Origin of the sequence: Aquisalimonas lutea (genome assembly GCF_030409225.1) — a bacterium.
Taxonomy (GTDB): Bacteria; Pseudomonadota; Gammaproteobacteria; order Nitrococcales; family Aquisalimonadaceae; genus Aquisalimonas; species Aquisalimonas lutea.
The window spans coordinates 2,943-57,981 of the sequence record NZ_JAUFPK010000004.1 but is presented as its reverse complement, the minus strand read 5'-3'; the positions used below and the strand labels follow the sequence as shown (position 1 = coordinate 57,981).

Genomic DNA, 55,039 nt, shown 5'->3' with positions numbered 1-55,039 from the left:
CGCAGCGAAAACAGCGGCGAAAGGCGGCCTCCAGCTCGCGGTCGGGCAGCTCCTCGTGCGGCGTCACCGCACCGGATGCCACTGCCTCGAGCATGCGCTCCATCAGCATTGCGCGCTGGTCGCCGCGATTGAGCTCACCGCCGTGCGTTCGCCCCATGATGCCGACCTCCGTTGCGCCTCGGCGCCTGTCGTCCAGCGCGCCGGTCAGATCCCGAGATAGGCCCGCTGCACGTTCTCGTCATCGAGCAGGGTGCGGCCCGCGCCTTCCATCACCACCCGCCCCGTCTCCAGGACGTAGCCGTAGTCCGCCATTCCGAGCGCGAGGGATGCGTTCTGCTCCACCAGGAAAATCGTCATGCCCTGCTCCTGCAGCATCCGGATCTTGGCGAAGATCTCCTCGACCAGCAGCGGTGCCAGCCCCATGCTCGGCTCGTCCAGCAGCAGGAGACGCGGCCGCGCCATGAGCGCGCGCCCGATGACCAGCATCTGCTGCTGCCCGCCCGACAGCGTGCCCGCGGGCAGCTTGCGCTTCTCCTTGAGAACAGGGAACATGTCGTAGATCCCGCCGAGCTCGTCGGCGAGGGGCTCCCTGCGCGAGCGCGTGTAGGCGCCCAGCATCAGGTTGTCCTCGACGGACATGGGCGCGAACACCTGGCGCCCCTCGGGAACCTGGGCGATCCCCGCCCGTACCCGCCGCGCCGGCGGCCGACGCGTAATGTCCTCGTTGCAGTAGTGAATGGACCCCGTCCGCGGGCTCTCCAGCCCCGAGACCGTCCGCAGCAGCGTCGTCTTGCCCGCACCATTGGCGCCCACCAGCGCCACCAGGTGCCCCTGTGGCACCTGCAGGCTGATGTCGTTCAATGCCTGCACCGGGCCGTAGAAGGTACTGACGCCCGCGAGCTCCAGCACCGACGGCGCGGCGACCGCGGCGGCCCCCGCCCCGCCCCCGCCGGGAGCGTCCCGGGAATCCGCGACGGCGTTGGCACGCATCATCGTCATGGCAAGTCCCTGTTCGTTGGTCGTCACGCCGCCGCACCCAGATAGGCGGCAATGACGTCGGGATGATTCCTGATCTCCTGCGCCGTCCCTTCCGCAAGCTTCTGCCCGTAGTTGAGAACCACGATGTGCTCGGAGATGTTCATCACCAGCTTCATGTCGTGCTCCACGAGCACCACGGTGACGCCGTCCTCGGAGACGCCGCGGATCAGCTCCTCGATGCCCGCGGTCTCGTTGGCGTTCAGGCCGGCGGCGGGCTCGTCCAGCAGCAGCAGCTTGGGGTCGGCGGCCAGGGCCCGCGCGATCTCGAGCCGCTTCTGGGCGCCATAGGGCATCGCCGATGTCTCGTGGTCGACATAGTCGCCCAGGCCCACGTATTCCATCAGGGCGGCGGCCCGGTCGCGGCACTGCCTGTCGGCCCGGATCATGTGCGGAAGCCGCAGCAGCGAGGAGAAAAAGCTCTGCGGCAGCCCCAGGTGGGCTCCCAGCATGACGTTCTCCCGCGCCGTCATGTTGTAGCACAGCTGCAGGTTCTGGAACGTGCGGCTCATGCCCATGGCGGCGCGCTGATGCACGGCCTTGCCGGACAGATCCTGGCCGTCCAGGAGCACCCGTCCGGAGGTGGGCTGATAGACGCCGGTCACCAGGTTGAACAGCGTGGTCTTGCCGGCGCCGTTGGGGCCGATCACCGAGTGCACGGCCCCCTGCGTCACCTCGAACGACAGATCATCAATGGCGCGCAGGCCACCGAACTGCTTGGTCATGGACTCGACTGTCAGCATGCTCATCCCAGGACCCTCCGGATCAGGCCGTGCAGGGTGGGCACGAACCCGCGGGGCATGAAGATCATCATCAGCATGAGGATCAGGCCGTAGACCAGCCATTCGTACTCGGAAAACACCACCAGGTACTGCGGCAGGATGGTGAGCAGCGCCGCGCCGACGATGGACCCCACCAGCGAAGCCATGCCGCCGAGAACCACCATCACGACCAGTTCGATGGAGTGCATGAAACCGGCCGTGTTCGGCGCGATGAAACCGGAGTAGAAGGCGTACAGCCCGCCCATCAGTGCCGCCACCCCGGCCGACAGGACGAAGACCAGGGTCTTGTAGTGCGTCACGTTGACGCCGGAGTTGTCCGCCGCGATCTCGGAGCCGTGCAGTGCGCGCAGCGCCCGCCCCACGGGGGACTCGACGATGTTCACCGCCAGCCAGTACATGACCAGCAACAACCCGGCGAGGATCCAGTACCAGACCAGCTCGTCGAAGACCGTGTACCCGAACACCTCCAGCGCACCGACACTCATGCCGTCGGGCCCTCCGGTCAGCCAGGTCTCCTGGGTGATGATCAGGTAGATGATCATGCCCAGCCCCAGGGTGGCCATGGCCAGGTAGTAGCCCTTGAGACGCAGGATGGGCCGCGCCATCACGGCGGCGATGGCCGCCACCAGCACCACTCCCGCCGCCAGCGCGAGCAGCGACGGCCAGTCGTAGCGGGTGGTGAGGACGGCCGTGGCGTACCCGCCGAGGCCAAAGAACGCCGCGTGCCCGAGACTGACCTGCCCCGCATAGCCCACCAGCAGGTTGAGCGCGATCACGACGGTGGCGTTGATCAGCACCAGGATGGCGATGTCGAACTGGTAGAGCCCCTCGATGAACAGCGGCGTCGCGAGCAGCACCAGCAGCAGTGTCGCCAGGCCGCCGTACCGGGGCGAGAACACCACGTCCTTCCAGTTGGTCTTGCGGCCGCCGCGCACGGGGGCGGTCATGTTCCCGGACATTTCCCTAGACACGCTCCACCCCGCGCTGGCCGAACAGCCCGCTGGGCATGAAGAACAGGATAAGGAGAATCAGCACGAAGGCCACGGCATCCTTGTAGTCGGAGGAGATATAGCCCGCCATCATGGCCTCGGTCAGGCCGAGGATCAGCCCGCCGGCCACGGCCCCGACAAAGCTGCCGAGCCCCCCGAGCACCGACGCGACGAACCCCTTGAGCCCGAGCATGACCCCGATCTCGTAGTTCGTGAACGTGATCGGCGTCATGATGACCCCGGCCACCGCGCCCAAAAGGCCGGCGAGCCCGAAGCTGAGCACCAGGATCATGCCGGTGTCGATGCCCATGAGCTTGGCGGCATCGCGGTTGTAGGAGGTCGCCAGCACCGCCTTGCCGAGCCGCGTGCGGGTGAAGAACAGGGCCAGCGCGGTGACGATGCCGACGGTCACGCCGATCACCCACAGGCTTTGCGGCACCATGACAACACCCAGGAACCGGATCGGTGTGTCGCCGGTGAACCCCGGCATGGAGAAGTAGCCGGTGCCCCAGATGACGTGGGCCACGCCGCGGATGAACAGGGCGGCCCCGACGGTGATGATGATGAGCTGGATCGCGTCGGCGTTCTTCGCCGGCTGGATGCCGCCCTTGTAGAGCAGCGCGCCCAGCGCGCCGCCGATGAGCACCGCCAGCACCAGCGCGAGCCACATCGGCACACCGGACGACATGATGAACACGGCGGACATGCCGCCCACCATGACGAAATCACCCTGGGCGAAATTGATCACGTGACTGGCGTTGTAGACCAGGCAGAACCCCAGCGCCACCAGGGCGAAGGTGCAGCCGATGGTGATGCCCGTGACCAGAAACTGGAGAAACTCAGCCATGGCAGACGTTCCCTTGGCAATCGTGTTCAGGCGTCCCGCACCCGTCGGGGTGCGGGACGTCCGGCATCACTGGTCCAGCAGCGACCAGGTACCGTCCTTGATCTCCACCATGCGGAAGCTGCTCTCGATGTCGAGCCCCATATGGTCGTCCGGGCCCATGTTGAACGTCCCGGTCACGCCCTGGAAGTCGCTGGTCGCCTCGAGCGCATCGCGCACGGCCTGGGGATCCGTCGAGCCCGCCCGCTCGATGGCATCGACGGCGAGCATCAACGCATCGTAGGAATAGCCGCCGAACGCCGAGGGCTTTTCCCCGTACTCCGCCCGGTACGCCTCCAGATACTCCATGGCGGGCGCCTTCTGCGGGTCCGAATCCGGCAGCAGCTCCGCGACCAGGATCGGCGACACCGGCAACCGCACGCCTTCGGCGGCGGAACCGGCCAGGTCCAGGTAGCCTTCGGAGGCGACCCCGTGGGACTGGTACAGCGGCAGCTCGATGCCGAGGTCGGCATAGTTGCGGGTCACGATGGCGGGGGCCTGGCCGAAGTCGAAGTTGAAGATCGCCTCGACCTCGTCGTTACCCCGGATCCGGGTCAGCTGGGCGGTCATGTCGGAGTCGTCGGGCGAGTAGGTCTCGTCCATGACGATCTCGATGCCGAACTCGTCCGCCACCTTGTGGGCCTGCTCGCGACCGGAGGCGCCGAAGCCGCCGGTGCCGGAGATCAGGCCGATCTTGGAGATGCCGCGCTGCTGCATGTCGGCGAAGACCTGGCGTGCCGCCATGCGGTCCGTCTCCGGTGTCTTGAACACCCACTCCTTCACCGGCTCGACGACCACCACGGCCCCGGCCAGGCTGATGAACGGCACCTGCTGGCGCTGGAACAGCTCGGCGGCGGCCATGGTCGCCCCGGTGGTCGTGCCGCCGATGACGATATCGGAACGATCCTGGGCGATCAGCCGCCGGGCGAACGTTCGCGCCTCGTTGGCCGCCCCGGCATCATCGTAGTATTGCCATTCCAGCTCACGGCCCAGGACACCTCCGTTTTCGTTGATCCGCTCGATGAACAGCTCCAGCGTCTTGCGCTGCGGATCACCGAGATAGGACGCCGGACCGCTCACGGACAGGAAGGAGCCGATCCGGATGGGATCATCGTCGGCCACGCCCTGGCCCGGGATGCCGATGAGGGCGGCCGACAGGGCAACCACGGGTAGCAGTTTCTTCAACATCGTGCTTCTCCTCGTTCATTGTGGATCGTTATTCTCCGGGCTCTCACGGCCCTGGGAGTGCGCTTTCCGGCCCGCCGTAGCGGCCCGAGATGCTACTGGTCGTAATCGACCACCACGCGGCTGGAAACGGGCAGGCTCTGGCAGGTCAGTATGTAGCCGGCCTCGAGCTCGTAGTCCTCCAGCGCATAATTGACGTCCATCTCGACTTCCCCCTCCAGCAGCCGCGCACGGCAGGTGGAGCACACCCCGCTCTTGCACGAATGGGGCAGCTCCGCGCCCGCCTGCATGCCCGCCTCGAGGATGGAATCGGTATTCCTTGCCAGCTCGAACTCTACCTGCTGGCCGTCGACCCGCACCTGCACCTGTACCATGGAATGGTCCACGTTGGCGTCCCTGGCGCGCTCGCGGCGGCGCTTCAGCGCTTCTCCCGGCGCGGTGAACAGCTCGAAGTGGATGTTCGCTTTCGGGATGCCCGCTTCCTGCAGCGTCCCGGAGACGGCGTTGATCATCGGCTCCGGGCCGCAGATCACGCACTCGTCCACGTCTTCCGCCCCCACCCAGTGCTCCAGTATCGCCCGGCACTTGTCGGCGTCAATATGGCCGTGGAAGAGCTCGATGTCCGTCTGCTCCCGGCTCATCACCGGCACCATGGTGAACCGGTCCATGTACTGGTTCTTGATGTCCTCGAGCTGCTCGCGAAAGATCATGTTCTGCGCCGAGCGGTTGCCGTAGACCAGCGTGAAGCTGCTGCCCGGCTCCGTCGCCAGCCCTTCCTTGATCATGGAGATAACGGGCGTGATGCCGCTGCCGGCGGCGAACGCCAGGTAGTGCTTGCGATTGTCGGGGCTGAACCGCAGCACGAAGCTGCCCTCGGGCGGCATCACCTCCAGCACGTCGCCCGGCTGCAGGCGGTCGTTGACGAAGCTGGAGAACACGCCGTGGGGGTCCTTCTTCACCGCCACCCGGATCTCGCCCTCGTGCGGCGCGGCACAGATCGAGTAGGTGCGCGTCACGGGCTCGCCGTCGATGCTCGCCCGCATGGCCAGGTGCTGCCCCGGCAGGAAGCGGAACGACTCGCGCTCCGGCTCCGGCACATCCAGCGCAAGGGACACGGCGTCCCGGGTCTCGCGGCGCACTTCGCTGACGGTCAGTTGGTGGTACTTGGACATGGCTCGGGTGGCTCCTCCGGGCATCCCTGCGGCGACAACGCCTAGATGCATTTGAAATAGTCGAACGGCTCCAGGCAGTCCTCGCAGCGGTACATTGCCTTGCACGCCGTGGAGCCGAACTCGCTCGTCCGGGTCGTGCGCTCGGAGCCGCACTGCGGGCAGGCCACCGCATCGGGCTCGCCGAACAGCGCACTCTTGCCCTGCGCCTTGCCGGCGGGCGGCGCGATGCCGTAGGCGCGCAGCTTCTCGCGTCCCCGCTCGCTCAACCAGTCCGTGGTCCAGGCCGGCGACAGGACCTCGTCCACCCGCACGCGATCGATGCCCCGGGCGTTGAGCGTGCGCACGATCTCCATGCGGATCGCCATCATGGCCGGGCACCCGCTGTAGGTGGGCGTAATGGTGACCCGGACGCCGTCGTCCTCCTGCCGGATGTCGCGCAGGATGCCCAGATCCTCGATGGTCAGCACCGGGATCTCGGGATCGGTCACCTCCGTCAGCCACTCGCGGATCCGGTCCGGCGAGGGCCGCTCGACGATGTCACTACCAGCGCGCATCGGGGTAGGCCCTCGGCAGGAACTGCATCTCCGCCAGGATGTAACCGAGGTGCTCGGTATGCCGGCCCTGCTTGCCGCCCTGCTGCATCCAGCTCTCGTCCGGAATGACCAGGGTGGCCTCCGCGGTTACCTCGCGCACGCGCTCGTGCCAGGCCCCGGCGACCCGCTCCAGGTCGGCGGCGACGCCGGTCTCGAGCAGTGCCTGATCCACCTCGTCCGGCGTGAGCATCTCGCCGGTGTACATCCAGAGATCGTCCAGCGCGGCCTGGATGCGGTCGTGGCTCTCCCGGGTGCCGTCACCCATGCGGATGACCCACTCGCTGCTGCGGCGCACGTGGTACTGGACCTCCTTGAGGGACTTCGCCGCCACTTCGCGGATGCGCTCGTCCGCGGACGCCGACAGCCGCTCCAGCAACGGATAGTGGTAGGCGTCGTAGAGGAACTGCCGCATGATCGTGTACGCGTAGTCGCCGTTGGGTCGCTCCGCCAGCAGTACGTTGCGATAGTCGAAGGCATCCCGGAAGTACGCCAGACGATCGGCGTCGCGTCCCGCACCCTCGATCTCGCCGGCGAGGCCGAGCCAGGACCGGGCCTGACCGACCAGGTCCAGGGCCACGTTGCCGGTGGCCATCTCCTCCTCCAGCACGGGCGCGTGCCCGAGCCAGGCGGACAGGCGCTGGCCGAGAATCAGGTCGCTGTCCCCCAGGCGCAGCAGGTATTCGAACTGCTGTTGCTCAAGCTTGTTCACTACGGCTCTCCCCCGCCCTGTCCCGGGCAATCACATGTTCTCCACGTCCGACGGCACCTCGTAGAACGTCGGGTGGCGGTAGACCTTGTCATTGCTCGGGTCGAACAGCATCTCCTTGTCACCCGGCGCCGAGGAGACGATCTGCGCCGAAGGCACGACCCAGATGCTCGCGCCTTCGTTGCGGCGCGTGTACACGTCCCGGGCGTTGTTCATCGCCATCTCGGCGTCGGTGGCATGGATGCTGCCCACGTGCTTGTGGGAGAGCCCGTGCTTGCTGCGGATGAACACTTCCCACAGGGGCCAGTCCTTACTCATGACACTTCTCCCGTTGCTCGCTCAGGCGGCGGCACGCCGCTGCTGCTGCTTGTCGGCGTAGGCCTGCGCGGCCTCCCGCACCCAGGCGCCGTCCTCGTAGGCCTTGCGGCGGGCGGCCAGCCGCTCGCGATTGCAGGGGCCGTTGCCGTTGACCACGTTCCAGAACTCGTCCCAGTTGATCTCGCCGATATCGTAGTGGCCCGTCTCCTCGTTCCAGCGCAGGTCGGGGTCGGGGATCTCGAGCCCGAGGTAGTGGGCCTGCGGCACGGTCTGGTCGATGAAACGCTGCCGCAGCTCGTCATTGGTATGGCGCTTGATCTTCCAGGCCATGGACTGCTGGGTGTGAATGGAGTCGCCATCGGCCGGGCCGAACATCATCAGCGACGGCCACCACCAGCGGTTCAGGGCATCCTGCGCCATCGCCTTCTGATCGTCGGTGCCGTTCACCATCTCCAGCAGAAGCTCGTAGCCCTGGCGCTGGTGGAAGCTCTCCTCCTTGCACACGCGCACCATGGCGCGGGCGTAGGGGCCGTACGAGCAGCGGCACAGCGGCACCTGGTTCATGATCGCAGCGCCGTCCACCAGCCACCCGATGGCGCCGATATCGGCCCAGGTCAGCGTCGGGTAGTTGAAGATGCTGGAGTACTTCGCCCTGCCCTCGTGCAGCGCGTCGAGCAGCTCGTCACGGCTGGCGCCCAGTGTTTCTGCGGCGCTGTACAGGTACAGGCCGTGGCCGGCCTCATCCTGGACCTTGGCGAGCAGGATCAGCTTGCGCCGCAGGCTCGGGGCGCGCGTGATCCAGTTGCCCTCGGGCAGCATGCCCACGATCTCCGAGTGGGCGTGCTGGGAAATCTGCCGCACCAGGGTCTTGCGGTACTTCTCCGGCATCCAGTCCTTGGGCTCGATGCTGATGCCCTCGTCGATGCGCGCCTGGAACGCACGCTCCTGCTCGGAGGCATCCTGCCCGGTGGACTTGCCCTGTGCTCCGGTATCAACGAACTGGCTGTACATGCAGACCTCCTCGCACTGGCGCCGGGCGTTGCCGCCCACAAACCGTATCTGATACATAAAGTTTGATTTCAGAATAGCAGTATGTGTCACATTTGCAAGCCCCGGCCGGCGTGCAGTGCACAACGTGCAATCTATATATATGTCATTGTTTGTAATGTTTTTTATTGATTCTTTCCCGGATCGGGCCACGAAAAGCTCATGGCCCTTGCCCGATTCGTTACGACAAACGGCCGTGAATGACGTAAAGAAATGTGTCACCAGAGCGGCGAGGGACGCGTGCCGGGTAGCCGCGCGTCACCGCCGGCCGCGGCATCCGCGCGGATCATGGAGGCGACAAGGGGAGAGGTTCGTCAGGCGGCGGTTCCCGAGTCGCCACCCACGGCCTCCGCCTCCCGGGGAGTCAACAGGCCGCCGAAACGCTTGTAGAAGTACGGGGCGGGCTCCGGCAACGGACCTTCCGCGGTGCGTAGGGTACGGCTGAGATGGACCTCGGCCTGCCGGAAGGTCAGGCGGTAGAGGTTGCGGCACAGCAGACGCGCCGCCGAGCCGCTCCACTCCGCCGGCAGAACGTCCTCCGGTAACTGCGGATCCCGCAGCAGAAGGCGGCGGATCTCGTGAATCAGCAGCGTGCGGACCAGGAAGCACTGCTCCGGATCCAGTCGCTTCGCCGAGCTCATGGCGCGCCACACCGGCCGGAAGTGATCCAGGAAGCGCGCGTACTGCTCGCTCAGCTCGTCCAGGCTCCAGACCTCCCGGACCAGGCGGTTCATGGGCCGCGAGGTGGGCAGCCCCTCGTGCTGGGCCCGCATGACGATGGCATCACCAGCCAGGTCCAGGTCCTGGAGCGTCGCCGTCACGGCCTCGCGGGGCGGCAGGGGATGGGCCAGAACCCCCGGGGCGAGCACGCCGAACCCCAGGTTGCCGAGCTCCCGGCGCAACGACTCCCGTTCCGATGCCGGGATACCGGAGGTCAGGATCAGCATCCACTCGCCGTCCCATTCGCGACGCGGCTCGTGATAGACACGCTGATAGGCCTTGTCGAAACTGCGCCAGCCGCGCCGTGTCAGGCTGTAATAGCTGCGCCGCCCGATCTGGGACGACGTCAGCCAGCCCTCCTTGGACAGCCGGTTGACCGAGGTACGCACGAGGCGGTCGCCCAGGCCGAGCGGCTTGAGCAGCTCGATCAGGCTGCCCAGCCAGACGGTGCCGCCCCGTGGCGCGATGGCGTCACCGTAGACAGTAATGATCAGGGAACGCGCTCGGATCGGACGCTCCACCGTCAGGCGTTCCACCAGTGCATTGACTGTCTTTTTCGTGGACATGCCGTTTCCTGTTCGCGGATCGATCCGCTTGGCGGACGGGACGATACCACACCGCCCGCGAGCGGCCTCAAGCGGCATGTCCCGGGGTGCCGCCGGCGCGGCTAGCCCTTCGGCCGCAGGTCCACGACCCGCTTGGCCTTGCCCTGGGAGCGTTCCACCTCACCGACGTTGACGATATCCACCGCCGCGGTCACGCCCACGTACGACTTGATGGCGTATGCCAGCTCCTCGCCGAACCCGCTGCGCTCGGCCTCGGTCAGCTCCCCCAGGGACGGCTGGGGCTCGACGCGCACCCGGAGGCTGTCGACGTTGCCCTCGCGGCTCACCTCGAGCTGGTAGTGGGGCGCCAGCTTGCCGTGGGCACAGATCCGCTCCTCGATCTGCGACGGGAACACGTTCACGCCCCGGATGATGAGCATGTCGTCACTGCGCCCCGTGATCCGCTCCATCCGGCGCATCGTGCGGGCGGTGCCCGGCAGCAGCCGGCTCAGGTCGCGACTGCGGTAGCGAATGACCGGGAACGCCTCCTTGGCCAGGCTGGTGAACACCAGCTCGCCCTCCTCGCCGTCCGGGAGCACTTCGCCGGTATCCGGGTCGATGATCTCCGGGTAGAAGAAGTCCTCCCAGATCGTGGGTCCGTCCTTGGTTTCCACGCACTCCTGCGCGACGCCGGGACCCATGACCTCGGAGAGGCCGTAGATGTCGACGGCGTCGATCCCCATGCGCTCCTCGATCTCCTCGCGCATGGCGTTGGTCCACGGCTCGGCGCCGAACACCCCGACCCGCAGGGACGACTTGCGCGGATCCAGCCCCTGCCGCTCGAACTCGTCGGCGATGTTGAGCATGTAGGACGGCGTCACCATGATCGCCGTGGGCTTGAAGTCGTGGATGAGCTGGACCTGCTTCTCCGTCTGCCCGCCCGACATGGGGATCACCGCGCAACCCAGGCGCTCCGCGCCGTAATGGGCGCCGAGACCACCGGTGAACAGCCCGTAGCCGTACGACACCTGCACGATATCGCTGGAGGTCACGCCGGCGGCACGCAGGCAGCGGGCGACCAGAGTGGCCCACATGTCGACGTCGTTCTGGGTATAGCTCACCACCGTCGGCCGCCCGGTCGTACCGCTGGAGGCGTGGATGCGCACCACGTCCTCCATGGGCGTCGCCACCATGCCGAACGGGTAGTTGTCGCGCAGGTCGCTCTTCAGGGTGAACGGGAACCTCGCCAGGTCCTCCAGGGACTGCAGGTCCGACGGATGGACGCCGGCGGCGTCAAAGCTGTGCCGATAGAACGGCACGTTCTTGTAGGCGTGGTTCAGGCTCCAGCGCAGCCGCCGCAGCTGGAGCGCCCGCAGCTCGTCACGGCTGCAGGTTTCCACCGACTCCAGGAGACCATTGGCCTGTTTTACCGTGTTCATGACTTCCTTCTCCTCCCATCAGGCGCATCTTCGTCGCCGTTCCAGTCAGTTCTCCGTGAGCTCCACCCCGGGGATCAGCTCACCGGGCACGGTGTAGGAGCGTCCGCGGAACAGCGCCACCAGGTCACCCGCCTGGTTGCAGACCGTTGCGTCGTAGACCCCGGTGCGACCGGCGCGGCTGCGCTCCTGCGCCGTCGCCGTGAGCACGTCGCCCTCGCGCCCGGGCGCAAGGAACTCGATGGTGCCGCTGGAGGCGACGGTCAGCCGGTTGGACCAGTTGCACGCGAAGGCGAACGCGGAGTCCGCCAACGCGAAAATCAGCCCGCCGTGGCAGCTGGCGTGGCCGTTGAGCATGTCCCGCCGGATGGTCATGGACAGGCTCGCGTAGCGGGGACCGATGTCCTCGATCCGCATCCCGAGGGCCTGGGAGGCATGATCGTCCCGCCACATGGCCTCGGCGCAGCGCCGCGCCATCTCTGCCGGCGGCAGTTGCTCCGCCGCAGCCTTCTCCTCGCTCATATGCAACTCCGTTAGCGTCCGGTGAACGTCGGCTTGCGCTTTTCCATGAAGGCGGCCACGCCCTCGCGGTAGTCGGCGGTGCGCCCGCAGGCGCGCTGCAGATCCCGTTCCAGGTCCAGCTGCTCGTCCAGGGAGTTGCTCCAGGACGCCGTCAACGCCTTCTTGATATTGGCCAGGCCCTGGGTGGGCTGTTGCGCGAAATGTGTCAGCAGGCTTTCCGCCTCGGATTCCAGCGCGTCGTCGTCGACTGCCCGCCAGATCATGCCCCAGCTCTCCGCCTGCTCGGCGGTGACCTTGTCACCGAGCATCGCCAGCGCCGTCGCCCGGGCATGGCCGAGCAGACGGGGCAGATGCCACGTTCCGCCGCAATCCGGAACCAGCCCGATGTTGCAGAAGACTTCCACGAACTTGGCCGATCGCGCCGCGAGCACGATGTCGCACGCCAGCGCGATGTTGGCGCCCGCCCCCGCGGCGACACCGTTGACGGCACAGACCACCGGCACGGGCAGGGCCCGCAGCCGTCGCACCAGCGGGTTGTACCAGGACTCCAGGGACTCGCCGAGATCCGGTACGTCGTCACCCGGCGCCACGCTGCGGTCGGACAGGTCCTGTCCGGCACAGAACCCGCGCCCGCGCCCCGTCAGGAGCAATACCCGCAGCCCCTCGGCACCCTCGAGCTCGTCCAGCGCCTGCCGGATCTCGCGGTGCATGGCGACGTTGAACGCGTTCAGGCTGTCCGGGCGGTTGAGCGCAAGACGCCCGATGCCGGACTCCACGGAGAAATCGATGGTTTCGAATGACACGGACTCTCCTCCAGGGATCAAGCATCCCTTCTTGGCATTGTTCGAGGCACCATAGCGCAATCCCTGAAAAGGATACAAGTTCGCCGTTGACATGGTGCGTTTATGTATCACACTACTAGTCCATGAACGCCGCTCGTGCCACAACAAGGTGGCGGAACGGGCTGGCATGATTTTGTAATTTACTGTTTTAAGTATTTTTTTAGAAAATACGCCAAGCACGTTCCCGGTGCGGCCGTTTATGTCACAAAGTGAACCCACCGCACCGCGCCTGATGTTTCTATACCCTTTCCGGCAGCGTTTGCCGCCGGCCACGGGACAGCCCCGCAGGAGGAGCCATGAGCCAGCCGTATTTCGACAAGCACCGCGAGACCCTGGACAAGGCCGTCGAGGCCAGCCGCACCCGAGAGTTCTGGAGCCCCTACCCGGAAGCGCCCAGCGGCAAGGTCTACGGTGAGGACGCCCCCGCCGCGGGGGAAGCGGCGTTCAAGGCACGCCTGAACCAGCCCTTCCGCCTGGATATGCCCGGCGTCGACGGCGAGATCGGCGCGGAGCGCTCGCCCTATGGCTTCGATCTCGGCATCCGGTACCCGAACGTCGACGTGCAGCAGCTTCTTCCGGCCATGGAGAAGTCGCTCCGGGCATGGCGTGACGCGGGCGCCCACGAGCGCGCCGGCATCTGCCTGGAGATCCTGCAGCGACTGAACAAGCGCAGCTTCGAGCTCGCTCACGCCGTGATGCACACCACCGGCCAGGCCTTCCCCATGGCCTTCCAGGCGGGCGGCACCCACGCCCAGGACCGGGGCCTGGAGGCGGTGGCCTACGCCTACGAGGCCATGACCCGCCACCCCGGTCAGGCCCACTGGACGAAGCCCCAGGGCAAGAAGGACCCGCTGGAGATGGACAAGAGCTTCCACGTGGTGCCGCGCGGGCTGGCCCTGACGATCGGGGTGTCCACCTTCCCCACCTGGAACGGCTATCCGGGGCTGTTCGCGAGCCTGGCGACGGGCAACCCGGTGGTGGTCAAGCCGCACCCGCAGACGATCCTGCCGCTGGCGATCACCGTCGAGGTCTGCCAGGAAGTCCTCAAGGAGGCGGGCTTCGATCCGTGGATCGTCTCCCTGGTCACGGACACGGCGGAGGCGCCGGTGACCAAGGAGCTCGCCCTGGACCCGCGCGTGCAGGTGATCGACTACACCGGCAGCTCCGCCTTCGGCGAGTGGCTGGAGCAGAACTGCCACCACGCCCAGGTGTACACGGAAAAGGCGGGCGTCAACAGCATCGTCATCGACTCCACGGACAACCTCAAGGCCATGTGCCAGAACCTGGCCTTCTCCCTGAGCCTGTACTCGGGCCAGATGTGCACCACCCCGCAGGACATCTTCATCCCGCGGGACGGCATCGACACGGACCAGGGGCGCCTGAGCTTCGACGAGGTCGCGGAGGCGCTGGCCAGCGGCGTGAGCAAGTTCCTCGCGGACAACGACCGGGCCACCGCGGTCCTCGGCGCCATCCAGGCCCCCGTGACCGCGGAGCGCATCGAGGACGCGAAGAAACTGGGCCGGGTGGTGCTCGACTCCGAGAGCCGCGAGCACCCCCAGTTCGAGGGCGCCCGCATCCGCACGCCGCTGATGCTGGCCGTGGACGCCAAGGACGAGGACGCCTACCAGCGCGAGTTGTTCGGCCCCATTTCGCTCCTGATCGCCACTGACGGCACCCGTGACAGCATCGACCGGGCCCGGGACCTGGCGCGCAGCAAGGGGGCGATGACCTGGGCGGTGTACAGCACCAGCGAGCAGGTGCTGGACGACATGCGGGAAGCGGCGCTGGATGCCGGCGTGTGCCTGTCCGAGAACCTGCTCGGCGGCGTCTATGTCAACCAGACCGCGGCGTTCAGCGACTACCACGGCACCGGCGCCAATCCGGCGGCCAACGCGGTCCTGTGCGATGCCGCCTTCGTGGCCAATCGCTTCCGGGTGGTGCAGACACGGCGCCACGCGGCCTGACGCCGATACAGGAGAAGCCAGCATGCCGAGCTACGCCATTGACGGCATCCGCCCCGTCATCCACCCGGATGCCTTCGTCCACCCGACGGCCGTGCTGATCGGCGACGTCATCATCCGGGCGGGCGTCTACGTGGGCCCGTGCGCCGCCCTGCGCGGCGATTTCGGGCGCCTCGTCCTGGAGGAAGGCAGCAATCTGCAGGACACCTGCGTCATGCATGGCTTCCCCGGTACCGACACCATCGTCGAGCCGAACGGGCACATCGGCCACGGCGCCGTGCTGCACGGCTGCCGCATCGGCGACAACGCCATGATCGGCATGAACAGCGTGATCATGGACAACGCCGAGGTCGGCGAGTCCGCGATCGTCGCCGCGTGCGCCTTCGTCAAGGCCAACAGCCGCATCGACGCGCGGCATCTGGCCGTGGGCAGTCCGGCCCGGGTGGTGCGGGAGCTCAGCGAGGACGAGATCGCCTGGAAGACCGAGGGCACCCGGACCTACCAGGAGCTCGCCCGACGCTCACGCGACACCATGGTGGAAGTCACTCCCCTGAACGAGCCGGAGGCGGACCGCCCGCGGCTGCAGGTGTCCGACTACGAGCCCCTGTTCGCGGCGCGGGACAGCAACGACTAGGGGGTGCCCATGGGCTACGAGTACATCGTCGTTTCCACCCACGGCAGCGTCGGCGAGATCAACCTCAACCGCCCGGACGCGATGAACGCCCTGTGCGCGGGCTTGATGGAGGAGGTCGGCACCGCCCTGACCGCATTCGCGGCGGACGACACGATCAACGCGGTGCTCATCACCGGCGGCGAGAAGGCGTTCGCCGCCGGCGCCGACATCAAGGACATGGCGCACCTGAACTGCGTCGAGGCGATCCAGGACGATTTCCCGTTCTCCGCGTCCGGCTGGACGGTCCTCAAGGACTACCGCAAGCCGGTCGTCGCCGCAGTGGCCGGGTACTGCCTGGGCGGCGGCTGCGAGCTGGCCATGAGCTGCGACTTCATCGTCGCCGCCGACACGGCGCGTTTCGGCCAGCCCGAGGTCAAGCTGGCGATCATGCCGGGGGCCGGCGGCACCCAGCGCATGGCGCGCGCGGTAGGCAAGGCGCGGGCCATGGAGCTGTGCCTCACGGGCCGGCTGATGGACGCCGAGGAGGCCCTGCAGGCCGGGCTGGTGGCCTACACCACGTCCGCCGGGAGGCTGCACGCCGATGCCCTGGCCACCGCGCAGCGGATTGCGGCGCACTCGAGCACGAGCACGCAGCTGATCAAGGAATCCATCAACCAGGCCTTCGAGATGCCGCTGTCCAGCGGCCTGCTGTTCGAGCGCCGGATGTTCCAGACCTGCTTTGCCACCGAGGACCGGACCGAGGGGGTGAACGCGTTCATCGAGAAACGCCCGCCGGCGTTCCGCAACCGCTGACCGCTCTGTCGTCCGATCGCTGGCGCCATGACCCGTGGCGCCATGGCCGGAGCGGATGAGCAACCCGCACCGGGCTCGGCGCGCGGCGCGCGGCGCGGCCAGCGAACCTGATCCTTCAGACGTGCTCCGCCGCCGCGTGGGCCGACGCCCAGGCCCACTGGAAGTTGTGCCCTCCCAGGTGGCCGGTAACGTCCACCACCTCACCGATGAAGAACAGCCCCGGGATCCGCCGGCAGGCCATGCTGCGCGAGGACAGCTCGTCGGTATCCACGCCACCCAGGGTCACCTCGGCCGTGGCATAGCCCTCGGTGCCCGCCGGCCGCACGGACCAGTCCCGGCAGGCCGCAGCGAGCGTCTCCAGCGCCGGCTCCGACAGGTTGCCCACCGGGCCGTCGGGGAGATCGCCGTCGCTGAACCAGTGGTGGGCCAGGCGCCGGGTGAGGTGTCCGGCGACCAGGGTGCGGGCGCGGGCGCGCGCACCCTCCCTTCTGCCGGCCCGGAGCCGCTCGGTCAGGGCGCCATCCGGGTCCAGATCGACATGCACCGGTTCCCCGGCGCTCCAGTAGGACGACGCCTGGAGGATCGCGGGGCCGCTCAACCCCCGGTGCGTGAACAGAATGTTCTCGCGGAACGCGGCACCGCCGGCCTGCACCTCCGCGTCCGCCGAAATTCCGGCCAGCTCGACGAAACGCGCCCGGTCCGCATCGTCGAAGATCAGGGGCACCAGCGCCGGGCGCGTGGGCCGGATCCCCAGCCCGTATTCCCGGGCGAGCCGGTGGCCGAAGTCCGTCGCGCCCATGCGCGGGATCGACAGTCCGCCGGTGGCCACCACCAGGGATTCCGACTCGAACGCACCGTGACTGGTCTGCACCCGGAAGGGGCCGTCGCCGGCCACCGAGGCGACGCTGCAGCCGGTGGTCACCGTCACGCCACCGGCGGCGCACTGATCCAGGAGCAGGTCGACGATCTGCCGCGCCTTGCCGTCACAGAAGAGCTGGCCGAGCTTCTTCTCGTGATAGGCGATACCGTAGGACGCCACCAGGGCGATGAAATCCCAGGGCGTGTACCGGCTCAGGGCCGACTTGTGGAAGTGCGGGTTGGCCGAGAGGAAATGCTCCGGCCCCGATTCCATGTTGGTGAAGTTGCAGCGGCCGCCGCCGGACATGAGGATCTTCCGGCCCACCTTGCTGGTGTGCTCGATCACCAGGACGCGCCGCCCGCGCTGGCCGGCCAGGGCGGCGCAGAACAGCCCGGCCGCGCCCCCGCCGATGACGATCACGTCGTAGTCGCTCATGCCGGCTCCCCCGACTCCGCCGCGCGCCCGCCGAGCTCCGGCCTGTTCGGCAGCGGGCAGCCGATGATCCGCAAGCCCCGGTGCGGTACGTCATCGGCCGTTGTCGCGCGGGAACTGCGCATGCAGCCAGGCCTCGGCGGTCGAGAAGCGGAATCAAAGCAGGCGCTTGCACCCGCGGGAAGACGCAAGAATAGGGAATAACGGGCCGGACGACAAAGGCAGCGGCCGCCGACGGAGCGCGGCGGCCTACTTCAGCTGCCGTCCCTCTCCTCCCAGGCCCAGGGGATGGCCAGACCTTGCGCGATCATGGCCTCGAGCTCGCCGGCGGGCACTGCGGGGCGCATCAGGAAGCCCTGGACCTCGTCGCAGAGGAGGTCGCAGAGGACCTGTACCTGGTCCGGGGTCTCCACGCCTTCGGCCACGACCGTCATGTTCAGCGCGTGACCGATGTTGATGATGGCGCTGACCACCTCGCGACCGACGCGGCTCTGCTGCAGCCCGTCCACGAAGGTGCGGTCGATCTTGAGCTTGTCCAGCGGCAGCTGGCGGAGGTAGTTCAGGGACGAGTACCCGGTTCCGAAATCGTCCACGGCACAGCGCACCCCGATCCGGCGCAACTGCTCCATGATCCGGATCGCCGTGGTCATGTCGCCGATCATGCTTTGCTCGGTGAGCTCGATGACCAGCGCATCCGGCGGCAGGCCGTGCCTGCGCAGAAGCTCTTCGATCGTATCCGACAGCTGCGGGTCATGCAGCTCGCGGCCGGAGACATTGACGCTGATCCAGAAGCGCTGGTGCAGCCGCTGCCGCCACGCCGCCGCCTGGCGGCAGGCGGCCGCCAGCACGTAGTGCGTCAGCCGCCGGGACAGCCCGGGGTCGTGCTCCACCACCGGAATGAACTCCGCGGGACTGACCCGGCCGAGCTGCGGGCAGCTCCAGCGGGCCAGCGCCTCGCAGCCCACCACCTGCCCGCTCCGTGTCGAGAGCACGGGCTGGTAGTGCAGCTCGATCTGCTCCCGCTCCAGCGCCCCGCCGAAGCGGCGCGCAATGCGGTCCCGGCGCGATACCTCCCGGTTGATGGCGCCGCTGAAGAACACCGGGGCCTGCTCGCCGGTGGACTCCGCCCGGCGCGAGGCCAGGCGCGCCCGATCCAGCAGGGTATCGGTGTCCTGGCCGTCGCCCGGGAAGACACTGACGCCGAACGCCACGACCACTTCGCGGGAGCCGCCGCTGATCTGGTACGGCTCCCGGAGCACGTCGCACAGGGCGTGCATGCGGCGCATCGCTTCCGTCTCGCCGGCCAGCCCGGTCACCACGGCCACCAGCGTCTCCTCCTCGGGCCGGCCGAGATGATCCCCCGGCTCCAGGGCGAAACGCACCCGCTCGCTGATCAGCTCCGTGGTGTAGTCCAGGACCTCCCGGCCGTAGACCCCCATGACCTCGTCGTAGCGCGGGAAGCGGATATGGGCGACGGCGATCAGCTCATCGCCGTGACGCGCCCGGGCGATCGCGCGCTCCAGCAGCTCGACGACGACACTGCGGCGCGGCAGTCCGGTCACCGGGTCCCACAGGGCCGTGCGCTCGATCTTGCGCCGGGCCTCGGTGATCCGCGTGCTGAAATGGAGCTCCTGCTCCACCAGGGCGGCAAACGCCTGCAGCCGCTGCTTGCCCGATTCGCCCAGCGTCCGCGGCCGGTGGTCCATGACGCACAGCGTGCCGACGGCGTCGCCCTCGGGGCCGCGCAGAACCGTGCCGGCGTAGAAGCGGATCGCCCGGTCGCCGGCGACCAGCGGGTGCTCCCGGAAACGCTCGTCGGCGCGCATGTCCGGGATCTCCAGGTAACCGACCCGCAGGGTGATGTCGCAGAACGCCTGCTCGCGCGGAATGCTTTCCTGCTCCACGCCGACGCGGGACTTCAGCCGCAGCTCGTCGTGGTCGAGCACCGAGATGAACGCCACCGGGGCCTCGAGCACGTCGGCCACCAGCTGCGTGTACTGGTCGAAATGCTGCTCCGGCCGCGCATCCAGCATCTCCCGCGAGAGGAGCTCGCGCACGCGACTTGCCTCGGTTTCCGTGCCTGTAGCCGGGCTGAACGAATCCGGACCCATGTAGGTATGCCGTCTCATGCGGGTTGTTTGCGTCCTGCAGCGTACCTGCCTCGCCGGGCAATCGTCCCCGGGCGGACGGGTGGCTCGCTGAATTCTACCGAACGACCGGGGGACGGAAGTGTGGGCTGTATCGCAGAATGCCGCAGAGCCCGACAACCGCCAGGGTCGCGCTTGCGGTAGACTGGGTCGCCATGACGACATCGGCTGGCGAACCGCTGGACATCCTTTACCGCGACGACGACCTGATCGCGGTGGACAAGCCCTCAGGGCTCCTGGTGCACCGCACCCACCTGTCCACGGACAACGACGCCGTGCTGCAGCGCCTGCGCGACCAGATCGGCCGCCGGGTCAACCCGGTCCATCGCCTGGACCGGCCGGCGTCGGGCGTACTGCTGTTCGCGTTCACCGCCGAGACCACCCGCGCCCTGCAGGCCGCGTTCGACGACGGTCGCGTGGCCAAGCGCTACCTCGCCCTGGTGCGTGGCCACACCGAGGCCGGGGGGACGATCGACTACCCCGTACGCAAGGCGCGGCACAAGCCGGCGCAGCCGGCGGTGACGCGGTACCGGAGGCTGCGCACCGCGGAAGCCCCCTTCCCCGCCGGCCCCTACGCCACCGCCCGCTACTCCCTGATGCGCGCCGAACCGCTGACCGGCCGGCTGCACCAGCTGCGGCGCCATTTCGCCCACATCCGCCACCCGATCATCGGCGACACCACCCACGGCGACGGCCACCAGAACCGCGCGTTCCGGGAGCACTTCGGCATCCGCCGGCTCATGCTCATGGCCCGCTCGCTGGAGCTTCCGCACCCGCGCCATGGCGACACCGTGACCATCACCGCGCCGCTGCCCGGCGCGTTCACCGACGTCGTCCGGGCCCTGGGCTGGCCGGCCGTCCCGGACGCGGAAGCCGACTGATACCCGCGGTTCCCGCGGCGGGATCACTTGCCCCGGTTCTGCAGGAACGCCGCCATGGCTTCCTTCTGGTCGGAAAGCACCTGGCTGACGGACGCGCGGCTGCGCATCTCCGCGAGGTACTCCTTGACCCCGGGCAGGCTGTCGTAGACGTCCACATCCAGGACCTTGCGCCCGGCGTCGCGGAGCAGCGGCAGGTGATTGATGGCGACGATATCCGCCTGCCCGAACGCGCGGCCGTCCAGCGGACCGTCGAACCGCGCCAGCGACGCCAGCGCCCGGGCGCCCCGCGCCAGGACGATGCCGGCGTCGCGGCGGGTTTCCTCGCTCACCGAGCCGCCGAAGAACGCCTCCGGGTACAGCCGCCGCGCCGGCAGCTCCATGTAGAGCTCGATCACCCGGGCGATCTCCCGCGCCTTGGCCCGGGCGACGGCCGTGTCGGGAAGCAGCGCGGGCCGGGGCGTGGACTCCTCCAGGTACTCGAGGATCACCTGGGCCTCCGTGAACACGCCCTCGTCCGTCTCCAGGAAGGGCACCTTGCCCATGGGGCTCTTGCCCAGGAGGTCGTCGCCCAGGGGCGTCCACGCGGTGACCTCCTCGAACGGCAGCTCCTTCTCCAGCAGGGCCGTCTTGGCCACGTTGTAGTAGTTGCTGACCGCGAATCCGTACAGCTTGAGCATGAATCGTCTCCTGACAGGATTTCTGGGAAGGTTACAGGACACTAGACCATCCGCGCCGCCAGGGAGCGCGGCAGGTTGCGCAGTAGCCAGCCGATGGGCGCCCAGGGCCAGGCGGGCACGCAGGCTGTCTCCGGTTCCCTCTCGATGGCGCGCACCAGCAGCCGGCAGCCGGTCTCCGCGTCGACGATGAACGGCGTCCGGCGGAGGTCCTCGTTGATGGCCGAGCGGATATAGCCGGGGAAAATCGTGCTCACCCGGATGGGCGAGCCGCGCAGCTCGATGCGCACGCCCTCGGCCAGCGACGCGATGCCGGCCTTGGTGGCGGCGTAGGTGGCCATGCTGCCGGGCAGCCCGCGGAAGCCGCCCACGGACGACATGACCACCAGGTGACCGGCGTCCTGCGCGCGGAAGATCTCCAGCGCCGCCTCGCACTGCGTCAGCGCGGCGACGAAGTTCGTCTCCGCGGTCTCGCGGTTGGCATGGGCATAGCCCGTACCCAGGGGCTGCCCCTTGCCGATGCCGGCGTTGACGATGACCCGGTCGAGACCGCCGAAGGCGTCGCGAAAGCTGCGGAACACGTTGAACACGGCATCCGGATCCCGGACGTCCAGCTGCTCGATCTCCACCCGGGAGCCGGGGTTCTCGACTTCCAGCTCCTGGCGCAGCGCTTCCAGGCGCTCCGCCCTGCGGGCGCACAGCGCCAGGTCGTAGCCCCGTGCCGCGAACTCCAGGGCCATGCCCCAGCCCAGTCCGGAACTGGCGCCGGTAATCAGTACTGTACGTCGCATCCGCTCCGCCCCGTGGATCCGGAAATATCGTTCCCGGAGCATACAGCCCCGTTCATGCGGCGGGAAACCTTCCCTCGTGGTTCCCGCGACGAACGACAACCGGGTATGCTGCCGCTGTCACGGTCATGCTTGCGGGAAGGGTTCCAACGTGCATCTGTCCGAACCGCGCTTCGTTACCACCGGCTCCGGAACGTTCGCCTACCGGGAGGCGGGCGCCCCGGACGGGCAGCCGGTGGTTCTGCTGCACGGCTGGCCCGAGAGCTCGTGGTGCTGGCAGCCTGTCACCGGCCGGTTACCGCAGCATTACCGGTTCATCGCACCGGACTTGCGCGGGCTCGGCGACAGCACCCGCGACGGGGCGCAGGATGCCTTCCGCAAGGACGCCCTGGCCGCCGACATGCTGGCCCTGGTCGACGCCCTGGGCGTCGGGGACTTTCAGCTCATCGGCCACGACTGGGGCGGCATCGTCGCCCAGGAGATGGCCATCGCCGCACCCGGGCGCATCCGGCGCCTGGTCATCATGAACATCAGCATCATCCCGAATGCCCGGGGAAATGCCGAGGCGGTGGCCGCCATCCGCGCGCGCGGCGCCCGGCACCAGTGGTACCAGCACTTCCAGCAGCACCCCGGCCTCGCCGAGGCGATGATACCCGGCAGCGAGGCCGACTGGCTCGGCGCCTTCCTGCGCGGCTCGGGCGGCAGGCCGTTCCCGGATGATGCGTTCCGGGAATACGTGCGCTGCTACCGCATTCCCGGCACGCCGCGAACCGGGGCCAGCTACTACCGCACCATGGGCGACGACCAGCAACGCTGGCAGTCTCTCGCCGGCCACGTCTTTCCCATGCCGTGCCTGTACGTCCACGGCAACCGCGACAGGGTGGTGATACCGGAGTTTCTCGCCCACGTGGAGGACTGCTTCCGGTCCATCCGTGTCGAATCCGTGGACGCGGGGCATTTCCTCCAGGAGGAGCGGCCGGACGAGGTCGCCGGCCATGTAGCGGCCTTCCTGGAACCATGACATCCCGGTTCGGGCCGGCGGCGCATTCGCGCACCGCGGCCGTCACGTTCCGGGAACACTGGGCGTGCGCGACGGCGGTGCGTTAGTGTCCTAAGGACACGCCCCCCGGGGGAGAAGGCGACCATGACAGCCCGACCCGAGGCAGCAAACCACGCCGAGCGCCTGGCCGACGACCCCGGCCGCTGGCGTTTCGGGCGGGTGCTGCGCCCGATCCTCCTGTTCGGGGCCGTCGCCCACGCGGTGTTCCTGGGTCTGTTCTGGTGGCTGCAGGTTCCCGTGCTGATCGGGTTCAACCTCGGCAGCCTCCTGCTGTATGCGGGCCTGATCCTCGCCGTGCCGCATCTGGAGACGCGGTGGACCGTGCTGCCCGCCGCGCTGGAGGTCCTTGCCCATGCATGGCTGGCCACGCACTACCTGGGCTGGCAGGCCGGATTCCATTTCTACCCGCTGATCCTGATCCCGCTGCTGGCGTTCCTGACCGCGCTGAGTCTCGGCCAGCGGTGCCTGCTGGTGCTGCTGTGCACGCTCTTCTACGCCGCGCTCGCCGCGGCCTACACCGGCGAGCCGGCGGCCGTGGCGGTACCGCAGTGGTTCGTGCCCTGGCTGAACGCGGCCAATGTCATCTCCGTCGCCACGGGCATGAGCGTCTTCATCCTCTTCTACGCGGTGGCGGTGGACAACGCGGACAGCATGCTGGGGCGCGCCCGCGATCGCCTGGAACGCCTGGCCGCCACCGATCCGCTCACGGGGCTGCTGAACCGCCGCAGCATGGATGACCGGCTGCGGGAGACGGTGGCGGCCGGCGGCACCCACAGTGTCCTCCTCGCCGACATCGACCGGTTCAAGGAGATCAACGACACCCTGGGCCACGATACCGGCGACGAGATGCTCAAGGCGCTATCCCGGCTGCTCCGCACCTCCATGCGCGAGGAAGACGCGGTGGCTCGTTGGGGCGGCGAGGAATTCCTGATCCTGCTCCACGGCCAGGATCTCGCCGCTGCGCGGGCCGCCGCGGAGCGGCTTCGCGCGGCGACACCCCATTGCTGGAGCAGCGACGCCGATCGTCACCTGTCCATCAGTATCGGCGTCGCCACCCTGCAGCCCGGGGACACCCCGCATGCCCTGACCGTCCGGGCGGACCGGGCGCTTCTCCGGGCCAAGCGGTCCGGCCGCGACCGCGTCGTCGCGGACACGGACCCATCGCCGTGATGCCTCAGCGGCCGGCCAGGGTGTCGAAGACATCGTCCTCCCGGGCAACGGCCTCCGCCCGGGCACGGACGAGCTCCTTGATCCTGCCGTGCGGGAATACGTAGAAGCGCCGCTGCTCGACCGCCTCCAGGGTCATGCGGGCGATATCGCCGGCGGGGATGCGGCCGTGCTGCACGGCGTACCTGAGCTCCTCGCTGCGGCGCCGCCGGGCCTCGGACATGGGCGCCGTATCGGCCAGCTCCGGCGGGCGGTTGCGCTCCGACTCCGCGATGGGCGTGGGAAAGAACGCGGGCGAGACGACGCTCACGCCGATATCCGCGCCGGCATCCCGAAGATCCAGGGCAAGGGTCTCGGACAGGGCGACCACGGCACTCTTGCTGGCGTTGTAGATACCGCTCCCGGGTGCGCTCACCCAGCCGGCCGCAGACGCGGTGTTCACCACGTAGCCCGTGCCCTGGGCGATCATGCGCGGCACGAATGCGCGGATGCCCCAGGCCACGCCGTGGAGATTGACACCGAGCAGCCATTGCCAGTCCGCCGTGGTGTGCTCCCACAGCGGGCCGTTGACCGCCACGCCGGCATTGTTGAACAGCAGGTGCACGCCGCCGTGCCGGCGCCAGACGGCATCGGCGAACGCCTCCATTGCCTCGGCATCGGAGACATCGACACGGTGCGCCGTGCATGCCGCCTCCGGTCGTTCCTCGCCGATCAGGCGGGCCGTCTCGGCCATTCCCGGCTCGTCCACGTCACCGAGAGCTACCGTCATGCCGCGGCGCGCGCAGCACAGCGCGAGCTCGCGTCCGAGTCCGCTGCCTCCCCCGGTAACCACGGCCACGCGGCCTTGAAACTGATCCATGGGCCTTCTCCTCTCCGGCATTGTCGCTCGCTGCCACGGATCCCCGGAACCGCAGCACGGCCCTTGCCATCATGCCACGGCGAACCACCCGCCGGGCCATTGCATCCGTGTACCGAATTGGGGATGCTAACCGCATATTGACTCGAACGATCGAAAGGGAACTTCGCGGCCAATGTGCCCGCCACGCGTCACGGTGCATGGACGCGCACAAACGCAGCCGCAAGGATGGATGCGCATGCGGTTACCGCGATGGCTACGGCACCGCCGGCTCAGCACGAGAGTGGTGGTTGCCATCGTGCTCGTCAGCTCCGTGGTCACCTGCCTGGTCACGGTCGTACAGCTGTATGCGGAGTACCGGCGCGATCTGGATTCGCTGGAACAGGGGCTCGCCGACGCACGCGCCAGCTTCGCCGGAACCCTCGGGGCAAGCCTCTGGGCCCTGGACGAGAGACAGCTCCATCTGCAGCTCCGGGGCCTGCAGAGCCTGCCCCACGTGGAGACCGTCACGCTCACCGGTGATCTCCGCATGCAGGTGGGCAGCCCGAGCGACTACCCGTATCGACGCACGATGATCATTCCGGTGCGTCACCGCACCAACGACGGCGTCCGGCACGAGCTCGGCCGCGTCCGCGTGACGGCCTCCCTGGCCGGGATCCACGCGCGCATCTGGGACCGTCTGGTGACCATCCTCGCGACCCAGGCGGCGAAGACGTTCGTGGTCTCCCTGCTGCTTCTGGCCCTGATCTACTGGCTGGTCATCCGCCACCTGCAGACGCTGGCCGCGTTCGCCCGGGCCCTGCGCCTGGACCGCCTGGACCAGCCCGTGGCCCTGGCCCGCCCGGCCGGCGGTTGCCTGCGCCCGGACGAGCTCGACGAGATGGCCAGCTCCATGAACTATGCAACCGCCCGCATGGCCGAGGACATGGCGGCGCGCCGGAGCGCGGAACGCCGGCACCGGCTGCTGTCGTACGCGCTGGAGCAGTCACCGGCCGGGGTACTGATCCTCGACCGCGACGGCCGCCTCGACTACGCCAACCCCCGATTCGAGCTGCTCAGCGGAATATCGGTTGCCGAGTGCCACGGGCAGCCGTGCTTCGGCGACGACGGATGGCTGTACACCCGACTCGCCGTCGCCGAGGGTGAGCCGGACCCGTGGGAGACCGTCCAGGCGGGCCACGAATGGCAGGGGGAGGTGCGTTTCCGGCGCGGCGACGGCCATTACCGGTGGGGACGGGCAACCGTGCGCCCCGTGCCGGGCACCGGGGGCATCCAGTACATCGCGGTGTTCGAGGACGTGACCCAGCTGCGGACGGTGGAGGAACGGCTCGACCACCAGATGCACTTCGATACGCTCACGGGCCTGCCCAACCGGCAGCTCCTGCAGCAGTTCCTGGCGACGATGATCGGCAGCAGCGGGACGACGCCCTGCGCCGTGGTTCTTCTCGATATCGATCATTTCAAGACCATCAACGAGAGCCTCGGGCCCGATGGCGGAGATCGCGTCCTGCGGGCCGTGGCGGCGCGCCTGCGCGGGAGCATTGACACGGACTGGCAGGTCGGGCGCTTCGGCAACGACGAGTTCATGCTGGTGGTTCCGGGTGCATGGGACCCAGAGGAGCTGCGCGGGCGCCTCGAGGGACTCCTCGACGCCCTCCGCGAGATCCGTTTCGTGGACGACCAGCCGCTGGTCCTGTCGGTCAAGGCAGGGGCGGCGCTGTGCCCCGGGGCCGGGCAACGGGTGCCGGACCTGCTGCGTGCCGCGGATGCGACGCTGTCCGCCGTGAAGCGCGAGGCCATGCGCCGCGTCGGTGTCTTCCGGGAAGGCGACAGCCTGGAGACGCGCCGCCGCCTGACCCTGGACGCCGACCTCCACCGCGCACTGGCCAACGGCGAGCTGCTGCTGCACTACCAGCCCATTGTCAGGGTCTCGGACGAACGGACGGTCGCCCTGGAGGCACTGCTGCGCTGGCAGCACCCGCAGCACGGTCTGGTTCCCCCCGACGAGTTCATCGGCCTGGCCGAGGACAACGGCCTGATCGTCCCCATCGGCGAGTGGGTCCTGCACCAGGGCCTGCAGACGCTGGCCGAACTGCGGCGCCGGCCCGGCAACGAGACCCTTCAGCTGGCAGTGAACGTGTCACCGCGGCAACTTGCCGACACGCGCTTCCCGGACGCCGTGGCCGCGGCGCTGCATGCCACCGGAATCCCCGCGGCGGCTTTGCAGATCGAGCTCACCGAGCGTGTCTTCCTGGGGGACGTTGCGTATGCCGGCGAGGCCCTGCATCGCCTGGAGAGCGTGGGCGTGGAGCTGGTCGTCGACGACTTCGGCACCGGCTACTCGTCCCTGAGCTACCTCAAGCGCCTGCAGGTGGACGTACTCAAGATCGACCGCTCGTTCATCCGGGACATCCTGCACGACGCCGGGGATGCCCAGCTCGTGCGCGCCATTATCTCCCTGGCGCACAATCTCGGACTACGGGTGGTCGCCGAAGGCGTTGAACATGCCGACGAGATGGCCTTCCTGCTCGGCGTGGATTGCGAGTTCGCCCAGGGATTCTACTGCGCCCGGCCGGGCCCGATGGGCGATGGCCCGCACCGCGAGGACCGGGCGGACCATGACTAAGCCACGCCCGGGACCGATACGCATTCTGACGGGGCGTGCCGCCGCCCTGCTCCTGGTTGCCGCGATTGCCGTACCCGCCCCCGTCCTTGCCCTCACGCCGGCACTGGTTCGGCACCAGCCGCCGGACTCCGGGGAAGACCGACGCGACGACTACGCGATCCAGCTCCTCGAGCTGGCCCTGTCACGCACCGAGGACGACTTCGGCCCGTTCAACCTCCTCGAGATCGATCTGCGCATGTCCCAGAACCGGGCCATCCGCGAGCTGAGGGACGGGCGGTACATCGACGTGCTGTGGACGATGACCAACCGCGCCCGGGAGGAAAAGCTCGTCCCCATCCGCATTCCGCTGGCCCGGGGCCTGCTGGGGGTTCGGGTACCCGTGATCCGGGCCGGGGGCGCCGGGCTCCTGGACGGAGTCTCCACCCTGCCGGACCTTCGGGACATGCGCGCCGGCCAGCTCCAGGACTGGCCGGACACCATGATACTGCGCCATAACGGGGTCCCGGTCACGACGGCCACGAACTACCAGAGCCTGTTCGCGATGCTGGCGCGGGGCCGTTTCCACTACCTGCCGCGCGGCATCCAGGAGCTCGCCGCCGAAACCCGGATCTACGAGCGCTACGGCCTGGAACCCTACCGGGATCTGTTACTGGTCTATCGCGCACCCAGCTACTTCTTCGTCGCACCCGGGGACCACACCCTGGCGCTGCGCATCCGCATCGGGCTCGAGCGCGCCCTGGCGGATGGCAGCTTTACGCGCCTGATGGAGCGGCACCCGGCGACGGCACCGGCCCTGACGACCCTGCGGCGGGGGCAGGCCCGCATCATCCGACTGCGCAACCCGAACCTGCCCGCCGCAACGCCGCTGGAGCGGGACGAGCTGTGGTTCGCACCCGTCTTCGGCGCCCACCCGGAACACGGCGGGGAGATCAGGTAGAGGGCGAGATCCGCTGCGCCGGACCGGAGCCGGACCACGACTGCAGCAACAGGGGGCGAACGTCGTCCGCTGCCAGGGGATAGGCCATGTGATAGCCCTGGGCCTGGTCCACGCCGAGCTCCATGAGCAGCGCCAGGGTCTCGGCGTCCTCGACCCCCTCCCCGACCACCTGCAGGTCGAGATCCTTGGCCATGTCGATCATGCGCCGCAGGATCTGCCGTTCCCGCCGCTGCTCCGGCGCCGAACGGATAAAGGACTTGTCGAGCTTCAGCGTATCCAGCGGCAGATCACGCACGTAGGCCAGCGAAGCGTAACCGGTGCCGAAATCGTCGATGGCAACGCGTACCCCTTGCTCGCGCAGGCGGGCGAGCTGATCCAGGTGGGCACGGTAGACATCCATCAGGGCCGTCTCGGTGATCTCCAGCTCCAGCGCCTCCGGCGCAAGCCCGGTTTCTTCCAGCAGATCGGTGATGTGCTGCAGCAGCGAGCCGCTGGTCAGGTTCCGCGTGGAGATGTTCACCGACACGGATACGGCCAGGCCCTGGTCATGCCACAGGCGCGTCTGCCGGATGGCGCGCTCGAGGACATGCGCGGTCAGCGCCCCGATCATGCCGGTTTGCTCGACCAGCGGGATAAAGGCGCCCGGTGCCAGCCACCCCCGCACGGGATGCTGCCAGCGTGCCAGGGCCTCGACGCCGACGAACCGGCCCGTTTGCAGGCACAGCTTGGGCTGGTAGACCAGCACGATCTCCTCGCGCTCCAGGGCCCCCGGCAGCTCGCTCAGCAGGTGGATGCCGTCGCGCCGGACCTGCTCGCGTTCTTCTTCGTAGTACGCAACCCCGGCCCCCTCCTCGTGCGCCCGCGCCGCGGCGACTGCCGCCTGCACGAAGGGTGCTTCCGAATCGACGGCATCGGCGCGCATGCGCATAACGCCGAGCGCCGTTTCCACGTACGCGTGGATGTGGCCGCCGTACAAGCTTGACCCGGTCAACTCGCGCAACACCGGCGGTAACTGCGTTGTCGCGATCTCCGGACCCACCGGCTCCACGACCACGAGCTCGTCGTTCCCCGTGCGCCCGACGATGGCTTCCGCGGGCAGCTTGACGCGCAGCTGCTGCCCGAGCCCGCGCACGACCTGATCCGAGCCCTCGTAGCCGAAGGTGGCAAGCAGATGATCGTAGTTGGTGATCTTCACCACGACGACAATCCGCTCCACGCCCGGCGCTTCCTCCAGCCGCAAGGCCAGCTGCCGGCGCACGCCCACCAGGTTGGGCAGTTCCGTTCCGCGGTCGGTGAAGCGATACCAGTCCAGGATGCCGGCCTGCCGGCGGGCATGCTCGAACAGATGGCCGAGCGTGACACCGATCACGGCCATCCAGCTCGCGCGCACGCTCCAGGAGACATACTGGGCGGGCACAGTCAGCATGGTTCCGGAAACCACCAGCTCGGCGACGGGCCCGACGGCCGCGCCGCCCAGCAGGCCGGTGACGAACCCGCCCAGCCCGCGAAAGCGAAAGGCCGCCAGAGCCACGGGAGCGTATGCGAAATGGGCATATGCCGAGGGCGTGCCGCCGTCACGCACGACCAGGACGACGGCCACGGCCAGCCCGAGGGCAATGAGCAAGAAGCTCGTGACGCGCTTGCGCGTCAACGATTCCAGCCCCCCGTACCGAACGGAACGTTGGCCGGTACCGGGCCACCCGTGCCCCCCTGCGGCCATGCAAGAATCCCTTATGCTGGTGCCGATGACAGCTACCGTTCGCTTGATTGTCACGCACACCGGCGCAACGCACCCGGGGATAGCCTTGCAAATCCCTCGGCGATCCGCAATCCGGGAGGCTACAGAGTAATCACCTGATCGGGCATATTGCCGGCAAGGGCGCCGTAGAGGTCGGGGAAGCAGCCGATCGGCACACCGCTGAACAGGCGGTCGGCGATCTCGCGCTCATAGCAGCACTGGTCGCAGCCCATCAGCTGGATCCCCTGCTCCCGCGCCACCTTGACCAGTCGTTCACCGATGGGGTTGCCGTCGACAAGGACGTAGTTGTTGTCCTCGAAGAAGAACATGCCGACGACGTCCGCCCCGTGCCGCTTCTCCTCCAGCTGCGGCAGGATCATCCGGGCGAGCACGTAGGAGACGTTATGCCGCTGGGTGGCAAAGATGTAGGCGACTTTCATGACCGCTCCTCCATGGAATGACAGGCTTGTTGACCCTTGAGCAGGGACGCGGCCCCGCGCAGCGCCGCGACCGCCAGCACCGCGCGGTCCTGCTTCACGGGCGGCACGCCGGGCAGCTGGTCCACCAGCACCTGCGGCGACAGCGTCTCCGCCGCCGCCATCGGCTCTCCCGTGATCATGCGGCAGAGAAGCTCGCAGTAGGCCACCAGCGTCACGCAGCTGGCGGCGCGGAAACCGGCCTGCTCGATGACGCCGTCGCCGGGGGAAAGGCTGAAGCGCGCCCAGAGGCCGTCGGCGGCAACCACGGCTTCACCCGCGTACGGCAGCTCCGGCTCGCGCTGGCGCCGCCACCCGGCATCGAAGCACGTACTGACGCTTGCCGCGGCACGGGACACTACGAGCCCTTCCACCGGAGCAGGTACCGCTCGAGCATGCCCGCGAGGGTGAACAGGAACAGGACGAACACCATGACCAGGAAGATCAGCGCCATGGTCAGGCTGGCGTTATAGGTGCTCTGGGCGTACGACAGCAGATAGCCCAAACCCCGGCTGGCCGCGACGAACTCGCCGACCACCGCGCCGGTGAATGCGAACCCCACGGCCACCTTGAGATTGCCCATGACCCAGGCGACCACCGAGGGGATGTAGACCTCGCGCACCAGCACGAGCCGACCGCCGCCCAGGGTGCGCACGCGCTCCACCAGGCGCTGGTCGACGTCCCGGATGCCGTTGTAGACCGCGAAAAAGGTCAGCACCACCACGAGGATGAACGACAGCGCGACCTTCGAGCCGATGCCGATGCCCAGCCAGATGATGAAAAGCGGCGCCAGGATCACCCGCGGAATGGCATTGAGCATGGCCATCACCGGCTCCAGAAGCTCGGCCAGGTACGGGATCAGCGCCGCGACGAACCCCAGGAAGATGCCGAAGAGAATCCCCAGCGCCAGTCCGAGAAGCGCGGCGCCGAAGGTCGCCTGCAAGTGAGGCCAGATATCACCGCTGGCGAACTGGTCCACGACGATGGCGCCGATGGCGCTGGGCGGCGGCATGTAGAACGGGTCGACATACCCGTTGGCGGCGAGGGACTCCCAGATCGCCAGAACCACCGCCAGTGCGAGCGCCCGCCGGGCATAGACGCCGAGCCATTTCATGCTCATTCGTTCACCACCTTGAGATCGGGGCGCGTGGAGCTCATGGGGCCGACTTCCTCCGAAAGCGCCGACCACAGGTCGCGTGCGAGATCCCGGAACGCGGGCTCGGTCCGCACGCCGACGAGATCCCGCGGCCGCGACAGGGGAACCTGGAAATGCCCCTTGATCCGCGCCCGCGGCCCGTTGCCCATGAGCAGCACGCGGTCGGACAGCGCAATGGCCTCTTCCAGGTCATGCGTCACCATGAGCACGGTCAGGTTCTCGCGCTCCACCCAGCTCATCAGGTCCTCGGTGAGGTAGTGCCGGACGATGGCGTCCAGGGAAGCAAAGGGCTCGTCCATCAGCAGCACGCGCGGGCGAAGCGCCAGGCACTGTGCGATGGCCACGCGCTTGCGCTGCCCTCCCGAAAGCTGGCGGGGCCAGCGGTCGCCATAGCCTTCCAGGCCCACGGCCGCCAGCCAGCCGTCCGCCTCGCGTCGCGCTTGCGCCTTGCGCGTGCCGCGGTTGCGCAGCCCCAGGGCCACGTTGTCGCGCACGGAACGCCAGGGCAGCAGCGCGTCGTCCTGGAACAGGAACGCCACCTCGTCCGGCGAGACATCCAGCGACACGGCCCCGGCGCTGGGCTTCTGCAACCCCGTGATGGCCCGCAGCAGCGTACTCTTGCCACAGCCGGACGGCCCGATGAGGCTCATGAACTCCCCGGCCTGCAGATCCAGGCTGAGGCCTTCCAGCACGGGAACGGCGCCCTTGCCGAAGGCCAGTGACAGCTCCCGAATGTGCAGCATTTATGACGTCCCCAGGATGGATGTATCCATGATGGCATCGAGATCCACTGGCGACTCCAGGATCTCCGCCTGCACCTGGGCGTCCACGACCCGCTGGGCCGCGTCTAGGTCGATCTGCACCTCGGTGGGGTACAGCGACTCCCGGTACCGGCTGAGCGCGCCCTTGAGCCGCTCGATATCGCCGCCGGCGACCAGCTCGTCCGGCAGGGCCTCGACCAGATCCTCGACGGGTGCTTCGCGGGTGTACGCCAGCCCCTTCCGCAGCGCGCGCGCCAGCGCCCGCATCTCTTCCATGCGCTGCTCGCGCTCGTCACGGCGGACGGACACGCCCATGAACTCGTAGGCGCCACCGAAATAGGCCTCGGCGTCCTCCAGGTCCATGGCATTGAACAGCAGGTTCGCGCCCTGCTCCGTGAGCATGGACAGGCTGGGTTCCTGGACCATGCCGGCGTCCACCTGGCCGAGCCGCAGGGCGTGGAACAGGTTCGTGCCCAGGGTCGCGAACTGGACGGTATCCGGGTCCACCCCCGCCTCCCGCAGGAGGAAAAGGGCGAGGGCGTGATCGGCCGTCCCCAGGGCGGCGACGCCGATGGTCCGCCCCTGGAGTTCGGACACCGAGGTGATCGTCTCGCCGGTCTCCGGCGAGGTCACCAGCGCGAACAGCGGCAGGCGCCCGGTGGTGGCGAAGCGGACGATCTCGGCGCCGTTGGCGTAGGCGTTGAGCGCCGCATCGAACGACGTGGCCGCGTAATCCACGGCGCCGCCGTTGAGCGCCTGTAGCGCCGCGCTGCCGCCGCGCGTGTAGACCAGCTCCACGTCCAGGCCCTCCTCGGCGAAAAAGCCCGCCGCACGGGTGGCCTCGTAGGGGACGACGCACAGGAGCTGGCTGCAGAAAGCCAGCCGCACCTTGGTCAGGTCGTTGGCCATGGCCAGGCCCGACCACCCGGACACCATGCTCAGGCCCGCCGTCGCAGCCATGCCCTTCAGCACGCTGCGGCGGTTGATGCCCCGGCTGACGTGGAGCTCCTCCACGGGCCCCGCAGCGGGCCGGCCCGTACCGCAGCAGTTGGTCTCGAATTCGGTCATCGCACCCTCCGGGACCGGGTCCGGTGCTGCCGCGCCCGACGCGCAGCGCTGCCGGTCCTTGCATACATGAAAGACTAGCAATCGGCGTTAAAACGAAAAAATAACGGATTCCCCTTTATTTAGAGTCAACGGGAATATGCCGGCCCCCATCCCGCATGATACGGACCGCATTACAGTGGCGGCAAAAGGAAGCCGTGCCGCTCCAGTACGGCCTGGGCCCGCTCCGTGCGGAGAAAGTCCCGGAAGGCCGCGGCCGGATGGTCATCGCCGTCGACCAGCAGGGCCGCGTGCAGTGCTACGGGCTCATGCGTGCCCGCGGGCAGCTGCGTCGCTCGCCCATGGCGTCCCATTTCGGCTCCCCCGGCCATGGGTGCCGGCAAGAGGGCCGCCTGTGCAGGCCCGCCGGAGACCATCCGGGCGGCGTGCGCCACGTGATCGGCCATGCGCATGTGACCCCGGATCTCGGCCCAGAGCCCGGCGGCCTGCAGGATGTCCCGGGAGCGGCGTCCGTACTCGGATACCGCCGGGTCGGCCATGGCCACGTGACCCAGGCGCTGTCCACGCAGGGCGTCCGCCAGCCCGGCCGTTCCGGCTCCCGCCCGGATCGGTGCACCTCGACGTACGTACATGACGAGGCGGGCTCCCGCGAAGACCTCGCCCGTATTGTCCGCGACCTCCGCCTCCACCAGCCGCTCGACACCGGACGCCCCGGCGGCCAGGAAGACTGTATAGGGCGCGCCCGCGGCGATCTCCGCCGAGAGGTAGGCCGACGAGGCGAACGAGGCGCGTACCGTCTCGCCGCCCTCGCCCTCGAAGGCCGCGACGAGCTCCGGCATGACGCCCTTGAGGCTCGCGTCCGCCGCGACCCGTATGCCTTCCTGCCCATACGCTCCGGACAGCAGAACCCCGGCCAGCGCGACACCGCCGGCCAGCCGCAGGAGACATCGAACATACACCATGCGCATCGCGATCCCCGCCAGCGGATTCCTCGCTTCCGCCGATAGTGCCCTGCGGCGGCTCCGGGGCCAAGGCCCGGCAGCTGTCGTCCCTGCCCGACGGTGTGACGCATTTCGTTACCTTGCGCCACAGACTGTTACCTCGGGTAACATATGGGCAACCCTGCTATCCTTTAACTGCATGATTTTACGATAAACAAAATCTGGCACCGGATGTGCATGATTGACGACACAACCAAGCGGCACCAGAGAACGCCGTGACGAGGAGAAGCCCCGACACCAGTGAGCGCAGCGAGCCGCTCGACGACGTGGCGAGCGTCGTCGATTTCCTGCGTCGTCACCCGCCATTCGACCGCATGGGCCGCGAGTCCGTGCAGGACGTCGCCATGCGCCTGGAATGGGTGCACTACTCCCGGGGCACGCGCATCGTCACGCCCGACAGCGGCCCGGCGTCGCGGCTGTTCATCATCCACCGCGGACGGGTCCGCGGCGGCGGCGCTGCCGGGCAATCCGCGACCGGCGATGACCGCAGCGGGGACAGCTGGGAGCTGCTGCCGGGCGAGTGCTTCCCGGTGGGCGCGCTGCTGTCACGGCGCCCCGTGCGCACGGTGCACGAGGCCGCGGAGGACACCGACTGCCTGGAACTGGAATGGTCGGACTTCAACACGCTCCTCGAGCAGTCGACCGTATTCAACGAGTTCTGCTCCCATCGCCTGTCCACGCTGCTGAACAGCATGAAGCGCGAGGTCCAGGCCGACGCCCTGCGCGGGCTGGGCGGGGATACCTCGCTGAACATCACGCTGGGTGACCGCCTGCGCCGGCCGCCGGTCACCTGCCGGGCCGACACCGCCGTGCACGAAGCGCTGCAGGCGATGCAGGACAACCACGTGGGCAGCATCGTGGTCACCGACGAGCGCCAGCAGCCCCTGGGGGTCTTCACCCTGCGCGACCTGCTCACCCGCGTGTCGCTGCCCGGGCTCGATCTCGGCACCCGCATGGACGCCGTGATGACGCCGTCGCCGATCTGCCTGCCCCGCTCCAGCTTCGCCTTCGAGGCCGCCATGGTCATGGCGCAGCACGCGATCCACCACGTGTGCGTCGTCGACCGTGGACGGCTCGTGGGCGTGATCTCCGAGCGGGACCTCTTCTCCATGCAGCGCGTGGGGCTGGTCAACCTGAGCAAGACCATCGCCCGGGCGGATTCCATCGAGGCCCTGTCCCAGCTTCGCCCGGATGTCCACCAGCTCGTCGACCAGATGATCGCCCAGGGCGTACGGGTGGGCCAGATCACGCAAATCATCACCATGATCAACGACCAGATCACCCGCCGGGTCATCGAGATCTGCATGCAGGCCACCGCGGATCTGCCCGAGATCCCCTTTACCTGGATCGCCTTCGGCAGCGAGGCGCGCAGGGAACAGACCCTCAAGACCGACCAGGACAACGGCGTGATCTTCCGGACACCGGCGGAGACGACGCCCGCCGCGGTACGCGAGGCGCTCACCCCGATGCTGCGGCGGATCAACGAGGCCCTGGACGCATGCGGCTATCCCCTGTGCCCGGGAAATATCATGGCCAGCAACCCCGACTGCTGCTTGAGCTTCGAGGAGTGGCAGGGCCGCTTTACCCGCTGGATCGACCAGGGCACGCCCGAGCATCTCCTCCAGGCGTCCATTTTCTTCGATTTCCGCGCCATCGACGGCGCCCCGGACGACGTCGAGCAGCTGCGCTACTGGCTGCTCGACCGCACCGCCCGCAACAGCCGGTTCCGCCGTCAGATGGCCGCCAATGCGCTGCAGCTGCGGCCGCCCCTGGGGCTGTTCCGGTCGTTCCGCACCAGCTCCCGCGGCGAGTACCGCAACACGCTCAACCTCAAGCTCAACGGCGTCACGCCGTTCGTGGACGCGGCGCGGCTGCTGGCGCTGGCCCATCGGTTGCCGGCCACCAACACCATGGACCGCCTGCGCATGGCGGCCGACGCACGGGTCGTGGACCCCGGGGATGTCGACGCATGGTCGGACGCGTACGATTACATCCAGATGCTGCGCATGCGCAAGAATCAGGAACAACGGGCCGCCGGTGAGCCCCTGAGCAACCGCGTGGACCCCGACGAGCTCAACGACCTGGACCGGCGCATTCTAAAGGAGGCCTTTCGAGAAGCGAGAACGCTACAGAACAAGATCGAAACGGATTATCAGCTCTGAATCCATCCATAACAGCGAGACTGATGCAGGAGGAGAACCATGTCGGATCCGAATCAGTTACAGGAACGACGAAACGAGTACTGGCGACGAAACCTCAAGATCATCGGGGGTTGCCTGGCCGTATGGGCGATCGTTTCGTACGGGCTGGGCATTCTGCTTGCCCCTGCACTCAACGCGATCCAGATCGGTGGCTATCCCCTGGGCTTCTGGTTCGCCCAGCAGGGTTCCATCATCACGTTCCTGATCATCATCTTTTTCTACGCCTGGCGTATGAACAAGCTTGACCGGGAATTCGAGGTCGACGAACAGTAAGGGGCACAAAAAATGAGCTTACAAGTACTCAGCATCATTGTTGTGGGCCTGACCTTTGCCCTTTACATCGGCATCGCGATCTGGGCCCGCACCGGAAGCACCAGCGAGTTCTACGTCGCCGGCAAGGGGGTCAATCCCGTCCTCAACGGCATGGCCACCGCGGCCGACTGGATGTCGGCGGCCAGCTTCATCTCCATGGCCGGCCTCATCGCCTTCCTCGGGTACACCGGCGGGGCCTATCTCATGGGCTGGACCGGCGGCTACGTGCTCATGGCGCTTCTTCTGGCACCGTACCTGCGCAAGTTCGGCAAGTTCACGGTGCCGGAATTCATCGGGGACCGTTTCTATTCCAAGACCGCCCGCGTCATCGCGGTCATCTCCCTGCTGGTGATCTCCATCACCTACGTCATCGGGCAGATGCGCGGCGTCGGCATCGCGTTCTCCAACATCCTGAACGTGCCGCTGACCATCGGCCTGATCTCGGGCATGGTGATCGTGTTCATCTACGCCGTGTTCGGGGGCATGAAGGGCATCACGTATACCCAGATCGCCCAGTACTGCGTGATGATCTTCGCCTACACGGTGCCGGCGCTGTTCATCTCCTTCCAGCTCACCGGCAACCCGCTGCCGCAGCTGGGCCTCGGCTCCACGCTCGTGGGCGAGAACCAGTACCTGCTGCAGGCCCTGGACGAGACCCTGGTGGATCTGGGCTTCCAGCCCTACACCGAGGTCCGCGGCATGAGCATGACCAACATGTTCATGCTGACGCTGTCGCTGATGATCGGCACGGCGGGCCTGCCCCACGTCATCGTGCGGTTCTTCACCGTCCCGCGGATCCGGGACGCACGCAAGTCCGCCGGCTGGGCCCTGGTGTTCATCGCCATCCTCTACCTCACGGCTCCGGCGGTGGGCGCGATGTCCATGTGGAACTTCATCAACACCATGCAGCCCGGTGAAGTCGGCGCCCCGGAGGGCAACGTGGCGGTCGAGAACCTGCCGGCCTGGACGGACCGCTGGGAAGAGACCGGCCTGCTGGAGTTCACGGACAAGAACGATGACGGCCACATCCAGTACTACAACGACGGCAATGAAGAGTTCGCCCAGATGGCCGAGCAGGAGTACGGCTGGGAGGGCAACGAGGTCACCAAGCTGGACCGCGACATCATGGTGCTCGCCACGCCGGGCATCGCCCAGCTGCCCAACTGGGTGATCGCACTGGTGGCGGCCGGCGGCATCGCCGCAGCGCTGTCCACGGCGGCCGGCCTGTTGCTCGCCATTTCGTCGGCCATCTCCCACGACCTGATCAAGGGCGTGATCAAGCCGGACGTCTCCGAGCAGGGCGAGATGATGGCGGCGCGCATCAGCATGGGGGCGGCGATCCTGTTCGCCGGCTACCTCGGGCTGAATCCGCCGGGCTTTGCCGCGGAGGTGGTGGCCCTGGCCTTCGGCTTCGCCGCGGCCAGTATCTTCCCGACCCTGATGATGGGCATCTTCTACCGGAAGATGAACCGGGAAGGCGCCATCGCCGGCATGCTCGCGGGCCTGGGTGTCACCCTGCTGTACATCTTCACGTACAAGGGGTGGTTCTTCTTCCCGGGCACCAACATGCTGCCGGACACGGCGGAATACTGGCTGCTCGGCATCAACACCGGCTCCTTCGGTGCCGTCGGTGCGGCCGTGAACTTCATCGTGGCGTTCGCCGTCGCGAAGATGACCACGCCGCCGCCGGCCGACATCCAGAAGCTGGTGGAGAGCGTGCGCGTGCCGCGGGCCGACTGAGGCCGGGCACACCCCGCGAGCGGGGCAGCCGCGAGTGCTACGATGGCATGATGTGGCCCGCGGCCCCCGCCCTCGGGGAAGCAGTCGAGTTGAAGGCCCGCCACCGGCGGGCCTTTTTTGTGGGTGCAAACATGCCCGGACTGGTACCGATCATCGAAGCGTGTCGCTCGACCGACGAAGTAGCCCGGGCAGCGTCCCGGGCAGCGGCAGCGATTCCGGCCTTCCAGCGCCGCCTGGCGAGGGATGTCCAGTGATGACACGCCCGGGGGTGCTGTTCGACAAGACCGTTGCCGATGTCATGCAACCGGCACGTGTGGTGTGTTCCCCGGACACGTCGTGCGAGGAGCTCGCCCGGCGGATGGCTCTCGAAGAGGCACCCTGCGCTCTGGTGGTGGACAGCACGCAGCGGCTCCGGGGCCTGATTCTCTCCCGCGACATTCTCCGCCATTTCGGCATACCGCGGACGAGGGCCTCACCGGTCGAGCCCCTGATCACCGCCCCCGGCTATCGCGCGCATCCGGACCACCCGGTCAGCCGCGCCCTCGGGGCGCTCCAGCGGGCTGCATGCCGGTATGCACCGGTACTCGACGCCGACGGCACCATCCTGGGCCTGCTGGACCGGCAAGACTGCCTGCACACCGCCCTGCCGTCGGTCATCCCGTACCTGGGCGAGCTGGCCACGGCGGACACCAACCCGGGCCTGGCGGCCGCGCGCCGGGCGCAGGCGGACATTGCCGGCGCGCTGCGCCGGGATGGAGCCGGTATCCACGAAACCCAGGCGGTACTCTCCCGCCTCAACGACGACGTCCATCGCCGGGCGCTGGCGATGGCGACGGCAGCCATGGAGCGGGACGGCTGGGGAACGCCGCCGCGCCCCTACAGCCTGTTCCTCATGGGCTCCGCGGGACGCCTGGGCAGCTTCCTCGACCCGGATCAGGACAACGGCCTGGTGATCGCGGACTACCCGGACCGGGAGCACGCCGCCATCGACGGCTATTTCAGCGAGCTCGCCCGGCGCCTGTGCAGCTCCCTGAACCAGGCCGGTATCGTCTTCTGCCCGGGGCACGTCATGGCGACCAACCCGCTCTGGCGGAAGACGGTCACGCAATGGCGCGAGCAGATCGGCCTGTGGCTCCGCCGGCGCAGCGACACCGGCTTTCTGCATTGCAGCATCCTGCTGGACTGCCGGCACGCGGCGGGCGACGCGGCAATGGCCGACGAGCTCCGCAGCGAGATGTTCCTGCGCCTGGAGGCCGCGCCCGGCTATCTGCGATCCCTGACGCTGGCCGACTCGCCCCGGGATGTCGGCCTCGGCTGGTTCAACCGGCTCATCACCGAGCCGGGTGACAGCCCCCATGCCGGTGCCATGGACCTCAAGCGCTACGGCATCACCCCCATTGTCGAGGTCGCCCGTCTCTACGCCCTCGCCCACGGGGTGGAAGCGGTCTCGACGCCCGGGCGCCTGGGCGCCCTTTCGGATGCCGGTGTACTGCCCCGGCGCGAGGCCGACGACCTGATCGGTGCGCACGCGTACCTGGCGGGAATGCTGCTGGACCACCAGCTGGAGCAGCTGCAGGCCGGCGAGGCGCCGGCGAAATACCTGGAACCGGCCAGGCTGGAGGCAGCCGAACGCGACCGGCTCGTCGACAGCCTGAAGATCACGCGGAGCATGGTGCGAAAGCTCGCCCGCGACCTGGTGGGAATCGCTTACTGACCCTCCTGCTCGCGCTCGCCCGCCCGCCGCAGGTTCAGGATCACGAACCGCACGTTGTAGGCCAGACCGGCCGCAAGCGTGATGGCGCCGGTAACCAGGAACAGGTAGAACAGCCAGGAAATCCCCATGAGCTGCCCGACCCACAGGGCGGCGACACTCACCACCGCCATCGGGATGCTGATCTTCATCAGCACGCGCAGCCACGGATCCGAGGTAATCTTCACGGTTTCCTTCTCCCCGGTCATTGGTGGGACGCTCCCGAAGCTGCGAAAACAGCCACGAGCATAGTACGCAACGCGGCTGTTGACCATGCCCGGGACGACGCCGTCCCTGATCGGCGGTAGCCGGCCATGGTATCCTCGGGAGCACGAACGAGATCCGGGCACCCGCGCGCGATGGACGCCGCGCGGACGATCCGGGCCACCCCTGGAGGAGAGCGACCATGCACCAGCGACAGCGGACGCGGAGCACGCTCCCGGCTGACGGCGCCGGGCCATTCCGCCCGGCCCGGGCCCCGCAATCCGGTCGACCCGCCTGACGCCGGCCATGCAACCCCGCCAGCAGGTGCTCTACACCACGCTCGCCCTGGCCGCCGTGACCGGACTGGCGGTATCCGGCGTGGTGCACCTTGCCAGTGGGACCGAGGGGAGCGCCCTCGGCCCCGCCCTGGGGGGCGTCGTGGCAGCAGCCATGATTCTGGCCGCCGGCCTGCTGGTGGACGTGTTCATCATGCGCCCCGCCCGCAAGCTGGTGCGCGGCATCCGGGCGCTGCGGGAGTCGCGCTCGTGCGATCAGGGCCTGCCCCTGCCGCGCCGTCACGCCCTGGGCAGCCTGCCGGACGCCGTCGGCGAGCTGGCGGAGGCGCTAAGAACCTCCCGCCGGGAAATCCGGGAAGCGACGGAGCAGGCCACCGAGCAGGCGGAGGAGCAGAAGACCTGGCTCGAGGTCATTCTCCAGAGCCTCGGCGAAGGCGTCGTGGTGTGCAACCGCAAGCACCAGATTCTCCTCTACAACAACGCCGTCGTCTCGATTCTCGGCACGCCCGAGGCCATCGGCCTGGGACGATCCCTGTTCGACGTGGTCTCCCGGGCGCCGGTGGAGCATACCCTGGAGCGCCTGGAGCGCCAGCACGACCAGGGCATCACCACGGCGCCGGAGCTGACGGCCCCGTTCGTGTGCCGCAGCGCCGACGCTCACCGGATGCTGCATACGCGGGTGGCCCTGATCCTCGACGGCAACGACGCCGTCACCGGATACCTGATCACCCTCACGGACATCTCCCGGGATGTCTCCCTGCTCACGCGCGGCGACGCCATCCGGCTGGCGCTGACCCGGGAGCTGCGGGGCGTGGTCGGCAACCTGCGCGCGGCCGCCGAAACCGTTACCCACTATCCCGACATGGCGCCCGAGGAACGCCGCGCGTTCGACGCCGTGATCCTGCGGGAGAGCCAGACCCTGAGCCGACGCATCCAGGAGCTCGGCGAGGACCTCCAGGGCCAGCTGCTCGGGCGCTGGCCCATGGCCGACCTGCACGTCGGCGACCTGGTCAGCTGCCTGCAGGAGCGCCTGCGGGACGAACCGGGCCTGCGCGTCAACCTGGTGGGCATGCCGCTGTGGCTGCACGGAGACAGCCTGTCGCTGGTGCAGATGCTGGAATGCCTGTTCCGCCGGCTCCACCAGGAGACAGGAGAGGCGGAATTCGACGTCGAATCCCTGCTCGCCGATCATGCCGTCTACGTCGATATCCGCTGGTCCGGCGACCCCCTGCCGGCAGACGCCCTGGAGGCGTGGCTGGCCACGCCCTGCGACGACGAGGCTGCCGGCCAGCGCACCCGCGACGTTCTCGATCGCCACGACTGCGAGCCCTGGAGCCAACGCGGCCGCCGCCAGGGGCAGGCGGTGGTGCGCCTGCCCCTGCCGCCTCCCTCCCGGCCCCAGTTCCTGCCGGAACCGGAACACCTGCCGGCGCGCCCCGAGTTCTACGACTTTGGCCTCATGCGCAAGCACGCCGGCGACGAGGAGCTCGCTTCGCAGCCCCTGCGGGATCTGTCGTTCGTGGTGTTCGACTGCGAGATGACCGGTCTCGACCCCATGGGCGGCGACGAGATCATCGCCATCGCCGGCGTGCGCGTGGTCAAGCACCGGGTGCTTACGGGCGAGTCCTTCGATCGCCTGGTCAACCCCGGGCGCCCCATCCCCGCGGACTCCATCCGGTTCCACGGCATCACCGACGAGCAGGTCCGCGACAAGCCGGGTATCCAGGTGGTGCTGCCCCAGTTCCGCAAGTTCGTCGGCGACGCCGTCATGGTGGCCCACAACGCCGCGTTCGACATGAAGTTCATCAGCCTGCGCCAGGAGGAAAGCGGCGTGGAGTTCGACAACCCGCTGCTCGACACCCTGCTGCTGTCCTCCATGCTCGACGGCGATGAAGAGGACCACTCCCTGGATGCCCTGTGCGATCGCTACGGCATCCATGTCAGCGGCCGTCACACCGCTCTCGGCGACGCCCTGGCGACCGCCGAGCTCCTGGTACGGCTCATCGACCGCCTGGAAGCCCGGGGGCTGGACACGTTCGGGGAGGTCATGCGGGCGTCGAACATGGCGGCCCAGATCCGCCAGCGCTCGGCCATCGTCCACGCGTCGATGCAGGGCTAGTGTCCTGTAACCCGAGTTCGCAGGACACTAGCGCCGGTTCGGGCCACGGATCCGGTCAGGCCGGCTGGCCCAGCCGCTGCAGCTCGCCGAACGTATCCGCGTTGTGAAGCAGATCGGCCAGGGTGAACTCGTTGAGGCGATCGACGAAGGCCTGCCGGGCGCTCTCGAAAACCCCCTTGAGCGAGCATCCGCCGCATAGCGGGCAGGGTTGCCGGCTGCAGTCGACAATGGCCAGGGAATCCTCCATGGCCAGCACCACATCCCCCACGCGGATCTCCTCCGCGGGTCGCGCCAGCCGCAGCCCGCCTGCCCGACCCTTGGTGGTAGCGAGAAACCCGCTCTGCGCCAGCCTGTGGACCACCTTGCGCAGATGCTCCAGGGAGATGGCGTAGGCCATCGCCACCTCGCGCATGGTCACCCGTCGATCCCGGTGGGCCCCGGCGAACATCAGAACGCGCAAGCCGTAGTCCGTGTGAAAGGTCAGTTCCATGAACCGGGTCCCCCGCTGCCGCCGCTCATTGCTCCGCCTCGTCGCCGGAAGCCACCCGGACCAGCCGGGCCCGCCACAGGGGCGGTCCGCACTGGAGCGGCTGCCACTGGACGCGCTCGCCGTAGTGGCGCGCAACATGCGCCTGCAGCCGCTCCGGTGCCGCCGCCGTCATCAGCAGCAAGTCCTCGCCCACGGTCAGGCTCGAGAGCGTGAGCTCCAGCAGTGGCAGGCGCTCCAGCCGGTCGTGGACCCGCAGGTCCAGCACCGCCGTATACTGGCGGCCGTCCGATCGCGCGCCGGCGCCGTCCGCATTCCCCGTGACCATGGCCATTCATTCCCGCCGTCCTGCTGCCTGCATGGTACAAACCTTTCGGCAAGTAAAGCCAGATCCGGCCCCGTGGCCAGCCGGCCTACTCCCTGTACGTTTCGATGTTTTTATCATACATCTATATGCTCCCTGTAGCGAGCCGTTGCAGAGCACGCCAAGAACACTCCAACTACCTGATTCTCCAATAAATTCCGTTGCGGTTTGTGACACTCCCTGCTTTAATGGCCTTAACGTTGCAACGCCCTGCAACGTGTCAATCCCTGGTACATCCCTGAGACGGGCTATGCGGCAGCGAGAGGCACAAATCATGTCTAAAAACAGACAGAAAGGTCTTTCCACTTCAGGCAGTAAGGTATCCATCACGCAGACGTTCCTGGATCGGCTCAAGATGCCCGACCCCAGCGGCAGAGACCGGCACGTCTGGGATACGAAGCTTCCCGGGTTCGGCGTACGGGTGAGCGGGCGCGGGGCAAGTGCCTCGTTCATCGTCCAGCGTGACGTGCGCGGTCGGGTCAACCGCAACGGCAATCAGCTCCAGCGCACCATCACCCTTGGCCGCGTCGGCGTGCTGGCCCTGGCCGACGCTCGCGACCGGGCACGATCTCTGCTCGATCAAATGGCGCAGGGCATCGACCCGAAGGAGGCTGAAGCCGAGCGGCAGGCCAACCAGATCACCCTCGCCGACCTCCTCGACCGCTACCTGAAGACCAAGCACGGTCTTGCCGAGACAACCCGCGATGGCTACCGCCGGGCTATCGACACGTACTTCGACAACTGGCGCACCCGCAACATCAACACGATCTCCCGAGCCGACGTTCTCGACCAGCGCGACGCCATCATCCGGGCGGTGCGCGAGAACAAGGGGGTCACCGGACAACCCCAGGGCTCCGACAAGACCGGGCTGGCCGCAGCCGAGTACGCGATCACCGTGCTCCGTGCCCTACTCGGCTTCGCCATCGAGCGCGAGCTTGGCGGGTTGACCAAAAACCCGGCACAGTTGCCGAAGGGCCAGAAGTACAGCCCGCCTCCACGGACCCGAGTGCTCGGTGCCGAGGAGTTCGCCCCGCTCTACGGTGCCATCCAGGCACTCGACAACATCGCGTTCCGCTACTACCTCACGCTCGTTCTCTTCACCGGCATGCGCCGCAGCGAGAGCGCCGGGCTGGCGTGGTCTGACGTCAATCTCACCGACCAAGAGCACGGCGGCGTGCCCGCCCGGAGCATCCGCCTCCGCGCCGAGCGCACTAAAGGCAAGAAAGAGCGCATCGTGCCGCTCACCGACTTCCTCCTCGACCGCCTCATCGAGCTTCGGCGCTTGGGGCTGTCGACGCACTGGCTGTTTCCTGCCGTACAGAAGAGCGAGCGCGGGCACATCGCCGACGGCCTCGTCCCCCTCCAGCAGATCACCGAGCAGGTGGGCATCCCCCATACCACGCTCCATGACCTCCGGCGCTCGTACATCACGACCGCCGCGAGCTTGAATCTGCCGTACGCGCTCGTGGTGGAGCTAGCGGGCCATGCCCCTAACGGGCGCGACATCACAGCGGTGCACTACATCCACACCAACCTCGCCGACCTGCGCCAAGCACAGCAGACCGTCACCGACCGGCTGAAGGTCCTGTGCGGCATCACCGAGCCTGCCGAGGCCGAGAACGTAACGGCGCTTGCGCAGCGCCGGGAGGTACAGCAGGCATGAGTGAGGATCGACTGCTCACCGTACGCGAGACCGCGCAAATGCTCGGCTACTCCCGCACCCAGCTCTGGCGGATGCGCAAGGCGGGCCAAGGCCCCGCCTGGCTGCGTGTCGGGCGGGGGCACATCCGCTACAGCCGCAACGACGTTGAGGCGTGGATGGAGAGACAGCGGCGCAAGGCTGCTCGTCGTGGTGGCGGCAGGCCGCTGGCCAATCCGATCACCCACCCCAGTAGGTCCAGGGGTGACGAGCCGGCCAACTATCTCCGCTTCCTGATGGCGCTGACGCCGAATACCGACGGAGACAGCCGATGAGCAACTACGTGCAGCACCTCGCCGCCCTGGGCCGCATGGCCTCGCGGCTGAGCGTGCAGAAGCCGGGCGCCCGGCGCGCCCTACATGCCGCCGAGTGCGCGGGCTACGCCGGGGCGCTGATCGCCTGCTCGGGCAGCGAGAAGGTGCAGCGCAAGGCCGAGGAGCTACAGGCGCAGGCGGTGGCCTGCCTGGAGGTGGACCGCCCTGCCCTACTGGAGACGAAAGAGGTGCACCATGACTAATCAAGCCGTGATCGACGAAGACATCCGGGAGATGACCGAGCTGATGAGCGAGGCGGTCACCGCGCGCATGCAAGCGGCGGGCATCGACATCAGCACCGTCGCCCACGACTCGCACGGGGCGGCAGTGGCCGACATGTTCAGAGCGCAATTCTGCCTGCCAGAGCCCGAGGCTGCCGCCGCCGCGCAGCACACCATCGACCTGATCCAGATGCGCGCCCTGGAGCAGCGACACGCCGCGCGCATGGCGCCAGGCGGGACGGCCTGAAAAATTTTGCGGGCTCCGGAACTCCTCCTGGGCGACCCCAGTCCACATAAGTGAGTGGCCAAAAGTGGGCCGCTCATTCGCTGGCGGCTCTGACCGGTCCCACGACCGCCCCCCAGGCCGCCGTCTTTTTGGAAAATGTAATGAGGAGATAACCGTGAACGGTTTCCTACTTTATGAAATGGAAACTCCACAAGGCGGCAACGACCCCTTGAGGATCTCAGCAGGGGCGTACCACATAGAGTACGCGTTCCGTGACAACGAGCCTGTGTTTGTCATGCAGCCGATGACGGAACAGGGAGGCGACTGGCAACGGCGCCCGCACAGACTCGGAATGCGGCCCGTCGACCTCGTCGACCTCGTGGAAGCCAATGCGTTGCTTGTGTACGACCACACCACCACGTCGCAGGAGGTTGACGCTCTGCTCGAAGTTCTGCTCATCGAGGAGGGTGCGCCTCCGGAGGTCATGGAGAGTATCTACGAAGCACGCAGCCGACCGGGTAAGGCACAGCTCGTCCCGTGCCAGGAGAGCCTGGTTGTCGGACCGGACAGCCTGGTTGTCGAAGATGATGGCCTTGGAGGCCGTACGGCTGGCCACCGCAGCAACACCACCCACTAACGTGGTGATGGCGTAGTCAAGGACGATCATCTTGCCGTGGTGATGGGCTGACTGAACGCCCTCTTGTTCCCGGCGCAATGGACTGATCACGCGGCGCTCAAGCGCACGACAAGCAGAACGCATGAACAGCGGAACGCGCGGACAGCACAACGCATTTACAGCAGTACGCACTAGCCGCAGTACGCGCGACGCACGAGCAGAACGCACGAACAAAAGTGCGCCCCGCCAGCGAAGGATCCAGCGGGGCGCGGGGACCTGGCTTAAAGCGGAGAGGCAGCCGCGCAGCCAGGTCACGTAACCATGAGTAATGGTACTGTCATTCAAGCGAATTGGAGCCGCGAATGCAAGACAGAATGCGCGCAAGAATTTGCTTAACATCGAAGGGCGAACATCGCAGAATAAAAAAGATGAACCCCCAAAGCCGATCCGGGCAATGAGGGTTCAGGAGACAGTAGATTGAGGTGTACAAACGGTTGCTCAAGCGCTTTGCGCAATAGGAGGTATTGAGGCCAACAAGTCAGGAGCTTCTATGACTACCTTCTACGTAACAAAGTGTACTTGAACTTCACCAGCCCGGAGGCCGGCACCGTACCAACTGCAACAGCGCCCGAGGCCGAAAGCACAGCGCCTAAGACGAGGTACAATTGGCATGAGCAGTATCGCGAACCCGCATGATGAAGGCAAGCAGCCGACGCCGCGTCAGCGGATGGAAAGCATCGAGAATCACCCCGACTTTTCAACGTTGACGAAATCGGAATTGAATGTGCTCCAGGCATTCAAATCGTTCGTCTTGGATAACAGCGGGGAAGCGCACCCCGCCGTTGCCACCCTGGCCGAGAAGGCAGGCGTCTCTCGCGCCACCACCAAGCGCGCCCTGAGCAAATTGCACCGGCTGGGCTTCGTCGTCGTGGTGTCTGAAGGTGGCCGCGTGAAGGGTGGGCAACGCCGAGCCACGGTGCGGCGCCTGGAGTACATCAAGCAGTACGCAATTGAAGAGAATCCTAGGGGCTCAAAAGGGGCTCACGAACATTCAAATAGGGGCTTAGACCGGGCTGACCTAGGGGCTCATTCAGGCAATTCTAGGGGCTCAAAACAGCGCACAGAATGCCAAAATGAGCCCCCAAATACCCTTACGGGTATTTACGGCGGCGGCGCTCGCGCCGACGCCGCCGTCCCCTCCGCGAGCTGCCGCTCGACTTCGGGGGCGGCGTCGGCACTTGAGCCAGGCCAAGAAATTGAAGAGAAGACAAGCAGCCATGCTTGTGAAGAGAACAGCAGCACGACCACTAGAACCAGCACCGCCGCCTCCGCCTTCGGCTCCGGCTCTGGTGCTGGTTCGGGCGGTCCCGTAGCGGGCTCCGCTGAGCCCGCTACCAGTGACCACCCTGAAGGGGGCAAGCAACCCCCCATGCACTTCGCATGCAGCGCGCAGGCTGCTGCTTGTCATTCGCGGACCACCGCCACCGGTGCTTGCGACCTACCGGTACCTCCGCGCAACCCCGACGCGGGGGCCGCTGCCCCCGGCCCGCTGGGGGTCTTGGGCTGGCGGCTTGGGCGGCGCTTCGACACCATCGTGCTTGAAACCACTACGTGCCGGTACGCCGTGCTCCCCGACCGCCGGGCCGGCGACTGGGTGTTGCGGCGCCGCTGGCGCGTCGGCGCGTCAGACTGGCGCACGGTGGGCAAGGGCTACAGCACCGCCGGGCTTGCTGCGCTTGCGGCGATGCGGCGCGCGGGCGTGGTTGGTGAATACCCCGCCACCACCGCTTTCGACCCTGACGACCCGGACCGCTCCTTCGTGCCTGCTCCGGAGTGTGCCGTGGTCACGGAGGCTGAGCAGGCGCAGGCGCGCGCCAGCATGCAGCGGCAGACGAGCACGGAGACCGACGACTCCACGGAGGCGCAGCAGCGTCGCGAGTGGCTGCAACGCTTGGGCGACCGCGTCCGGCAGCGCCGAGAGCAGCGAGAAGGTACCGTGCAGGTCCGTCACGCCGCCGAAGGCAACACTCCCGGGCGCGACTAGTGGTTCAGGGGCGTGAGCGCGCCTGCGGTCCTCGCAGGCAGCGCCAGCGCCCCCGCGCCAAGGCGTCGGTTACGGCCTGCATGGCCGCCCCACCACTGTCCCACCGGCCTCGCGGCCGGTGCAGCTCGCCGCACTCCGGGCAGCGATAAGTGACGCGGTGCGCCATGCGTCCCCGCTCAAGCATGGGGTGGATGGTGAACACGTAGCCGTCCCGTTCGAGCGTGAACTTGCCCTCACCTGCCCGCTCCCAGCCCGCGCTCCACAACCACTCGTTGCGCTGCCGCGCCTTGCTGTGCTGCTTGCGCAGTGCCCCGCCATGGACCTTACGTGTGAACAATTCGATCACCTCGCCCATACGCAACCTCATCCGCCCGGAGACTCCCCGCACCCGCCACCCCGGACCGGCTGCCCCCACGGGGGCGAGGGTCGCGGGGGGCTTTGCAACGCGCCTACGCGGTTCAACGAAGCCGATTCTCGCCCGATCAAGGGCGCGGATAACCATGCCTACAGGTTGCGGCACTTCGACGCGCGAGAAAGCCGCAAATTGGCGCTCACTTCGTACCCACCTCGCGCTCGGCATCGACCTGGAGCACCACGGCTTGCATCGCCCGCACCGGATCGTGGTAGGCGGTGGGCTGGTAGTGGGGCTTGCCGCCACCGATACGGTGCTCGGCGATGCGCCACAGCCCATCGGCGTGGTAGACGGTGTAGGTCATCTTGCCCGTGCGCCAGACGAAATTACCGCGCGCATTCTCGTACCAGCCCAGGTCATCGAGTGACGGACCCTGCGCCGCCTCGGGCGACCACCACCCGTCGCGCTCGGCGTCTTGCAGCGCGGCGATGGCTTGGTAGGGGTGGGTGAAGGCGGCGTCAACGTCGCGGAACTCGCAGCGCTGCGGGCACCAGCACCGCACACCCCACTGATCATCGCTGCGCGGATACACCTCGGCGAGCGCCACGCCCCCGCGCTCTAGCGTGAAGATGCCCTCGGGCGGGTCAACAACGCCGTCGCCACGGAGCCAGTACCACCCCTGCGCGGCGAATTGCTCTTCTCTGCTCAACCCTTCACGGCTGGTATTCACTCGCTGTCGCGTGAAGAAATCGATCACGGCGGAAATGCCTATTCACCTTCAATTTTCGACGACGCAACAATTATCGCACGGTTGCCTTTTTCGGCAATTTTCAAAAACGCTAAACGCAAGAATTCATTGATCGAATACGGCAGGGTGTCAGAATGCCGAGGCAAACCGGAATCGTGAAGGTTTGCTTTATGAAAAATTGCCGTGAATGTGAGCGCCGGAATATTCAAAACCGCCACCCCTACGACGCCGTACGCTTGGCTAAGGATGGACGGACCTACGCCAACGAGAGCGAGGCGCGCAAGGCGGATCGCCGCCGGTGATGGAGGTGGGTGGATCACTGGCGCCTGATGAGCCCGCAAAGGCGCCCGCAGACGTCAGCCATAACCGCCTCATCAGCCGCATGCAGGCAAGCCGCGAGCCGTGCCGCGATTGCCCGCTCTGGCAGCGGTGCGCGGATGAACAGCTCGCGTGCAAGGACTTCATGCACTTCGTCAATTCAAACCGCTGCAACCGCGACCCCACCGACCGCGCGCCCACCCACGCCCTGTACCAGCAAATCTTCGCGACCGAGGACGCCCGGGCGAGCGTCGTGGATGGCTAGGGCTTGCTACCCACGCCCCGGCGACACCGACACGTCACGGACGCTCTGCGCACGCGTATCGAATAGACAGACGTACTGGTAGCGCTGCCAGGAGCCGAAGCCGTTTTTGAACTCGACGGCGTCACCCCCGTACGCGATCACCCCCGCGTCTTGATCACGCCAAACATAGCGCGTGAAGAGCGGCGCCGCCGACCACCTGTGCTCGTACTGCGCCGCCCCGGCAATGCGCCCGTCACACGCCTCTTCAGCCCGCTCTACATAGGCTTCAGCCAGGCACTGCAAGTCGCCATCGCGGCAGCGCTCGGCGCGGTTCTGCACCACGTTGTACGGCGTGGGGTCGCCGAAGTCGCGCCCGGCGTCGAAGTCACTGGCAATGGGTATCAGCACCATCAGCCCTACCACCGCGCCAGCGCCCAGAAAGAAGTCGAATTTATCCATCACGCACACCCTCCCTCAGACCTTCAAATCAAGTCGCCCCACGGGCAAAGCCCAGCGCCTTAAAGATGGCACGGACGAGCCGACCTGAAAGCGCGAATAAATAGTGAATAGAGCGCCGTCTGTCGTTGAACCGTGAAGGTTTAGGCAAAGGTGCGAGAAGACTAAATAGAAGTGAATAAAAAGAAGAAACTAAATGAATAAATAAATAGAAAATATAGGAGAAATCAATGTATATTCTATTCACACTAAAGCTAAAGATTCGATTAAATACCCGTCTAACCAATAAGTTATGTACTGCTCTTAAAAACGTGCCCGACGACATTTGTCTTCTATTCATGCTGATGCTTCTCGGCACCGACGGGTTGCTCTGCGGCGCACTCTCGTGCCTGCTGTGTCTAGATGCCGTGCGGCAGCGAATAGAGCAGCACACGCGGAACTAGCCTCAGCACTATTCAACCCCGCCCCTGCTTGCTACCTTCAAGCGGTCGGGCACGACGCATGAAGGGGGGCGGGTCGATGGATACGGGCACTGTCAAGACGGCAACGAAGTTCACCGCCCAAGCGCTCTATCTCACCGCAGGCGCGTACATGGCGTACTCGGTGTTTTGGTACTTTCACGTGTGGGAACTGCCGCTGTGGCAGTGGATCGCGGCGCTGATCGTCGCCCCCTTCACGGTCGTCGTCATGCCGATCTACGTGGGCTTCACAGAAGGGGACTGGAGCCTCGTTGCGGTTTGGGTCGGCGGGCTGGCTGTCGTGGGGCTGTCGGCGTTGCTGGGCGAATCATGACAACAACGGACGAAGACAAGCGGGTTGCGGAGGAGTTGCAGAAGCGCGCAATTGAAGCGTACACGCGCTGGAATTGGTACTTCATGGGGCTGCCCATCGTCGCCCTGTTCGCCATCATTCAAAGCGGACCTGTAGCAAGCGCAGGCGTGGGAGTCGTGGTGCACGTGGTTGCCGTCGCGGTGCTGTCGGTGGCGGCTATTGCGGGTGTCGTGGCGCAGTGGAACGAGATCACGGCACTTATGGCGATGGGGTCGCATAAGCGCATCACGAATATATTGAAGGACCGGCACGAGACAGACGAAAACAAAGGGCAAGCGCTTGCCCAGAAGGGAGTGCAGTTCAGGCGTATGAACCGACGCGCAGGACGTGAGCTGTGGTCACGTCGTATCAACTACGCCGGTATGGCGATTGGCTTCGTGCTGCTCGTCGGCGAATACATTGGCATGCACTTGGTAGAGCTATCTGCCGGCGGGGTTTGACTGTCTGGCATGCACATGAATAATGCGGATAAGAAGGTGTTCTCGCAGAAGTAGAACACGAATATTCGCGCAGACATAAAGGTGAGGACTGTGGAACGAGGGGTCATAGCACCGCCGGCAATTATTCACCCGATACCCCAGGGTCTGAAAATGGAGCGCGGCATTTCGTCGCAGGAACTGCGGTACTACGTCATGTACTGGGATCGGGTAGTTATACCGAACAATAATCTTATTGGCTTTGGTATACCGGAAGAAGACGAATTAATTCAGTCAGGTGCAGTTGAGCGCCCGCGCGTTAACTTCATCGGGGCGTACGGAGGAGACCAGTTAACGGAGGCTGTGCTATCGTGCCAAACAGAGGTTGCGGAAGAGCTGCTCAAAGACAAGACGAAAGATTGGGTGATTCATCAGTTCTCTAGCGAATGTGCTCTGCTCGATAAGGTCATAAAAGAACAGGAAACCATACGTGTCGACTTGGCGAACGTTCTCCCAGTCCCAGACGCCAACGTCCCCATTAACGAGGTGCTGGAGTTCAAGGAGAGGCGCAAGGACGAGCTGGGTGCCTTACATCAAGAGCTAGATGCGCTTTACAAAGAAGCCCTACAAGCACCGGACACGGACCTGGAAACCAGGAAAGTCGTATCGGATCTTTCTCAGCGTATTCGTGATCTAGACAGGGTAAGCAATGAGCGTTTCCCAGGGAATCGAAAGTTCGATCTCGCTGTCGAACTCAATGTGAATGGTATGAATATAACGAAAGGGGTGGCGTACGGGAGCGCAATAGACTTCTTCGCAACTGCGTACACCATACCGATAGCAACTGTAGTAGGGGGCTTGGCTTCAACAATCACGGTTACGGCTAGAGCCACCAAAACATTCGAGCCCGCCAAGGAGAATGACAAACTTGCCTACCTCGGTTCAGCGATGAATGCTGGGTTGTTAAATCAAACCAACAGTAAGACTGTCTAAGCATAGAGGACCACGCTTCTTGCCTGCCGGTTGCGTGAATAACTGCGCGAATATGGTCAGGGACAGATCGAACGCGCCGCCTCTGCGCCCGACTGAAGGTCGAAGGCACCAACCCCACCGAAACCACCCCTTCAAACCCGCGCTGTGAACACGCGCCCGACTAATCGTCAATTAGTACACCCGTAGCACTAACCCCCTGATCAAGCCCAGGTTCTTGTCTGGCGCGGATCTCAAGTCAGGACCCTAGTCAGGTATTCGTGCATGGTCTGCCCCACCACGGGGGCGTCTTCGCGCGCATTTTGAATGGAGCCTTCGGCGGTGGTGGTGGTTCATATTCTTCGTGACCATGCACCAGGTGAACATTCAATACCCAGGCATATAGGTAGTGAATAGAAACCGATAGCTGTCGACTATGCCCCGGATAGGGTCGTGGTATGCATGGCGGCATGCTTGCCTGTTTGAATGTTCGCCACGTTCTATTCAAATCGATGACTTCATGCCCGCGTGCTGGTCGTGTTGAACATTCAAAACGTTATAAACGTTTTGTTGTGAATGTTCGTGCGCACGTATTCACGCCGATTCTATTCAAACCAGAATGTATCGATTTGAATAAATCGCGCCCCCACCTTTCACCTGACACTCTTCAAGTTCTATTCACTTCTTCTTCGAAGAGAGCGTATTTCGGTTTCTCTTCAAACGCATAAGTAATTGCTTGCTCTTGCGCGAAATGGCTGCGGTGGCAGACTGAGTGAGATTGGAAATAGCGCGGGAATTATCGAGCCAATTATGGTGCAACGACGGGAAGATACAGAGCGGAACAGAGTCGAGATTACCCACCCGAAGGGCAATCTTTCGGCGGTCTCGGCGAATGTCGCCGTGCGCCCGCTTGATCGGCGTACGCGGGTCGGGCGGCGCGTGATGGAGATGAAGGAGCAGATCATGGCCGATCTCGGTGGGGAGCGGTACTTGAGCGAGATGCAGAAGATGATGGCCGAGCAGATGGCCGGCTTGCAGGTTCTCATTAACGACGAAATGACGCGGTATCTGGAGCACGGCGAGGTATCGGGCTTCTACCTGCCCGCGCTGAATACCTTCAACCGCCTGAGCCGCACGCTCGGGCTTGAGCGCCAGGAGCGCGGCGTGAATGAGCCGATGGATCTGGAGTCGTATTTGGGCAAGCGCCGGCAGTGAGTCGGCTTAACGGTGGAGGGCGTGATGCACAAGCGTATTCACCCCAATAAACGCACGATCTCGCAGGGCAAGCTGCGGGAGGTCGTGGAACAAGAAGTAGCGAAAGCGGTG

Annotated in this window: 58 protein-coding genes (1 of these 58 running past the window's edge); 24 read left to right on the top strand and 34 right to left on the bottom strand. The window is 66.7% G+C overall.

Annotated features, from left to right (window positions below):
- From QWY84_RS11385 to paaG, 15 genes are all read right to left on the bottom strand, one after another.
- Positions 1 to 157: the 5' portion of a DUF6455 family protein gene (locus tag QWY84_RS11385; RefSeq protein WP_290202814.1), read on the bottom strand. It extends 113 nt beyond the left edge of the window; 157 of the gene's 270 nt are visible here — the first part of the coding sequence; its start codon is at positions 155 to 157; the stop codon falls past the left edge of the window.
- A gap of 47 nt (positions 158 to 204) precedes the next feature.
- A complete protein-coding gene (locus QWY84_RS11380; protein WP_290202812.1) occupies positions 205 to 999 on the bottom strand; it encodes an ABC transporter ATP-binding protein in 795 nt (264 codons plus the stop codon).
- Between the two features lie 23 nt (positions 1,000 to 1,022).
- The gene (locus tag QWY84_RS11375; RefSeq protein ID WP_290202810.1) at positions 1,023 to 1,784 is read right to left on the bottom strand and encodes an ABC transporter ATP-binding protein; all 762 of its coding nucleotides are present in this window, start codon (positions 1,782 to 1,784) and stop codon (positions 1,023 to 1,025) included.
- On the bottom strand, positions 1,781 to 2,764 hold the full coding sequence (locus QWY84_RS11370; protein WP_290202808.1) for a branched-chain amino acid ABC transporter permease: 984 nt from the start codon (positions 2,762 to 2,764) through the stop codon (positions 1,781 to 1,783). The genes QWY84_RS11375 and QWY84_RS11370 overlap by 4 nt, the downstream gene beginning before the upstream one ends.
- 16 nt (positions 2,765 to 2,780) lie before the next feature.
- The gene (locus QWY84_RS11365) at positions 2,781 to 3,653 is read right to left on the bottom strand and encodes a branched-chain amino acid ABC transporter permease (protein WP_290202806.1); all 873 of its coding nucleotides are present in this window, start codon (positions 3,651 to 3,653) and stop codon (positions 2,781 to 2,783) included.
- A 66-nt stretch (positions 3,654 to 3,719) separates the two neighbouring features.
- Positions 3,720 to 4,877 carry an ABC transporter substrate-binding protein gene (locus QWY84_RS11360; protein ID WP_290202804.1) on the bottom strand — a complete coding sequence of 386 codons (1,158 nt, stop codon included), beginning with the start codon at positions 4,875 to 4,877 and terminating at the stop codon, positions 3,720 to 3,722.
- A gap of 92 nt (positions 4,878 to 4,969) precedes the next feature.
- Positions 4,970 to 6,046: a 1,2-phenylacetyl-CoA epoxidase subunit PaaE gene (gene paaE, locus QWY84_RS11355; protein WP_290202802.1), complete on the bottom strand. Its 1,077-nt coding sequence runs from the start codon at positions 6,044 to 6,046 to the stop codon at positions 4,970 to 4,972.
- Positions 6,047 to 6,087: 41 nt separating this feature from the next.
- Complete coding sequence (gene paaD / locus QWY84_RS11350; RefSeq protein ID WP_290202799.1) at positions 6,088 to 6,600, bottom strand: 1,2-phenylacetyl-CoA epoxidase subunit PaaD; 513 nt, start codon at positions 6,598 to 6,600, stop codon at positions 6,088 to 6,090.
- Positions 6,587 to 7,348, bottom strand: a complete 762-nt coding sequence (gene paaC / locus QWY84_RS11345) for a 1,2-phenylacetyl-CoA epoxidase subunit PaaC (RefSeq protein WP_290202798.1) — start codon at positions 7,346 to 7,348, stop codon at positions 6,587 to 6,589. The genes paaD and paaC overlap by 14 nt, the downstream gene beginning before the upstream one ends.
- Before the next feature lie 30 nt (positions 7,349 to 7,378).
- Positions 7,379 to 7,663 carry a 1,2-phenylacetyl-CoA epoxidase subunit PaaB gene (gene paaB, locus QWY84_RS11340; protein ID WP_290202797.1) on the bottom strand — a complete coding sequence of 95 codons (285 nt, stop codon included), beginning with the start codon at positions 7,661 to 7,663 and terminating at the stop codon, positions 7,379 to 7,381.
- Between the two features lie 21 nt (positions 7,664 to 7,684).
- Positions 7,685 to 8,674, bottom strand: a complete 990-nt coding sequence (gene paaA, locus QWY84_RS11335; protein ID WP_290202795.1) for a 1,2-phenylacetyl-CoA epoxidase subunit PaaA — start codon at positions 8,672 to 8,674, stop codon at positions 7,685 to 7,687.
- A gap of 350 nt (positions 8,675 to 9,024) precedes the next feature.
- On the bottom strand, positions 9,025 to 9,996 hold the full coding sequence (gene paaX / locus QWY84_RS11330) for a phenylacetic acid degradation operon negative regulatory protein PaaX (protein ID WP_290202794.1): 972 nt from the start codon (positions 9,994 to 9,996) through the stop codon (positions 9,025 to 9,027).
- A 101-nt stretch (positions 9,997 to 10,097) separates the two neighbouring features.
- On the bottom strand, positions 10,098 to 11,414 hold the full coding sequence (gene paaK, locus QWY84_RS11325) for a phenylacetate--CoA ligase PaaK (RefSeq protein ID WP_290202793.1): 1,317 nt from the start codon (positions 11,412 to 11,414) through the stop codon (positions 10,098 to 10,100).
- Between the two features lie 45 nt (positions 11,415 to 11,459).
- On the bottom strand, positions 11,460 to 11,933 hold the full coding sequence (gene paaI / locus QWY84_RS11320; protein WP_290202792.1) for a hydroxyphenylacetyl-CoA thioesterase PaaI: 474 nt from the start codon (positions 11,931 to 11,933) through the stop codon (positions 11,460 to 11,462).
- 11 nt (positions 11,934 to 11,944) lie between these two features.
- Positions 11,945 to 12,736, bottom strand: coding sequence for a 2-(1,2-epoxy-1,2-dihydrophenyl)acetyl-CoA isomerase PaaG (gene paaG / locus QWY84_RS11315; RefSeq protein ID WP_290202790.1), 792 nt, complete (start codon positions 12,734 to 12,736; stop codon positions 11,945 to 11,947).
- A gap of 335 nt (positions 12,737 to 13,071) precedes the next feature.
- Between paaG and paaN the strand changes: the two genes are divergently transcribed.
- From paaN to QWY84_RS11300, 3 genes are read left to right on the top strand one after another with little or no spacing between them, the layout of a single operon-like run.
- Complete coding sequence (paaN, locus tag QWY84_RS11310; RefSeq protein WP_290202789.1) at positions 13,072 to 14,739, top strand: phenylacetic acid degradation protein PaaN; 1,668 nt, start codon at positions 13,072 to 13,074, stop codon at positions 14,737 to 14,739.
- A 22-nt stretch (positions 14,740 to 14,761) separates the two neighbouring features.
- Entirely contained in the window at positions 14,762 to 15,370 is a 609-nt protein-coding gene (locus QWY84_RS11305) for a phenylacetic acid degradation protein PaaY (RefSeq protein WP_290202788.1), read from the top strand.
- Between the two features lie 9 nt (positions 15,371 to 15,379).
- Positions 15,380 to 16,162, top strand: a complete 783-nt coding sequence (locus tag QWY84_RS11300; RefSeq protein WP_290202786.1) for an enoyl-CoA hydratase-related protein — start codon at positions 15,380 to 15,382, stop codon at positions 16,160 to 16,162.
- A gap of 115 nt (positions 16,163 to 16,277) precedes the next feature.
- Here QWY84_RS11300 and QWY84_RS11295 read toward each other — a convergent pair whose 3' ends face one another.
- Positions 16,278 to 17,456 (bottom strand): BaiN/RdsA family NAD(P)/FAD-dependent oxidoreductase, encoded by a 1,179-nt coding sequence (locus tag QWY84_RS11295; RefSeq protein WP_290202784.1) that lies wholly within the window; start codon positions 17,454 to 17,456, stop codon positions 16,278 to 16,280.
- 251 nt (positions 17,457 to 17,707) lie between these two features.
- Positions 17,708 to 19,582: a putative bifunctional diguanylate cyclase/phosphodiesterase gene (locus tag QWY84_RS11290; protein ID WP_290202783.1), complete on the bottom strand. Its 1,875-nt coding sequence runs from the start codon at positions 19,580 to 19,582 to the stop codon at positions 17,708 to 17,710.
- Positions 19,583 to 19,755: 173 nt separating this feature from the next.
- On the opposite strand from QWY84_RS11290, the gene QWY84_RS11285 reads away from it, so the two are divergent.
- Entirely contained in the window at positions 19,756 to 20,481 is a 726-nt protein-coding gene (locus tag QWY84_RS11285) for a pseudouridine synthase (protein WP_290202781.1), read from the top strand.
- Between the two features lie 23 nt (positions 20,482 to 20,504).
- On the opposite strand, the gene QWY84_RS11280 is transcribed toward QWY84_RS11285, so the two are convergent.
- Both QWY84_RS11280 and QWY84_RS11275 read right to left on the bottom strand, forming a co-directional pair.
- Positions 20,505 to 21,158 carry a glutathione S-transferase family protein gene (locus QWY84_RS11280; protein ID WP_290202779.1) on the bottom strand — a complete coding sequence of 218 codons (654 nt, stop codon included), beginning with the start codon at positions 21,156 to 21,158 and terminating at the stop codon, positions 20,505 to 20,507.
- Between the two features lie 41 nt (positions 21,159 to 21,199).
- On the bottom strand, positions 21,200 to 21,946 hold the full coding sequence (locus QWY84_RS11275) for an SDR family oxidoreductase (RefSeq protein WP_290202776.1): 747 nt from the start codon (positions 21,944 to 21,946) through the stop codon (positions 21,200 to 21,202).
- 148 nt (positions 21,947 to 22,094) lie between these two features.
- On the opposite strand from QWY84_RS11275, the gene QWY84_RS11270 reads away from it, so the two are divergent.
- Both QWY84_RS11270 and QWY84_RS11265 read left to right on the top strand, forming a co-directional pair.
- Positions 22,095 to 22,964 carry an alpha/beta fold hydrolase gene (locus QWY84_RS11270; protein WP_290202774.1) on the top strand — a complete coding sequence of 290 codons (870 nt, stop codon included), beginning with the start codon at positions 22,095 to 22,097 and terminating at the stop codon, positions 22,962 to 22,964.
- A gap of 123 nt (positions 22,965 to 23,087) precedes the next feature.
- On the top strand, positions 23,088 to 24,173 hold the full coding sequence (locus tag QWY84_RS11265) for a GGDEF domain-containing protein (protein ID WP_290202773.1): 1,086 nt from the start codon (positions 23,088 to 23,090) through the stop codon (positions 24,171 to 24,173).
- A gap of 4 nt (positions 24,174 to 24,177) precedes the next feature.
- On the opposite strand, the gene QWY84_RS11260 is transcribed toward QWY84_RS11265, so the two are convergent.
- Positions 24,178 to 25,029 carry an SDR family NAD(P)-dependent oxidoreductase gene (locus tag QWY84_RS11260; RefSeq protein WP_290202772.1) on the bottom strand — a complete coding sequence of 284 codons (852 nt, stop codon included), beginning with the start codon at positions 25,027 to 25,029 and terminating at the stop codon, positions 24,178 to 24,180.
- A 235-nt stretch (positions 25,030 to 25,264) separates the two neighbouring features.
- On the opposite strand from QWY84_RS11260, the gene QWY84_RS11255 reads away from it, so the two are divergent.
- Both QWY84_RS11255 and QWY84_RS11250 read left to right on the top strand, forming a co-directional pair.
- On the top strand, positions 25,265 to 27,652 hold the full coding sequence (locus QWY84_RS11255; RefSeq protein WP_290202771.1) for a bifunctional diguanylate cyclase/phosphodiesterase: 2,388 nt from the start codon (positions 25,265 to 25,267) through the stop codon (positions 27,650 to 27,652).
- The gene (locus QWY84_RS11250) at positions 27,645 to 28,589 is read left to right on the top strand and encodes a hypothetical protein (RefSeq protein WP_290202770.1); all 945 of its coding nucleotides are present in this window, start codon (positions 27,645 to 27,647) and stop codon (positions 28,587 to 28,589) included. Before QWY84_RS11255 ends, QWY84_RS11250 begins: the two co-directional genes overlap by 8 nt.
- On the opposite strand, the gene QWY84_RS11245 is transcribed toward QWY84_RS11250, so the two are convergent.
- The 7 genes from QWY84_RS11245 to modA form a co-directional block, all read right to left on the bottom strand.
- Positions 28,582 to 30,240, bottom strand: a complete 1,659-nt coding sequence (locus QWY84_RS11245) for a putative bifunctional diguanylate cyclase/phosphodiesterase (protein WP_290202768.1) — start codon at positions 30,238 to 30,240, stop codon at positions 28,582 to 28,584. The two genes, QWY84_RS11250 and QWY84_RS11245, sit on opposite strands and share 8 nt — an antisense overlap.
- A 188-nt stretch (positions 30,241 to 30,428) precedes the next feature.
- Entirely contained in the window at positions 30,429 to 30,767 is a 339-nt protein-coding gene (locus tag QWY84_RS11240; RefSeq protein ID WP_290202767.1) for a SaoD/DsrE family protein, read from the bottom strand.
- Entirely contained in the window at positions 30,764 to 31,162 is a 399-nt protein-coding gene (locus QWY84_RS11235; RefSeq protein ID WP_290202765.1) for an iron-sulfur cluster assembly scaffold protein, read from the bottom strand. The genes QWY84_RS11240 and QWY84_RS11235 overlap by 4 nt, the downstream gene beginning before the upstream one ends.
- The gene (locus QWY84_RS11230) at positions 31,162 to 31,923 is read right to left on the bottom strand and encodes an ABC transporter permease (RefSeq protein WP_290202764.1); all 762 of its coding nucleotides are present in this window, start codon (positions 31,921 to 31,923) and stop codon (positions 31,162 to 31,164) included. Before QWY84_RS11230 ends, QWY84_RS11235 begins: the two co-directional genes overlap by 1 nt.
- On the bottom strand, positions 31,920 to 32,702 hold the full coding sequence (locus QWY84_RS11225; RefSeq protein WP_290202762.1) for an ABC transporter ATP-binding protein: 783 nt from the start codon (positions 32,700 to 32,702) through the stop codon (positions 31,920 to 31,922). Before QWY84_RS11225 ends, QWY84_RS11230 begins: the two co-directional genes overlap by 4 nt.
- Positions 32,703 to 33,788, bottom strand: coding sequence for an ABC transporter substrate-binding protein (locus QWY84_RS11220; protein ID WP_290202760.1), 1,086 nt, complete (start codon positions 33,786 to 33,788; stop codon positions 32,703 to 32,705).
- A 170-nt stretch (positions 33,789 to 33,958) separates the two neighbouring features.
- Positions 33,959 to 34,747 carry a molybdate ABC transporter substrate-binding protein gene (gene modA, locus QWY84_RS11215; RefSeq protein ID WP_290202758.1) on the bottom strand — a complete coding sequence of 263 codons (789 nt, stop codon included), beginning with the start codon at positions 34,745 to 34,747 and terminating at the stop codon, positions 33,959 to 33,961.
- Between the two features lie 254 nt (positions 34,748 to 35,001).
- Here modA and QWY84_RS11210 point away from each other — a divergent pair, with 254 nt between their 5' ends.
- From QWY84_RS11210 to QWY84_RS11195, 4 genes are all read left to right on the top strand, one after another.
- Positions 35,002 to 36,948, top strand: a complete 1,947-nt coding sequence (locus QWY84_RS11210) for a putative nucleotidyltransferase substrate binding domain-containing protein (protein ID WP_353959889.1) — start codon at positions 35,002 to 35,004, stop codon at positions 36,946 to 36,948.
- A 39-nt stretch (positions 36,949 to 36,987) separates the two neighbouring features.
- Entirely contained in the window at positions 36,988 to 37,260 is a 273-nt protein-coding gene (locus QWY84_RS11205; RefSeq protein WP_290202757.1) for a DUF4212 domain-containing protein, read from the top strand.
- A 12-nt stretch (positions 37,261 to 37,272) separates the two neighbouring features.
- The gene (locus QWY84_RS11200) at positions 37,273 to 39,039 is read left to right on the top strand and encodes a sodium:solute symporter family protein (protein ID WP_290202755.1); all 1,767 of its coding nucleotides are present in this window, start codon (positions 37,273 to 37,275) and stop codon (positions 39,037 to 39,039) included.
- A gap of 253 nt (positions 39,040 to 39,292) precedes the next feature.
- A complete protein-coding gene (locus QWY84_RS11195) occupies positions 39,293 to 40,753 on the top strand; it encodes a putative nucleotidyltransferase substrate binding domain-containing protein (RefSeq protein ID WP_290202754.1) in 1,461 nt (486 codons plus the stop codon).
- Here QWY84_RS11195 and QWY84_RS11190 read toward each other — a convergent pair.
- Positions 40,747 to 40,998, bottom strand: a complete 252-nt coding sequence (locus tag QWY84_RS11190; protein WP_290202753.1) for a hypothetical protein — start codon at positions 40,996 to 40,998, stop codon at positions 40,747 to 40,749. The two genes, QWY84_RS11195 and QWY84_RS11190, sit on opposite strands and share 7 nt — an antisense overlap.
- 301 nt (positions 40,999 to 41,299) lie before the next feature.
- Between QWY84_RS11190 and QWY84_RS11185 the strand changes: the two genes are divergently transcribed.
- The gene (locus QWY84_RS11185; RefSeq protein WP_290202752.1) at positions 41,300 to 43,408 is read left to right on the top strand and encodes a 3'-5' exonuclease; all 2,109 of its coding nucleotides are present in this window, start codon (positions 41,300 to 41,302) and stop codon (positions 43,406 to 43,408) included.
- Between the two features lie 55 nt (positions 43,409 to 43,463).
- Here the strand turns inward: QWY84_RS11185 and QWY84_RS11180 are convergent, their stop codons facing one another.
- Together QWY84_RS11180 and QWY84_RS11175 are read right to left on the bottom strand one after the other, a co-directional pair.
- Entirely contained in the window at positions 43,464 to 43,898 is a 435-nt protein-coding gene (locus QWY84_RS11180; RefSeq protein ID WP_290202751.1) for an RrF2 family transcriptional regulator, read from the bottom strand.
- Positions 43,899 to 43,923: 25 nt separating this feature from the next.
- The gene (locus QWY84_RS11175) at positions 43,924 to 44,223 is read right to left on the bottom strand and encodes a hypothetical protein (protein ID WP_290202750.1); all 300 of its coding nucleotides are present in this window, start codon (positions 44,221 to 44,223) and stop codon (positions 43,924 to 43,926) included.
- Positions 44,224 to 44,533: 310 nt separating this feature from the next.
- Between QWY84_RS11175 and QWY84_RS11170 the strand changes: the two genes are divergently transcribed.
- The 6 genes from QWY84_RS11170 (at position 44,534) to QWY84_RS11145 (ending at position 49,379) form a co-directional block, all read left to right on the top strand.
- On the top strand, positions 44,534 to 45,922 hold the full coding sequence (locus QWY84_RS11170; protein ID WP_290202748.1) for a tyrosine-type recombinase/integrase: 1,389 nt from the start codon (positions 44,534 to 44,536) through the stop codon (positions 45,920 to 45,922).
- Complete coding sequence (locus QWY84_RS11165) at positions 45,919 to 46,233, top strand: helix-turn-helix transcriptional regulator (protein ID WP_290202747.1); 315 nt, start codon at positions 45,919 to 45,921, stop codon at positions 46,231 to 46,233. The genes QWY84_RS11170 and QWY84_RS11165 overlap by 4 nt, the downstream gene beginning before the upstream one ends.
- Entirely contained in the window at positions 46,230 to 46,475 is a 246-nt protein-coding gene (locus QWY84_RS11160) for a hypothetical protein (protein ID WP_290202746.1), read from the top strand. Before QWY84_RS11165 ends, QWY84_RS11160 begins: the two co-directional genes overlap by 4 nt.
- A complete protein-coding gene (locus tag QWY84_RS11155; protein WP_290202745.1) occupies positions 46,468 to 46,740 on the top strand; it encodes a hypothetical protein in 273 nt (90 codons plus the stop codon). The genes QWY84_RS11160 and QWY84_RS11155 overlap by 8 nt, the downstream gene beginning before the upstream one ends.
- A 154-nt stretch (positions 46,741 to 46,894) precedes the next feature.
- Positions 46,895 to 47,356 carry a hypothetical protein gene (locus QWY84_RS11150; protein ID WP_290202744.1) on the top strand — a complete coding sequence of 154 codons (462 nt, stop codon included), beginning with the start codon at positions 46,895 to 46,897 and terminating at the stop codon, positions 47,354 to 47,356.
- Between the two features lie 649 nt (positions 47,357 to 48,005).
- Positions 48,006 to 49,379 (top strand): helix-turn-helix domain-containing protein, encoded by a 1,374-nt coding sequence (locus QWY84_RS11145; protein WP_290202741.1) that lies wholly within the window; start codon positions 48,006 to 48,008, stop codon positions 49,377 to 49,379.
- Positions 49,380 to 49,383: 4 nt separating this feature from the next.
- Here the strand turns inward: QWY84_RS11145 and QWY84_RS11140 are convergent, their stop codons facing one another.
- The 3 genes from QWY84_RS11140 to QWY84_RS11130 form a co-directional block, all read right to left on the bottom strand.
- A complete protein-coding gene (locus QWY84_RS11140) occupies positions 49,384 to 49,716 on the bottom strand; it encodes a hypothetical protein (protein ID WP_290202739.1) in 333 nt (110 codons plus the stop codon).
- A 214-nt stretch (positions 49,717 to 49,930) separates the two neighbouring features.
- Positions 49,931 to 50,488, bottom strand: a complete 558-nt coding sequence (locus QWY84_RS11135) for a hypothetical protein (protein ID WP_290202736.1) — start codon at positions 50,486 to 50,488, stop codon at positions 49,931 to 49,933.
- An 11-nt stretch (positions 50,489 to 50,499) separates the two neighbouring features.
- Positions 50,500 to 50,799 (bottom strand): hypothetical protein, encoded by a 300-nt coding sequence (locus tag QWY84_RS11130; RefSeq protein WP_290202734.1) that lies wholly within the window; start codon positions 50,797 to 50,799, stop codon positions 50,500 to 50,502.
- Here QWY84_RS11130 and QWY84_RS11125 point away from each other — a divergent pair.
- Positions 50,787 to 51,062, top strand: coding sequence for a hypothetical protein (locus QWY84_RS11125; RefSeq protein WP_290202732.1), 276 nt, complete (start codon positions 50,787 to 50,789; stop codon positions 51,060 to 51,062). The genes QWY84_RS11130 and QWY84_RS11125 overlap by 13 nt on opposite strands.
- 6 nt (positions 51,063 to 51,068) lie before the next feature.
- On the opposite strand, the gene QWY84_RS11120 is transcribed toward QWY84_RS11125, so the two are convergent.
- A complete protein-coding gene (locus QWY84_RS11120) occupies positions 51,069 to 51,500 on the bottom strand; it encodes a hypothetical protein (protein ID WP_290202730.1) in 432 nt (143 codons plus the stop codon).
- 516 nt (positions 51,501 to 52,016) lie between these two features.
- On the opposite strand from QWY84_RS11120, the gene QWY84_RS11115 reads away from it, so the two are divergent.
- The 4 genes from QWY84_RS11115 to QWY84_RS11100 all read left to right on the top strand — a co-directional run bounded on the left by QWY84_RS11115 (position 52,017) and on the right by QWY84_RS11100 (position 54,928).
- Entirely contained in the window at positions 52,017 to 52,289 is a 273-nt protein-coding gene (locus tag QWY84_RS11115; protein ID WP_290202728.1) for a hypothetical protein, read from the top strand.
- The gene (locus QWY84_RS11110; RefSeq protein ID WP_290202726.1) at positions 52,286 to 52,768 is read left to right on the top strand and encodes a hypothetical protein; all 483 of its coding nucleotides are present in this window, start codon (positions 52,286 to 52,288) and stop codon (positions 52,766 to 52,768) included. The genes QWY84_RS11115 and QWY84_RS11110 overlap by 4 nt, the downstream gene beginning before the upstream one ends.
- A 90-nt stretch (positions 52,769 to 52,858) precedes the next feature.
- The gene (locus tag QWY84_RS11105; protein ID WP_290202724.1) at positions 52,859 to 53,737 is read left to right on the top strand and encodes a DUF6236 family protein; all 879 of its coding nucleotides are present in this window, start codon (positions 52,859 to 52,861) and stop codon (positions 53,735 to 53,737) included.
- 786 nt (positions 53,738 to 54,523) lie between these two features.
- Positions 54,524 to 54,928: a hypothetical protein gene (locus QWY84_RS11100; protein ID WP_290202723.1), complete on the top strand. Its 405-nt coding sequence runs from the start codon at positions 54,524 to 54,526 to the stop codon at positions 54,926 to 54,928.
- Positions 54,929 to 55,039: the final 111 nt, after the last annotated feature.

Excerpts from the sequence above, each read along its gene's own strand:
- QWY84_RS11295 (WP_290202784.1), bottom strand. The coding sequence starts at position 17,456 with ATGAGCGACTACGACGTGATCGTCATCGGCGGGGGCGCGGCCGGGCTG.
- QWY84_RS11360 (WP_290202804.1), bottom strand. The coding sequence starts at position 4,877 with ATGTTGAAGAAACTGCTACCCGTGGTTGCCCTGTCGGCCGCCCTCATC.
- QWY84_RS11285 (WP_290202781.1), top strand. The coding sequence starts at position 19,756 with ATGACGACATCGGCTGGCGAACCGCTGGACATCCTTTACCGCGACGAC.
- QWY84_RS11145 (WP_290202741.1), top strand. The coding sequence starts at position 48,006 with ATGAGCAGTATCGCGAACCCGCATGATGAAGGCAAGCAGCCGACGCCG.
- QWY84_RS11225 (WP_290202762.1), bottom strand. The coding sequence starts at position 32,702 with ATGCTGCACATTCGGGAGCTGTCACTGGCCTTCGGCAAGGGCGCCGTT.
- QWY84_RS11115 (WP_290202728.1), top strand. The coding sequence starts at position 52,017 with ATGGATACGGGCACTGTCAAGACGGCAACGAAGTTCACCGCCCAAGCG.
- QWY84_RS11200 (WP_290202755.1), top strand. The coding sequence starts at position 37,273 with ATGAGCTTACAAGTACTCAGCATCATTGTTGTGGGCCTGACCTTTGCC.
- QWY84_RS11195 (WP_290202754.1), top strand. The coding sequence starts at position 39,293 with ATGACACGCCCGGGGGTGCTGTTCGACAAGACCGTTGCCGATGTCATG.
- QWY84_RS11305 (WP_290202788.1), top strand. The coding sequence starts at position 14,762 with ATGCCGAGCTACGCCATTGACGGCATCCGCCCCGTCATCCACCCGGAT.
- QWY84_RS11110 (WP_290202726.1), top strand. The coding sequence starts at position 52,286 with ATGACAACAACGGACGAAGACAAGCGGGTTGCGGAGGAGTTGCAGAAG.
- QWY84_RS11280 (WP_290202779.1), bottom strand. The coding sequence starts at position 21,158 with ATGCTCAAGCTGTACGGATTCGCGGTCAGCAACTACTACAACGTGGCC.
- QWY84_RS11175 (WP_290202750.1), bottom strand. The coding sequence starts at position 44,223 with ATGGTCACGGGGAATGCGGACGGCGCCGGCGCGCGATCGGACGGCCGC.
- QWY84_RS11365 (WP_290202806.1), bottom strand. The coding sequence starts at position 3,653 with ATGGCTGAGTTTCTCCAGTTTCTGGTCACGGGCATCACCATCGGCTGC.
- QWY84_RS11260 (WP_290202772.1), bottom strand. The coding sequence starts at position 25,029 with ATGGATCAGTTTCAAGGCCGCGTGGCCGTGGTTACCGGGGGAGGCAGC.
- QWY84_RS11155 (WP_290202745.1), top strand. The coding sequence starts at position 46,468 with ATGACTAATCAAGCCGTGATCGACGAAGACATCCGGGAGATGACCGAG.
- QWY84_RS11205 (WP_290202757.1), top strand. The coding sequence starts at position 36,988 with ATGTCGGATCCGAATCAGTTACAGGAACGACGAAACGAGTACTGGCGA.
- QWY84_RS11230 (WP_290202764.1), bottom strand. The coding sequence starts at position 31,923 with ATGAGCATGAAATGGCTCGGCGTCTATGCCCGGCGGGCGCTCGCACTG.
- QWY84_RS11170 (WP_290202748.1), top strand. The coding sequence starts at position 44,534 with ATGTCTAAAAACAGACAGAAAGGTCTTTCCACTTCAGGCAGTAAGGTA.
- paaK (WP_290202793.1), bottom strand. The coding sequence starts at position 11,414 with ATGAACACGGTAAAACAGGCCAATGGTCTCCTGGAGTCGGTGGAAACC.
- paaD (WP_290202799.1), bottom strand. The coding sequence starts at position 6,600 with ATGCGCGCTGGTAGTGACATCGTCGAGCGGCCCTCGCCGGACCGGATC.
- paaB (WP_290202797.1), bottom strand. The coding sequence starts at position 7,663 with ATGAGTAAGGACTGGCCCCTGTGGGAAGTGTTCATCCGCAGCAAGCAC.
- QWY84_RS11120 (WP_290202730.1), bottom strand. The coding sequence starts at position 51,500 with ATGGATAAATTCGACTTCTTTCTGGGCGCTGGCGCGGTGGTAGGGCTG.
- modA (WP_290202758.1), bottom strand. The coding sequence starts at position 34,747 with ATGGTGTATGTTCGATGTCTCCTGCGGCTGGCCGGCGGTGTCGCGCTG.
- QWY84_RS11160 (WP_290202746.1), top strand. The coding sequence starts at position 46,230 with ATGAGCAACTACGTGCAGCACCTCGCCGCCCTGGGCCGCATGGCCTCG.
- paaA (WP_290202795.1), bottom strand. The coding sequence starts at position 8,674 with ATGTACAGCCAGTTCGTTGATACCGGAGCACAGGGCAAGTCCACCGGG.
- QWY84_RS11300 (WP_290202786.1), top strand. The coding sequence starts at position 15,380 with ATGGGCTACGAGTACATCGTCGTTTCCACCCACGGCAGCGTCGGCGAG.
- QWY84_RS11240 (WP_290202767.1), bottom strand. The coding sequence starts at position 30,767 with ATGAAAGTCGCCTACATCTTTGCCACCCAGCGGCATAACGTCTCCTAC.
- QWY84_RS11265 (WP_290202773.1), top strand. The coding sequence starts at position 23,088 with ATGACAGCCCGACCCGAGGCAGCAAACCACGCCGAGCGCCTGGCCGAC.
- QWY84_RS11375 (WP_290202810.1), bottom strand. The coding sequence starts at position 1,784 with ATGAGCATGCTGACAGTCGAGTCCATGACCAAGCAGTTCGGTGGCCTG.
- paaX (WP_290202794.1), bottom strand. The coding sequence starts at position 9,996 with ATGTCCACGAAAAAGACAGTCAATGCACTGGTGGAACGCCTGACGGTG.
- QWY84_RS11380 (WP_290202812.1), bottom strand. The coding sequence starts at position 999 with ATGACGATGATGCGTGCCAACGCCGTCGCGGATTCCCGGGACGCTCCC.
- QWY84_RS11190 (WP_290202753.1), bottom strand. The coding sequence starts at position 40,998 with ATGACCGGGGAGAAGGAAACCGTGAAGATTACCTCGGATCCGTGGCTG.
- QWY84_RS11250 (WP_290202770.1), top strand. The coding sequence starts at position 27,645 with ATGACTAAGCCACGCCCGGGACCGATACGCATTCTGACGGGGCGTGCC.
- QWY84_RS11100 (WP_290202723.1), top strand. The coding sequence starts at position 54,524 with ATGGTGCAACGACGGGAAGATACAGAGCGGAACAGAGTCGAGATTACC.
- paaN (WP_290202789.1), top strand. The coding sequence starts at position 13,072 with ATGAGCCAGCCGTATTTCGACAAGCACCGCGAGACCCTGGACAAGGCC.
- QWY84_RS11220 (WP_290202760.1), bottom strand. The coding sequence starts at position 33,788 with ATGACCGAATTCGAGACCAACTGCTGCGGTACGGGCCGGCCCGCTGCG.
- QWY84_RS11290 (WP_290202783.1), bottom strand. The coding sequence starts at position 19,582 with ATGAGACGGCATACCTACATGGGTCCGGATTCGTTCAGCCCGGCTACA.
- QWY84_RS11275 (WP_290202776.1), bottom strand. The coding sequence starts at position 21,946 with ATGCGACGTACAGTACTGATTACCGGCGCCAGTTCCGGACTGGGCTGG.
- paaE (WP_290202802.1), bottom strand. The coding sequence starts at position 6,046 with ATGTCCAAGTACCACCAACTGACCGTCAGCGAAGTGCGCCGCGAGACC.
- QWY84_RS11180 (WP_290202751.1), bottom strand. The coding sequence starts at position 43,898 with ATGGAACTGACCTTTCACACGGACTACGGCTTGCGCGTTCTGATGTTC.
- QWY84_RS11185 (WP_290202752.1), top strand. The coding sequence starts at position 41,300 with ATGCAACCCCGCCAGCAGGTGCTCTACACCACGCTCGCCCTGGCCGCC.
- QWY84_RS11165 (WP_290202747.1), top strand. The coding sequence starts at position 45,919 with ATGAGTGAGGATCGACTGCTCACCGTACGCGAGACCGCGCAAATGCTC.
- paaI (WP_290202792.1), bottom strand. The coding sequence starts at position 11,933 with ATGAGCGAGGAGAAGGCTGCGGCGGAGCAACTGCCGCCGGCAGAGATG.
- QWY84_RS11255 (WP_290202771.1), top strand. The coding sequence starts at position 25,265 with ATGCGGTTACCGCGATGGCTACGGCACCGCCGGCTCAGCACGAGAGTG.
- QWY84_RS11370 (WP_290202808.1), bottom strand. The coding sequence starts at position 2,764 with ATGACCGCCCCCGTGCGCGGCGGCCGCAAGACCAACTGGAAGGACGTG.